General features: G+C 64.9%; 39 protein-coding genes, 1 tRNA gene and 1 pseudogene. 35 read left to right on the forward strand and 6 right to left on the reverse strand.

Annotated elements, in window-relative coordinates:
* The 10 genes and pseudogenes from DFP89_RS17255 to DFP89_RS17295 form a co-directional block, all read left to right on the forward strand.
* Window positions 1–411: pseudogene (locus DFP89_RS17255) on the forward strand (hypothetical protein); the annotation flags it as partial.
* Window positions 412–531: 120 nt separating this feature from the next.
* Complete coding sequence (gene mads1, locus DFP89_RS17260; RefSeq protein WP_101922923.1) at window positions 532–741, forward strand: methylation-associated defense system helix-turn-helix domain-containing protein MAD1; 210 nt, start codon at window positions 532–534, stop codon at window positions 739–741.
* The gene (locus DFP89_RS17265; protein WP_114350623.1) at window positions 734–3,799 is read left to right on the forward strand and encodes a BPTD_3080 family restriction endonuclease; all 3,066 of its coding nucleotides are present in this window, start codon (window positions 734–736) and stop codon (window positions 3,797–3,799) included. Before mads1 ends, DFP89_RS17265 begins: the two co-directional genes overlap by 8 nt.
* Window positions 3,796–4,215 (forward strand): hypothetical protein, encoded by a 420-nt coding sequence (locus tag DFP89_RS17270; protein ID WP_114350624.1) that lies wholly within the window; start codon window positions 3,796–3,798, stop codon window positions 4,213–4,215. The genes DFP89_RS17265 and DFP89_RS17270 overlap by 4 nt, the downstream gene beginning before the upstream one ends.
* Window positions 4,216–4,219: 4 nt before the next feature.
* Complete coding sequence (locus DFP89_RS17275) at window positions 4,220–7,147, forward strand: site-specific DNA-methyltransferase (protein WP_114350625.1); 2,928 nt, start codon at window positions 4,220–4,222, stop codon at window positions 7,145–7,147.
* Between the two features lie 4 nt (window positions 7,148–7,151).
* Window positions 7,152–7,643: a GIY-YIG nuclease family protein gene (locus DFP89_RS20170; RefSeq protein WP_147273343.1), complete on the forward strand. Its 492-nt coding sequence runs from the start codon at window positions 7,152–7,154 to the stop codon at window positions 7,641–7,643.
* Window positions 7,640–9,730 (forward strand): 3'-5' exonuclease, encoded by a 2,091-nt coding sequence (locus tag DFP89_RS17280; protein WP_114350626.1) that lies wholly within the window; start codon window positions 7,640–7,642, stop codon window positions 9,728–9,730. The genes DFP89_RS20170 and DFP89_RS17280 overlap by 4 nt, the downstream gene beginning before the upstream one ends.
* 410 nt (window positions 9,731–10,140) lie before the next feature.
* Window positions 10,141–11,403 carry a site-specific DNA-methyltransferase gene (locus DFP89_RS17285; protein ID WP_114350627.1) on the forward strand — a complete coding sequence of 421 codons (1,263 nt, stop codon included), beginning with the start codon at window positions 10,141–10,143 and terminating at the stop codon, window positions 11,401–11,403.
* Window positions 11,400–12,728 carry a site-specific DNA-methyltransferase gene (locus tag DFP89_RS17290; RefSeq protein ID WP_114350628.1) on the forward strand — a complete coding sequence of 443 codons (1,329 nt, stop codon included), beginning with the start codon at window positions 11,400–11,402 and terminating at the stop codon, window positions 12,726–12,728. Before DFP89_RS17285 ends, DFP89_RS17290 begins: the two co-directional genes overlap by 4 nt.
* Window positions 12,729–12,860: 132 nt before the next feature.
* Complete coding sequence (locus tag DFP89_RS17295; protein ID WP_147273344.1) at window positions 12,861–14,033, forward strand: hypothetical protein; 1,173 nt, start codon at window positions 12,861–12,863, stop codon at window positions 14,031–14,033.
* 32 nt (window positions 14,034–14,065) lie between these two features.
* On the opposite strand, the gene DFP89_RS17300 is transcribed toward DFP89_RS17295, so the two are convergent.
* The 3 genes from DFP89_RS17300 to DFP89_RS17310 form a co-directional block, all read right to left on the reverse strand.
* Window positions 14,066–14,629 carry a DUF3489 domain-containing protein gene (locus tag DFP89_RS17300; protein WP_114350630.1) on the reverse strand — a complete coding sequence of 188 codons (564 nt, stop codon included), beginning with the start codon at window positions 14,627–14,629 and terminating at the stop codon, window positions 14,066–14,068.
* A 95-nt stretch (window positions 14,630–14,724) separates the two neighbouring features.
* Window positions 14,725–14,952 carry a hypothetical protein gene (locus DFP89_RS17305; RefSeq protein ID WP_114350631.1) on the reverse strand — a complete coding sequence of 76 codons (228 nt, stop codon included), beginning with the start codon at window positions 14,950–14,952 and terminating at the stop codon, window positions 14,725–14,727.
* Window positions 14,953–15,063: 111 nt separating this feature from the next.
* Window positions 15,064–15,279, reverse strand: coding sequence for a hypothetical protein (locus DFP89_RS17310; protein WP_114350632.1), 216 nt, complete (start codon window positions 15,277–15,279; stop codon window positions 15,064–15,066).
* A gap of 134 nt (window positions 15,280–15,413) precedes the next feature.
* Between DFP89_RS17310 and DFP89_RS17315 the strand changes: the two genes are divergently transcribed.
* Genes DFP89_RS17315 through DFP89_RS17355 form a run of 9 tightly spaced genes read left to right on the forward strand, consistent with a single transcriptional unit; the run spans window position 15,414 to window position 23,433 of the window.
* Window positions 15,414–15,950, forward strand: coding sequence for a hypothetical protein (locus DFP89_RS17315; RefSeq protein WP_114350633.1), 537 nt, complete (start codon window positions 15,414–15,416; stop codon window positions 15,948–15,950).
* Window positions 15,898–17,949 carry a phage terminase large subunit family protein gene (locus tag DFP89_RS17320; protein ID WP_114350634.1) on the forward strand — a complete coding sequence of 684 codons (2,052 nt, stop codon included), beginning with the start codon at window positions 15,898–15,900 and terminating at the stop codon, window positions 17,947–17,949. Before DFP89_RS17315 ends, DFP89_RS17320 begins: the two co-directional genes overlap by 53 nt.
* Entirely contained in the window at window positions 17,949–18,161 is a 213-nt protein-coding gene (locus tag DFP89_RS17325; protein WP_114350635.1) for a phage head-tail joining protein, read from the forward strand. Before DFP89_RS17320 ends, DFP89_RS17325 begins: the two co-directional genes overlap by 1 nt.
* A 2-nt stretch (window positions 18,162–18,163) precedes the next feature.
* Window positions 18,164–19,669, forward strand: a complete 1,506-nt coding sequence (locus DFP89_RS17330) for a phage portal protein (protein ID WP_114350636.1) — start codon at window positions 18,164–18,166, stop codon at window positions 19,667–19,669.
* Complete coding sequence (locus DFP89_RS17335) at window positions 19,669–20,991, forward strand: S49 family peptidase (RefSeq protein WP_114350637.1); 1,323 nt, start codon at window positions 19,669–19,671, stop codon at window positions 20,989–20,991. The genes DFP89_RS17330 and DFP89_RS17335 overlap by 1 nt, the downstream gene beginning before the upstream one ends.
* A 41-nt stretch (window positions 20,992–21,032) precedes the next feature.
* Window positions 21,033–21,413, forward strand: coding sequence for a head decoration protein (locus DFP89_RS17340; RefSeq protein WP_114350638.1), 381 nt, complete (start codon window positions 21,033–21,035; stop codon window positions 21,411–21,413).
* A 48-nt stretch (window positions 21,414–21,461) separates the two neighbouring features.
* Window positions 21,462–22,487: a major capsid protein gene (locus tag DFP89_RS17345; protein WP_114350639.1), complete on the forward strand. Its 1,026-nt coding sequence runs from the start codon at window positions 21,462–21,464 to the stop codon at window positions 22,485–22,487.
* Window positions 22,488–22,498: 11 nt separating this feature from the next.
* Window positions 22,499–22,813 (forward strand): head-tail joining protein, encoded by a 315-nt coding sequence (locus tag DFP89_RS17350; protein ID WP_114350640.1) that lies wholly within the window; start codon window positions 22,499–22,501, stop codon window positions 22,811–22,813.
* Window positions 22,810–23,433 carry a DUF6441 family protein gene (locus tag DFP89_RS17355; RefSeq protein ID WP_114350641.1) on the forward strand — a complete coding sequence of 208 codons (624 nt, stop codon included), beginning with the start codon at window positions 22,810–22,812 and terminating at the stop codon, window positions 23,431–23,433. The genes DFP89_RS17350 and DFP89_RS17355 overlap by 4 nt, the downstream gene beginning before the upstream one ends.
* Before the next feature lie 21 nt (window positions 23,434–23,454).
* Here the strand turns inward: DFP89_RS17355 and DFP89_RS17360 are convergent, their stop codons facing one another.
* A complete protein-coding gene (locus DFP89_RS17360; protein ID WP_114350642.1) occupies window positions 23,455–23,934 on the reverse strand; it encodes a hypothetical protein in 480 nt (159 codons plus the stop codon).
* A 3-nt stretch (window positions 23,935–23,937) separates the two neighbouring features.
* The gene (locus DFP89_RS17365) at window positions 23,938–24,459 is read right to left on the reverse strand and encodes a hypothetical protein (RefSeq protein ID WP_114350643.1); all 522 of its coding nucleotides are present in this window, start codon (window positions 24,457–24,459) and stop codon (window positions 23,938–23,940) included.
* A gap of 86 nt (window positions 24,460–24,545) precedes the next feature.
* Here DFP89_RS17365 and DFP89_RS17370 point away from each other — a divergent pair, with 86 nt between their 5' ends.
* The 16 genes from DFP89_RS17370 (at window position 24,546) to DFP89_RS17440 (ending at window position 42,267) form a co-directional block, all read left to right on the forward strand.
* The gene (locus DFP89_RS17370) at window positions 24,546–24,965 is read left to right on the forward strand and encodes an acyl-CoA transferase (RefSeq protein ID WP_114350644.1); all 420 of its coding nucleotides are present in this window, start codon (window positions 24,546–24,548) and stop codon (window positions 24,963–24,965) included.
* Between the two features lie 22 nt (window positions 24,966–24,987).
* Window positions 24,988–25,926 carry a phage tail tube protein gene (locus DFP89_RS17375; protein WP_028031135.1) on the forward strand — a complete coding sequence of 313 codons (939 nt, stop codon included), beginning with the start codon at window positions 24,988–24,990 and terminating at the stop codon, window positions 25,924–25,926.
* A gap of 2 nt (window positions 25,927–25,928) precedes the next feature.
* A complete protein-coding gene (locus DFP89_RS17380) occupies window positions 25,929–26,366 on the forward strand; it encodes a hypothetical protein (RefSeq protein ID WP_028031134.1) in 438 nt (145 codons plus the stop codon).
* Window positions 26,367–26,434: 68 nt separating this feature from the next.
* Window positions 26,435–26,596, forward strand: coding sequence for a DUF7697 family protein (locus tag DFP89_RS21055; RefSeq protein ID WP_425452680.1), 162 nt, complete (start codon window positions 26,435–26,437; stop codon window positions 26,594–26,596).
* A complete protein-coding gene (locus DFP89_RS17385; protein ID WP_114350645.1) occupies window positions 26,589–29,051 on the forward strand; it encodes a phage tail tape measure C-terminal domain-containing protein in 2,463 nt (820 codons plus the stop codon). Before DFP89_RS21055 ends, DFP89_RS17385 begins: the two co-directional genes overlap by 8 nt.
* The gene (locus DFP89_RS17390) at window positions 29,051–29,677 is read left to right on the forward strand and encodes a DUF2460 domain-containing protein (RefSeq protein WP_114350646.1); all 627 of its coding nucleotides are present in this window, start codon (window positions 29,051–29,053) and stop codon (window positions 29,675–29,677) included. The genes DFP89_RS17385 and DFP89_RS17390 overlap by 1 nt, the downstream gene beginning before the upstream one ends.
* Entirely contained in the window at window positions 29,674–30,558 is an 885-nt protein-coding gene (locus DFP89_RS17395) for a DUF2163 domain-containing protein (RefSeq protein ID WP_114350647.1), read from the forward strand. The genes DFP89_RS17390 and DFP89_RS17395 overlap by 4 nt, the downstream gene beginning before the upstream one ends.
* Complete coding sequence (locus DFP89_RS17400) at window positions 30,555–30,989, forward strand: NlpC/P60 family protein (RefSeq protein ID WP_114350648.1); 435 nt, start codon at window positions 30,555–30,557, stop codon at window positions 30,987–30,989. Before DFP89_RS17395 ends, DFP89_RS17400 begins: the two co-directional genes overlap by 4 nt.
* Before the next feature lie 33 nt (window positions 30,990–31,022).
* A complete protein-coding gene (locus DFP89_RS17405) occupies window positions 31,023–35,021 on the forward strand; it encodes a baseplate multidomain protein megatron (protein ID WP_114350649.1) in 3,999 nt (1,332 codons plus the stop codon).
* A gap of 21 nt (window positions 35,022–35,042) precedes the next feature.
* Window positions 35,043–36,965 carry a DUF2793 domain-containing protein gene (locus DFP89_RS17410; protein ID WP_114350650.1) on the forward strand — a complete coding sequence of 641 codons (1,923 nt, stop codon included), beginning with the start codon at window positions 35,043–35,045 and terminating at the stop codon, window positions 36,963–36,965.
* A 25-nt stretch (window positions 36,966–36,990) separates the two neighbouring features.
* Complete coding sequence (locus DFP89_RS17415) at window positions 36,991–37,299, forward strand: hypothetical protein (RefSeq protein WP_114350651.1); 309 nt, start codon at window positions 36,991–36,993, stop codon at window positions 37,297–37,299.
* 73 nt (window positions 37,300–37,372) lie between these two features.
* Complete coding sequence (locus DFP89_RS17420; RefSeq protein ID WP_114350652.1) at window positions 37,373–38,047, forward strand: YcbK family protein; 675 nt, start codon at window positions 37,373–37,375, stop codon at window positions 38,045–38,047.
* Entirely contained in the window at window positions 38,044–38,289 is a 246-nt protein-coding gene (locus DFP89_RS17425; RefSeq protein WP_425452679.1) for a hypothetical protein, read from the forward strand. Before DFP89_RS17420 ends, DFP89_RS17425 begins: the two co-directional genes overlap by 4 nt.
* A gap of 22 nt (window positions 38,290–38,311) precedes the next feature.
* Window positions 38,312–38,443 carry a hypothetical protein gene (locus DFP89_RS21060; RefSeq protein WP_281271219.1) on the forward strand — a complete coding sequence of 44 codons (132 nt, stop codon included), beginning with the start codon at window positions 38,312–38,314 and terminating at the stop codon, window positions 38,441–38,443.
* Between the two features lie 298 nt (window positions 38,444–38,741).
* Window positions 38,742–39,773, forward strand: a complete 1,032-nt coding sequence (locus DFP89_RS17435; protein WP_245948850.1) for an AAA family ATPase — start codon at window positions 38,742–38,744, stop codon at window positions 39,771–39,773.
* Window positions 39,766–42,267, forward strand: a complete 2,502-nt coding sequence (locus DFP89_RS17440; RefSeq protein WP_114350655.1) for a S8 family peptidase — start codon at window positions 39,766–39,768, stop codon at window positions 42,265–42,267. Before DFP89_RS17435 ends, DFP89_RS17440 begins: the two co-directional genes overlap by 8 nt.
* Before the next feature lie 181 nt (window positions 42,268–42,448).
* Here DFP89_RS17440 and DFP89_RS17445 read toward each other — a convergent pair.
* Window positions 42,449–42,525, reverse strand: a tRNA-Met gene (locus DFP89_RS17445).
* Window positions 42,526–42,573 lie beyond the last annotated feature (48 nt).

Consider the following 42,573-nt stretch of genomic DNA (forward strand, 5'->3'; position numbering starts at 1 on the left):
ACCGTCGCCGGAATCCCCGATAGCCTCGGCGGCAAGCGCATGGCAATCCGCGTCGCGGAACTGGCCCGCGCCGGGCTGACGCCCGACTGGATGCCCGGCGCCGTCCCGCGCTGCGTGCCCACCATCGTGAAGCAGAACCAGCACGGCACGCACGCAGGCGCCATCGTCGTCGGGACGGAGCGCATCCGGGTGCGTGGCCCGGGCGCCCGTGCTACATGGAAAACCATCGACATCCTCGCCTGCCCGGTCACCTTCTCTCCCCATCCACAGCAGATCGAAGCCACCCGACGCGGCTATGACGATTGGTGGCAGGCGCTGGGCTGGGTACGCGAGGGGCTGATCGCAGGCGGGATGCTGCGGGAGGTTGAGGTGACGGCGGCAATGCCGAGGGTCCGGCCGTGGCTGAGGTAAGGGGATCGTAGGCTCGAAGAAACTGATTGGCCTGCGCGCAACCTGTAGCAATCATGTCCTAGTAATGTTTGGCAAAGTCTGGCACCCTTCCCCTCATCACATTCGAGAAGGAGCAGGTCCATGACGGACCCCATTCTCACTTTGCCAGAGGTCGCCATTTTGTTGAAGGTTGCAGAGAAGACTGTCTACACGATGGCGCAAACAGGCCAGATCCCGGCGTTCAAGGTTCGGGGCCAATGGCGGTTCAAGCACGACGATATTGATCAGTGGATCGACGAACAGAAGGCGGTGGTGAAGGGGAACGCTGCAAAGGACTCCCCCAATGTCTGAACAGTTCTTCGAAAAGCCGATCCTGAATTCCCCCTACGAATACCCCGGCCGCCATTGGGAACTAGACACAGACGGTCAGCCGACGAACCGCATCATCGAGACCAGGCGCCGCTCAGACCTGATTACGCCGGTCCCCAAAACGAAAAAGCAACGGCAAAGCCAGAAGCAGGGCGCTCTGCTGCTCGGCGCCGATGACGATCTTTCGACCGCAGATCAGGAGTACAACCCCACCCCGATCATCAACGAGGTTCGGGGATATGTCGAAACGTGGCGCAATCTTCCGAACCCTGACCAGTGGCTCGTGACACCGGAAACAGCCCGACTGCTGCAACATTGGCGGCACCACAAATTCGAGGGCGTCCGACCCTTCTTCTGCCAGATCGAAGCCGTCGAAACCGCGATCTGGTTGACCGAGGTCGCGCCGAAGATGGGGCCGCGCGTCGCCAAGTTCTGGGCACACATCAAGGGGGCCAACGAGCAGGCCAATCCCGAACTGATGCGCCTTGCGTTGAAGCTCGCGACCGGGGCGGGCAAGACCACCGTCATGGCGATGCTCATCGCCTGGCAGACAGTCAACGCAGTGCGTCACCCGAACAGCAAGCAGTTCTCCAGCCGGTTCCTGATCGTGTCACCGGGCATTACCATCAGGGACCGCTTGCGTGTCCTGCTGCCGAACGACCCTGAAAGCTACTACCGCTCGCGCGAAATCACACCGCCCGACATGCTGCGCGATATTCAGGCTGCAAAGATCGTGATCACCAACTATCACGCCTTCAAGCTGCGTGAGAAACTTGTCATCGCCAAGGGAACCCGACAGGCGCTCGAGGGCTGGCGCGGCGACAAGGTTCAGACACTGGAGACCGAAGGCGAGATGATCCAGAGGGTCATGGGAGACCTGATGGGCCAGAAGAATATCGTCGTTCTGAACGACGAGGCGCATCACTGCTATCGCGAGCGGGTAAAGGACGCCGTCGGCGAGACTGAGGAAGATCTGAAGGGCGACGAGAAAAGCGAGGCCAAGGAGAACAACGAGGCCGCCCGCATGTGGATTTCCGGTCTCGAAGCGGTCAAGCGGAAGCTCGGGATCAGCCTCGTCTACGACCTGTCGGCAACGCCATTCTTCCTTCGAGGTTCGGGATATATCGAGGGCACCCTTTTTCCCTGGACGATGTCCGACTTCTCTTTGATGGATGCCATCGAATGCGGGATCGTAAAGTTGCCGCGCGTGCCGATCGCCGACAACGTGCCGGGCGGCGACACGCCAAAGTTCCGCAACCTCTGGGACCACATCGGCAAGAAGCTCCCTAAGAAGGGACGTGCGGCAGGCAAGGCGCTTGATCCGTTCAGCCTGCCGGTCGAGCTGTTGACCGCATTGGAAGCCCTCTATGGCCATTACGAAAAGACCTTCCAGCTTTGGCAGGACAAGGGGATCGGCGTTCCACCTGTGTTCATCGTCGTCTGCAACAATACGGCGACGTCGGAACTGATCTACAAGTACATCTCGGGCTTTGATCGGGTCAGCGACGACGGCACCGAGACCACCCTTGAGAATGGCCGCCTTGCCCTGTTCCGGAACTACGACGACTTCGGCAACCGCATGCCGCGGCCGAACACGATCCTGATCGACAGCGCGCAGCTTGAATCCGGCGAGGCGCTCGACAAGGATTTCCGCGAAATGGCGGCCGTCGAAATCGAGCAGTTCAAGCGCGAGATGGTCGAGCGGACGGGCGACATCACCGCAGGCGACAAGATCGACGAATCCACCCTGCTGCGCGAGGTCATGAACACCGTCGGCAAGAAGGGCCGCCTCGGAGAACAGATCCGCTGCGTGGTCTCGGTCTCCATGCTGACCGAAGGGTGGGACGCCAACACAGTCACCCACGTTCTTGGCGTGCGCGCCTTCGGCACGCAGCTCTTGTGCGAACAGGTGATCGGCCGCGCGCTGCGCCGCCAGTCGTACGAGCTGAACGACCAGGGACTCTTCAACGTCGAATATGCCGATGTTCTGGGCATCCCCTTCGACTTCACAGCAAAGCCGGTGATTTCGCCCCCTGCGGCCCCGCGCGAAACTGTCCGCGTCCATGCGGTCAAGCCTGATCGCGACGCGCTGGAAATCACCTTCCCCCGTGTCGAAGGTTATCGGGTAGAATTGCCGGATGAACGGCTCGAAGCCAACTTCGGTCCTGATCACGTTCTGGAACTTACGCCGCAGTTGCTTGGACCTTCGACCACCACGAACCAGGGCATCATCGGCGAGGGTGTAGACCTGACGCTGGAGCATCTGGACGACATGCGCTCGTCCACAATCCTGTTCCACCTGGCGCGGCATCTTCTCTACACCAAGTACCGCGACCCCGGCGAGGAACCGAAGCTGCATCTCTTCGGTCAGCTGAAACGCATCACCCGCCAGTGGCTGGACGGCGGCTATCTCAAATGTTCGGGCGGTACGTATCCGGCACAGCTGGTCTACAAGGAAATAGCCGACATGGCGGCCGAACGGATCAAGGCGGCCATTACAGAAACACTTAAGGGCGAGAACCAGATCAAGGCAATCCTCGACGCCTACAATCCCACCGGCACCACCGCCTTCGTCAATTTCACCACCTCCAAGGCCCTGCGCTGGCAGACCTCGCCGACCAAGTCCCACGTCAACTGGGTCGTCTGCGACAGCGACTGGGAGGCCGAGTTCGCCCGCGTGGCCGAGGCCCACCCCCGCGTGCGTGCTTACGTCAAGAACCAGGGGCTGGGGCTGGAGGTGCCCTACCTCTCCGGCTCCACCCCGCGCAAATACCTGCCCGACTTCATCGTGCAGGTCGACGATGGCAAGCCCGACCCGCTGAACCTGATCGTCGAGATCAAGGGCTACCGTGGCGAGGATGCCAAGGACAAGGCCAACACCATGCGCGCCTACTGGGTGCCGGGCGTCAACAACCTCGGCAAGTTCGGGCGCTGGGAGTTTGCCGAGTTCACTGCGGTTTACGAGATGGAGGAGGAGTTCGACAAACTGCTCGAAACCCTCGGCGCGGGCCCGGCACGTCAGGGAGACCTGATCGAATGAACTTCCATGACGCCCGCGAGATCCTCAATCATTGGTCTTCCTTCTTCGACCCGAGTGTTGCGGAAGCATCATCCAACAAGCGGCTCGAGCCCGCACCGCGAAGCGAAGCCGCTCGCAAAGCCTGGTGGTACGAAAGCGACCGCGTCATCGATTGGCGCAGTCCCCGCTGCTCCGCCTACCTCGTCGCATACCTCCAGATCGCAAATGGACCGATACCACTGACCGGCATTCCACTGGACGACGGCTTCATCCACCCGGATCGCTCCGTCATGCAGGCCCTCGATCATGCTGGATGCGTTCGCATGGACGACGGCATGTTTCACCTGACGGATAAGGGCGAGGCACTGGTAACCCCCTGGCTTCAGATCGACCGCGCGACCGGCTTTTCAGTAACTGTCCAAAGAAGAAGAGGCTGACCCCATGGCCAAGAAACCCATCGAGGTCGAAACCCTCACCCACGACGCCACGCGCAAGAATATCCCGACGGCCGAGTTCGAAAGCCTGATGCGCGATCAGGACAAGTCGCCGATCCAGCTCGCCTACGAACGCCGCAACCGCGATCTGGACCCGCAGCTTGTCTGGCGCGGCAAGGATGAACAGGACTGGTCCGACCTGATCGTTCAGGCCCCGCCGCTGTACATTCAGGAAAAGGTCCACCCCAAGGTCATCATCGACGACCTGAAGCGTGAAAGCGCCAACCGGGCGAAGGCGGCCAAAGACGCCCCGCAGTTCGACATGTTCGCCGATTTCAACGGCCTGCCCGATGCCGAGGCCGCGACCGAGTTCTACCAGCACGATCAGCACTGGTCGAACCGGATGATCTCGGGCGACAGTCTGTCGGTGATGGCCTCGCTGGCCGAGCGTGAGGGGCTGCGTGGTCAGGTCCAGTGCATCTATTTCGACCCGCCCTATGGCATCAAGTTCAACTCGAACTTCCAGTGGTCCACCACCAGCCGCGACGTGAAGGATGGCGACCGCACCCATGTTACGCGCGAACCCGAACAGGTCCGCGCCTTTCGCGACACCTGGAAGGACGGCATCCATTCCTACCTGACCTACCTGCGCGACCGGCTGACCGTGGCGCGGGATCTGCTGAGCGACAGCGGCAGCATCTTCGTGCAGATCGGCGACGAGAACGTCCACCGCGTGCGGGCGCTGATGGATGAGGTGTTTGGGGATGAGAATTTTGTCTCGCAGATCGGATTCGCGAAAACATCCGGCTCGACAGACGACTATCTAGGCCAAACCACTGACTTCCTTCTCTGGTATGCCAGATTAAAACCACGGGTTAAGTATCGGCCTGTCTTGAAACTGAAGAAAGCAGGCGAAGCGGGGGGGACGAACTACAACAAGGCGGTCAACTTGTATCGCGAAACGCAATCGTTCAGCGCTGAGCGTGACGAGCACATACTGAGCTCGCCTGACGAATGGCGAGTATATTCGCTCGATAATTTGACCTCGCAAAGTGCGGGTAGAGAGAAAGGCGAAGGTGCGGCATCTTGGTTTCCTGTTGACATCGACGGCAGAACCCTTCGGCCTTCAATGAGCGTCCGATGGAAAACCAATGAAACTGGCATGCAGCGCCTAAAGATTGCCGGACGTCTGGAAGCCACTCAGGCCAGGTTAGGATACGTTCGCTTTCTTGATGACTTCCCCGCTCTGGCAATAACGAACCGTTGGGATGACGTCTCGGCCAGCTTTATGGCTTCCAAGATCTATGTTGTTCAGACCTCTGCAACTGTCGTTCAGCGCTGCATCCTTATGACCACCGACCCAGGCGATCTGGTGCTCGATCCTACATGTGGATCCGGCACAACGGCTTATGTCGCCGAACAATGGGGGCGGCGCTGGATTACAATCGACACGTCCCGCGTCGCCGTGGCGCTCGCTAGGACGCGACTTATGGGTGCGCGCTACCCCTATTACCTCCTTGCCGATAGCCCCGAAGGTCAGGAGAAGGAAGGCGAGATCACCCGCACACCACCTAAGACCGCACCGACCTTCCGCAGTATCCGCCAAGGATTCGTTTACCAGCGCGTGCCTCACATAATGCTGAGCAACATCGCATCTAACGCCGAGATCGACGTGATCTGGGATAGGATGCAGCCTGTGGTCGAGGATGCCATCGCCGCCCTGAACGCGGCCCTTGCAGGCCACCCCACCCCCTTCAAGGTGGAAACCGGCGGCCGCGCGGGCGCGAAGATCGACTTCACTGCAAGTGGTGAGGTCAAGCTCCCCTCCGGCGAGATGGCCCCCGCGAACGGCCTGATGGAATGGGAAATCCCGCGCGAGGCCCCCCAAGGCTGGCCCGCCCCCGCGCAAGCCGCCCTGAAACGCTTCTGGGAGGCGCGGATCAGTCGCCAGCGCGAAATCGACGCCAGCATCGCGGCGAAGGCCGAGTTCGAATACCTCTACGACAAACCCTTCACCGACAACACCAAGGTCCGCGTCGCAGGCCCCTTTACCGTGGAAAGCCTGTCACCCCACCGCACCCTTGCCGTCGATTGGGACGACGAGCTGATCGACACACACGAGGCCGCCGAGGGCAAGCGCAAGGCCACCGAGGCCCCGCGCGACTTTACCGATTTCGCCCACATGATCCTAGAAAACCTGAAAGCCGCAGGCGTGCAGCAGGCGCACAAGGAGGACCGGATCACCTTCACCAGCCTGAAGGGCTGGCCCGGAAACTGGATCGCGGCCGAGGGCACCTTCATGGAAGGCGACACCCAGCGCCGCGCGGGCGTGTTCATCGGGCCGGAGTTCGGCACCGTCAGCCGCCCCGACCTGGTCGCCGCCGCGCGCGAAGCAGGCGACGCCGGTTTCGACGTGCTGATCGCCTGCGCCTTCAACTACGACGCCCATAGCTCCGAGTTCGACAAACTGGGCCGCATCCGCGTGCTGAAGGCCCGGATGAACCCCGACCTGCACATGGGCGGCGATCTGAAATCCACCGGCGCGGGCAACCTGTTCGTGATCTTCGGCGAACCCGACATCCGGATCACCGATGTTAGGGATGGAATGGTGCAGGTCCAGGTCTTCGGAGTGGATGTGTTCAAGCCCCAGACCGGCGAGGTGCAAAGCGAAGGCACCGACGGCATCGCCCTGTGGATGCTGGACACCGACTACAACGAAGAATCCTTCTTCGTCCGCCACGCCTATTTCCTCGGCGCCAACGACCCCTACAAGGCGCTGAAGACCACACTGAAGGCCGAGATCGACGAGGAGGCTTGGGAGAGCCTGTATTCCGACACGTCGCGCCCGTTCCCGCGGCCGAAGTCGGGGCGGATCGCGGTGAAGGTTATCAACCACCTTGGCGACGAGGTGATGAAGGTGTTTGCGGTGGAGTGACTGAATGCTGATAAGAAACTACGGACTCTTTTGGGTCAGAGACGATGTAGACTGGGGCGGTCGTGGCCGGGGAAACGGTGGACAGCTATTGGGTTGGACTGGTCGCAGGGGAGCAGCGTCTGTTGATTTTCGACAGCAGCGGGGGATTTACGTCCTCTATGACGATAACTTCAAGATTGTCTATATCGGACAAACAGGGGCAGGCAACCAAAGGCTCTTAGTAAGACTAAGGAATCATAGATTCGATCACCTTGCGCAGAGATGGAGCCGGTTTTCATGGTTCGGCATTTCAGCCGTTGCTGGTGGTCAACTCGACTTTAATGCAGCAGTTCGCCCCCCGGCTCTCAACGAAATTCTGAACCATATAGAGGCGATTCTTATTGCATCGGCTGAACCCCCTTTAAATCTTCAGCGGGGCCGGTTTGGGGAGGAAGTCGAAAGGTATATCCAGTTTGTCGACGATGATGACGACGGCATTGACGACGAGGACCAATGAACTTCCGGATCGCCGATACATTCACCGACAGCCTCGGCCGCTTGACTGCCCAGGAGCAGAAAGCTGTCAAGACGACTGCTTTTGACCTGCAGATAAACCCATCGGCTCCTGGCCTGTCATTCCACAAACTGGATCGCGCCAAAGACACGAATTTCTGGTCGGTGCGGGTGAATGCCGACATCCGGATCATCGTCCATCGCACGGCGGCCAGCATCCTACTGGTCTATGCCGATCACCACGACGATGCCTACAAATGGGCCGAACGCCGCAAGATTGAACGCCACCCGACGACGGGCGCCATGCAGCTTGTCGAGGTGCGCGAGCGGGTTGAAGAGGTGGAAATCTTCAAGCCCAAAGAGGTGGCCGCTACACCGGCGCCTGTCACAAAGCCCGCGGCCCGCCTTTTCGACAATCTACGCAAGTTCGAACTGATGGCCTTTGGCGTGCCCGAGGAATGGGTGAATGACGTCCGGGCGGCCACCGAGGACACATTGTTCGACATCATCGAGCACTTGCCGCAAGAGGCGCAGGAAGCTCTGCTGAAACTGGCTGTGGGCGAGAAACCGCAACCGCCCGAACCTGCTCCGGTCGAAGCCGATCCGTTTGCTCACCCGGACGCCCAGCGCCGCTTCCGCGTTCTGGCCAACGCAGAAGAACTGAAGCAGGCGCTCGACTATCCGTGGGACAAGTGGGCGGTCTTTCTGCATCCGGCCCAGGCTGACCTTGTCGAGCGATCCTTCTCCGGTCCGACCCGGGTTTCGGGTTCGGCCGGGACAGGAAAAACCATCGTGGCGCTGCATCGTGCGGTCCATCTTGCCCGCGCCAATCCTTCTGCCAAGGTCTTGCTGACGACGTTCTCCAAGCCGCTGGCGAATGCCCTGCGCAGCAAGTTGGCCAGCCTCGTGGGCAATGAGCCCTTGGTTTCGGCGCGGATTGTCGTGAAGGCGGTCTCGGCAGTTGGGTATGACCTGCACACCGAACGTTTCGGGCAGCCTCAGATCGCCCCTGCAGCGCTGCTGGACTTGCTGATCACAAAGGCAGCGGCCGAAGTCGAAGGGCACCGGTTCTCCAAGCAGTTCCTGATGGGAGAGTGGGCCGACGTCGTGGACGCTTGGCAACTTCGGTCCTGGGAAGATTACCGTGACGTCTCACGGCTGGGCAGGAAGACCCGGATCGGCGGAAAGCAGCGCGAAACCCTGTGGACCATCTTTGAGCGCGTCCGTGCTGGGCTGCGGGAACGTGGTGTTGTGACATGGTCGGACGTCTTTGGCCGTCTGGCAGACAGTTTCGGCCAAGGCAGCACACGCCCCTACGACTTCGCCGTGATCGACGAAGCGCAGGACCTCGGTGTGACCGAGGCGCGGTTCTTCGCCGCCATGGCAGCAGGGCGAAGTGACGGTCTCTTCTTCGCCGGGGATCTTGGCCAGCGCATCTTTCAACAGCCCTTCTCTTGGAAGGCGCTTGGCCTTGATGTCCGCGGCCGCTCTTTCACGCTGCGCATCAATTACCGCACATCGCACCAGATCCGCACACATGCCGATCGGCTACTGCCGTCAACTGTTTCGGATGTCGACGGAAACACGGAAGGGCGGCGCGGCACGGTTTCCATGTTCGATGGGCCTCCGCCCATGGTCTTGGCCTGCAACGATGATGATCATGAATGCCGCTCGGTTGCAGGCTGGATCACTGATCGGCTGAAAGAGGGCTGCGCGCCGCGGGAGGTTGGTGTCTTCGTCCGGTCGGATGCAGAACTGAAACGTGCGCGTTTTGCCGTGAAAGCCGCGGGTGTTCGTGCGGTCGAATTGAGTGAAAAAGTCGAAGTGGAGGACGGGGCAGTCGCCATCAGTACAATGCACTTCGCCAAGGGGCTGGAGTTCCGGTCAGTGGTGGTCATGGCCTGCGACGACGAGGTGATCCCGCAATCAGAGCGGATCGAGTCAGTGGCTGACGACGCGGACCTCGAGGAAGTCTACAACACGGAACGGCACCTGCTCTATGTCGCCTGCACAAGGGCGAGGGATCACCTGCTGGTGACCGGCGTCACTCCCGTATCGGAGTTCGTCGACGACTTCCTCAAGGGCAACTGACCGACGAGGTGGGTGCCCCCCTCCTCTGGTTCCTCCCCGGCCCCAAACGTATGCGGGGGGGCGCAGCGCGGCGGTTCGCTAGCGTGAGGCGTTTTCACCGGGGAAGCCAGGCGGAAGCCACCTTGCGCGCTGACGCCGGAAATCTTGAGTCAGATCAGCGGCTTGCGGAATCACGATCTGGCTAGGGTGGATTCCCGGCGGGAATCCAGGGAAGCCACCTTCGGGTAAGCCAGGTGGCCAGAAGCCACCACAGAAAGCCAATTCGTCTGAAGCCGTTGAATCCGCTTCACTTTTCGGCTTGACAGACCTGCCCCCATTGACCTACCCCTTGATCATCGAAGAATTGTGCCCGGAGGAACCCCCTCGCGGGCCTTTTCATTTCCCCTCCCCCACATCCCGAGCCCCATCCCATGGACCTCGTCTTCGCGCCGAGCCAGATTGAAACTTGGCCGATTGCCCGGCTACGCCCCTATGCCCGCAATGCCAAGATGCATGGCGACGACCAAGTGGCGAAGATCGCCGCCAGTATGGCCAAGTTCGGCTGGACCGTGCCCTGCATGGTGGCCGACGATGGCGACCTGATCGCGGGCCATGGCCGGGTGCTGGCGGCCACCATGCTCGGGCTGACCGAGGTGCCGGTGATCCGGCTCAGCCATCTCGATGAGGCGGAACGCCGGGCCTACCGGATCGCCGACAACAAGCTGACGGAACTGGGCGAATGGGACGAGGCCCTGCTACGCGACGAGATCACGGGGCTTTTGGCCGAGGACTTCGACCTGACCCTGCTCGGCATCAGCGACGATGACCTCGACGCGTTGTTGCGGGATCCGGAGGCGCTGGGCGAGGATGGCCCGGTCGAGGGCGAGGACGATGTGCCCGAATTGCCGGTCACGCCGGTGTCGGTGCCGGGCGACCTTTGGCAGCTCGGGGCGCACCGGCTGATCTGCGGCGATAGCACCTCGGCCGATGTGGTCGGGCGGCTCTTGGGTGATGTGCGCCCGCTGCTGATGGTGACCGACCCACCCTATGGGGTGGAATATGACCCCTCCTGGCGTAATGCAGCCGGGGCCGCGAAGACCAAGCGCACCGGTAAGGTGCTGAACGACGACCGGGCCGACTGGCGCGAGGCTTGGGCGCTGTTTCCCGGCGACGTCGCCTATGTCTGGCACGGCGCGCTGCATGCCGCGACGGTGGCCGAGAGCCTGGTGGCCGCGAGTTTCGCCATCCGGTCGCAGATCATCTGGGCCAAGGACCGGCTGGTCCTCAGCCGCGGCGATTACCACTGGCAGCACGAACCCTGCTGGTATGCCGTCCGCGCCAAGGGCAAGGGTCACTGGGCCGGAGACCGCAAGCAGACCACCCTCTGGCAGATCTCCAACCGGGATCAGGATGCCGACACCGTGCACGGCACCCAGAAGCCGGTCGAGTGCATGCGCCGCCCGATCCTGAACAATTCCAGCCCCGGCCAGGCAGTCTACGAGCCCTTCATGGGTTCCGGCACCACGCTGATCGCGGCCGAAACCACGGGTCGGGTCTGCCTGGGCGTGGAACTGAACCCGGCCTATGTCGATGTGGCCATCGAGCGCTGGCAGTCATTCACCGGCCAAGAGGCGGTGCTGGCGGAGACCGGTGAAACTTTCAACGCCCTCAAGGCAAAGCGGAGCGCAGCATGAACGCGCCCCTCCTGCCGGGCCGGATCGAGCATTGGTCGCTGGCCCGGCTCCGGCCGTACGCCCGGAATGCCAAGACCCACGACGCTGACCAGGTGGCGAAGATCGCCGCCAGCATGGCCGAGTTCGGCTGGACCGTGCCGGTGCTGGTCGCAGCCGATGGCGAGCTGATCGCGGGCCATGGCCGCATCCTGGCCGCGGCCCGGCTGGGTCTGTCCGAGGCGCCGGTCATCGTGTTGCGCCACCTGACCGAGGCGCAGCGCCGGGCCTATCGGATCGCCGACAACAAACTGACCGAACTGGGCGGGTGGGACGAGGCGCTGCTGCTCGAGGAACTGCGGGGGCTGATGGCCGAGGATTTCGACCTCGGGCTGATCGGGATCCCAGAAGGCGAACTGGACGCGCTGCTGCACGATGCCGACGACCGCGCGCCAATCGACGATGACGCGGCCGATGCAATCCCGGACGCCCCGGCCGAGCCGATCACGCAGGCAGGCGACATCTGGGCGCTGGGCGATCACCGGCTGATCTGCGGCGATGCCACCGACCCGGCCGTCGTGGCGCGACTGATGGACGGTACGCAAGCCTCGCTGCTGTTCACCTCCCCACCCTACGCCCAGCAGCGCGACTATGGCGCGGCGAAGGAGAAGGTCGGCGATTGGGATGCGCTGATGCAAGGCGTCTTCGCCGCGGCTCCCGTCACCGCCGATGCCCAGCTGCTGGTGAACCTCGGCCTCGTCCATCGCGATGGCGAGTGGATCCCTTATTGGGAGAGCTGGGTTGACTGGATGCGCATGCAGGGCTGGCGGCGCTTCGGCTGGTATGTCTGGGACCAGGGACCCGGCCTGCCCGGCGACTGGAACGGCCGCCTCGCGCCCTCGCACGAGTTCGTCTTCCACTTCAACCGCCAACCCCGGAGGCCGAACAAGACGGTCGAGAGCAAGCACGCAGGCGAAACCCTCGGCGGCGGCGGGCTGCGCGGGGCGGACGGCACGGTCCATCGCAAGACCGGCTACGGCAACGCAATCCAGAGCCACCGCATCCCCGACAGCGTCTTCCGCATCATGCGCCACAAGGGCGGGCTGGGTGCCGCCGGATCGCACCCGGCCGTCTTCCCGGTGGCGCTGGTCGAGGCTGTGCTGGAAGCCTTCACCGATCCCGGCGACCCGGTGTTCGAGCCCTTCTGCGGCTCTGGAACCCAGCTGATCGCGGCGGAACGCACCGCGCGGCGCTGCTGCGCGGTGGAACTTGACCCGATCTACTGCGACGTCGCGGTGCGGCGGTGGGAGTTGGCTACGAATAGACAGGCCATCCTCACACGGAGATGAAGCTCTTGGACACGACAGCAATGTCAGCAATGCTTTGGATCGACTCGAAACCCGGATTGACGAGCCATGATACGCCGACCTAATCCTCGGTCGAAGATGCGGTAGTATCCCGAACACAGACGAGGAACCCAAGTGCACCGGAACGATTTGTCAGTCTGCAAGGTCATGTTGAATGCAGACCTCTTCAGGGAACAGTACCCCCAGTATCCCCTCGCAAATCTCCGACTGCCGCGCGATAGCCTCGGGATCCCGACCGACTACAGCGAAACTTCAGAAAAACTGTGCCACATCGTATCTGAGACATTCCGAAAGGCAATTGCGCAACGTACGAAGGGCTTGCACGACCTCGGCCACGCCGTCGAGGAAACGCTAACGCTCCAGACAAACGATACACTCAGGGTCAATTACGCAGAAATCTACGCGATGATCCAGACGGCCAGAGCACTCTCGGACGACGAGCTTCAAACCGAAATAACCACCGGCTTGATGAGATTGGCGGCGGAGCAACCAGCCGCACCAATATTTATGTCACTGTGCAAATCCATCTACGTCTTCTGGAATTATCCTGCGCTGCAAAAGGGTTTCAGTGCGGAAGACTTGGACGCCATCGACATGTTGCAGCGCTACATGAACGGCGCATTATGGGCAGCAGAGCTTCACGGTGGTCTATCCGGCAAGAGTGCCAATGGGCCAGAGCGGCATTCGAGAAAAGAACCGCCGATGACGCGTCGATCGCAAGAAGCCGCGACGAAGCCCCCCGCTCAGGAGGAAGTCACGACCAACATCGGCGTATATGCAAATTTGCTCGAAGTATCGGCGAGACCCGACCCGGTGGAGTATCGCCGCAACCATGGCGCTAAGGGTCTAAAGAACAGCGCCGGTATTCCTCTGGCGTTTGAAGATCAGGCCGAAGCGGTGGGACGAATTATCGCCTCGGCCTATGAAGAAAAGTACGATCAGATCAAGGCCGAGATGCAGTCTCGCGGGATGCAGTTCTCGGCAGTGATTTCGGATGATGCAGGGCGCCCACTCTCGGTCAACTTCGCCGCCGTCGCGGCAGCACCCGTTGTCAGCCAGATCACGGACGAGACCGACCTCGTGCCGTACTGTGTATCTGCCTTGCATTGGCTGCTTGCTTCAGAAGATCACGAATGGGTTTTTAGTCACCTTGTGGAAGCAACTGGGGCCTTTTTCCGTTCAGAGATGCTTCGAAAGCAGCTCGTCAAGGGGTACGCCGACGACTTCGATGACTTGCGTGACCTGCTTCGTGAAGCCCTTTACCAGTACATCCACCGGCATGTCTGACGGGTGACAAGCCACCAAAACTGAACAACGATCTAGACGCTAACCCGATACACTGTCCCCCTGCCCTCGACCTTTTCGGCGCTGATGGGCAGGCCAAGCTTCTTCTTGATCGCCCCGGAAATGGCCCCCCTCGCGGTGTGGGCTTGCCAAGACGTCGCCGCCACGATCTCGGCGACCGTCGCGCCCTCGGGGCGCTGCAGCATGTCGATGATCAGCGCCTGCTTGGTGCCAGCGCGGATTGCCGCTGGTTTAGCCGCATCGTCAGGCGTTTGCGCCGGTTCCGGCTTCGGCTTCGCCTTCCGCGCGATGGCGACCGCGCTGGCCACCAGCGGCTCGATCCCGATGACTTCCAGCCCGGCCTCGGTCGCGATCAACGTGGTGCCGTGGCCATCGCCGGTCTCGCGCCACATCGGCTCGCTGCGGCGCAGGTTGGCCTCGACCTCCTCGAGCCAGCCGCGGGCGATCATCTTGCCGACCACCATCTTGGCGGCGGCGCCGACCAGCCCCTCGGGCAGCGGCAGGGCGAGATTCCCCGGCCGGGTCGCTGCGCGGGAGAGGATCAGGCATTGGGTGTCGGACCGAACCACCTCTGTCATGGGGGCCTCCGTGGCTTTGGGCGCGCGGTGTGCGCGCCTTCTACGAAGGCAAGCCCCGTCATCGGACGGGGCGGCCGTCGCGCCGTGTGGGCGCGTCAGGCGGCGTGTTCGCCTTCCTTGAAGGCGCTGTCGGTGATCTGGCGCAGAAGGCCCGCGTAGTGCTTCAGCGTCCCGACGTGCCCCCAATGGATCTCGTCGGGGTGGGTCTCGAAGTGGTCGCCGCTGAGGGCCTTCAGGCGCTCCAGCATGGTGTCGATCTCGGCCTTGGCGGTGATGAAGGCGTCGAGGGCTTTGGAATTGTCGGTGGCGCGGCGGGTGGTCATGGCGGGGCGTCCTTCGGTGAGTTGCATCGTTTCGGTGCCAACACCATCGCTCTGTCGGACGAATGATCGTAGGCAAATCGGAGCAATATCAGTGCTTTCTGATCATTCCGATCAGATCAGCCGCATCTCGGCCAGCGTGCGGCTGGCGGCACTCAGCTGGGCGGTCGGCAGTTCGATCTTCAGGTGCGACAGGACGTCAGAGGCCTCAGCCGGGATCCCGCTCTCGCGCAGCGCCTCCTCGATGACTTCGGCAATGGCGTCCGGGCGGCTCAAGTCAAAGCCCTCGGGAAGGGTGGAATAGTCGATGCGGATGGTGGTAGTGGTCATGGTGAAGCCCTCCTGGGATCGGCGCGATGCAGCCTGTTGATGGACAACAGAATCGCTCCAGAGGCGGAGACAATCAACGGGAATGATTGTCTTTTCCTGTTTATTTTCAATAGTTTGATAGGCATCACGACGCCATGAAAGGCATGAGCGAACGCGAGTATGCAGCCCATTCCGGCCTCTCCCGCGGTGGAGTGCAGAAGGCGCGGAAGAACGGGCGGCTGGTGGTTTTCGACGACGGGTCGATCAACGCCGCAGCCTCGGATGTGCGGCGGGCGGAGATGACGGACCCAGACCAGCAGCGCCGGTCTCTTGGTGGCGACGGGCTGGCGAGCGCCCCCGGTGACACGACGTCCTACATCAAGGCGCGCACGGCGCTCACGGTCTATGCGGCCCAGGAACGCCAGCTGGCGGTCCAGAAGAAGAAGGGCACGCTGGTCGACCGTGCCCGGGCGGAAACGCTGGTGTTCCGTCTGGCGCGGCAGGAACGGGATGTCTGGGTGACCTGGCCCGGACGGGTGGCCGCGCTGATGGCGGCGCAGATCATGGCGGAGGTGGAACGGCAATCCGGGGCATCGGTGACGATCGAGACCGCGATCATGCAGAGGGTGCTGGAAGCCCATGTCCGCGAACAGCTCGACGCCCTCGCCGACCTCCGGGTCTCGCTTGCATGATGAGGAGGACGACAACGACCTGACCACGGGACTCGACCTCGGCTTCGACGGCGCCGAGGACTTGGCTCGCGCCTGGCGGCAGGGGATGCGCCCCGACCCGAACCTGACGGTGTCGGAATGGGCGGATCAGCATCGCTGGCTGTCGTCGCGCGGCGCGGCGGAGCCAGGGCGCTATCGCACCGCCCGCACCCCCTATCTGCGCGAGATCATGGATGCGCTGTCACCTGGCCATCCCGCCCAGCGCATCACCTTCATGAAGGCGGCGCAGGTCGGGGCCACCGAGGCCGGGAACAACTGGATCGGTTTCGTGATCCATCACGCGCCAGGCCCGATGCTGGCGGTGCTGCCATCCTTGGAGCTGGCGAAGCGGACGTCGCGCGGTCGTCTTGACCCCCTGATCGCGGACAGCCCTGCCCTGCGGGAACGGGTGAACCCGGCCCGGTCGCGGGACGCGGGCAACTCGATGCTGTCGAAGGAATTCCCCGGCGGCATCCTCGTGCTGACCGGCGCGAACAGCGCCACCGGCCTGCGGTCGATGCCCGCGCGCTATGTGTTTCTGGACGAGGTCGATGCCTATCCAGCCTCGGCCGACGAGGAAGGCGATCCGGTCACGCTGGCCGAAGCGCGGACCACCACCTTCTCGCACCGGCGCAAGGTGTTCTTGGTCTCGACTCCGACGATCCGGGGGCTGTCCCGGATCGAGCGGGAATTCGAGGCCAGCGACCAGCGGCGCTACTTCGTGCCCTGTCCCCATTGCGGGGCGATGCAGTGGCTGCAATTCGACCGGTTGCGCTGGGCGAAGGGGAAGCCGGAAACGGCAGCCTACCATTGTGAGGGCTGCGAACGCCCCATCGCCGAGCACCACAAGACAGAAATGCTGGCCAAGGGCGAATGGCGGGCGACGGCGGTTTCCAGGGATCCGAAGGCCATCGGCTTCCACCTCTCGGCGCTCTATTCGCCCTTAGGCTGGAAAAGCTGGTCCGACGTTGCGCGGGAATGGCTGGCGGCCCAAGGGTCGGACGAGACACTGCGCGCGGCTCGCAACACGCTTCTGGGCGAGACATGGGTCGAAAGCGGCGACGCGCCGGAATGGCAGCGGCTGGCGGATCGGCGCGAGGCGTGGAAGCCGGGCACTGTGCCGATGGCCGCTCTGTTCCTGACCGCGGGCGCTGACGTCCAGAGGGACCGGATCGAGGTCGACATCTGGGCCTGGGGCCGGGGCTTGGAAAGCTGGCTTGTCGATCACATCGTCATTCCGGGCGGCCCCGACGACCCCGCCGCCTGGGACAAGCTGACCGCCCTCCTCGGCCGGTCATGGCAGCATGCCAACGGCGCGTTCATGACCGTGGCGCGGCTGGGCATCGATACCGGCTACGAGGCTGCGGCGGTCTATGCCTGGTCACGAAAGGTCGGCTTTGAGCAAGTCGCGCCGCTGAAGGGCCTCGAAGGGTTTAACCGGTCGGCCCCCGTTTCTGGCCCGACCTATGTCGATGCCACCATCGGCGGCAGACGCCTCCGCCGCGGCGCGCGGCTCTGGTCGGTGGCGACCGCGACTTTCAAGGCGGAGACCTACCGCTTCCTGCGGATCGAACGGCCGAGTGACGAGGATCGCGCGCTGGGCGTTCTCGATGCGCCGGGGACCGTGCACATCCCAGGCTGGGCGGACACCGAATGGCTGAAGCAGCTGGTAGCGGAGCAGCTAGTCACGATCCGGAACAAGCGCGGCTACGCCCATCAAGAATGGCAGAAGATGCGCGAGCGGAACGAGGCGCTGGACTGCCGGGTATATGCCCGCGCCGCGGCGTGGATCCTTGGCGCCGACCGATGGGACGAAGCCACCTGGCGGCGGCTCGAGGCGCAAGCGGGCGTGGAAACGCCCATGCTGGTGGCCGTGCCCACGGCACCTGAAGCTGCTGCATCGGCCCAGCCCAAGGCCGGAACACTGACCACGCCACGCCGGAAACGGCGTGCCTACACCCCGAACTTCATGAGGGACTGATGGACCTGGAACGTATGCAGGCCCTGCTGACCGCACTGCAGGAAGCCCGCTTCGCCGGGCTGCGCAGCGTCAGCTACGATGGCAAGACCGTGACCTATGGCTCGGACGCAGAACTGGCGATGGCGATCCGGGATCTGGAAGGACGGATTGCGACCGCCTCTGCGACGCCCCGCCGCCGCCGCTGGGGCACGGTCGCGACGAAGGGTCTGTAACCATGGTCCTCGACGCCTTCCGCGCACGGCTCGGGTCCATCATCGGCGGGTTCGATGCGGCGCAATCCCACCGGCGCATGCGCGGGTTCCGCGCCACCCGGGCGCATGTGAACACACTGATCGCCGCCTCGGGCGAGACCATCACCGCCCGGGCGCGCTGGCTGGTCCGGAACAACGGCTACGCGGCAAATGCGGTCGACGCTTTCGCCAACCACGTCGTCGGCGACGGGATCAAGCCCTCGTCGAAAATCGGCGACGCCGCAAAGAAGGAGGAGTTGCAGAAGCTCTGGCTCGCCTGGACGGACGAGGCGGATGCCGAGGGGCTGACCGACTTCTTCGGCCTGCAGCGCCGGGCGGCCCGTGAGGTGTTTCTGGCGGGCGAGGTCTTCCTGCGCATCCGCACCCGGCGGCCGGAAGACGGGCTGACGGTACCGATGCAGCTGCAGATGCTGCCCTCGGAAATGCTGCCCCAGGACCTGACGCACGCGTTGCCGGGTGCCGGATCGATCCGGCAGGGCATCGAGTTCGATGGGATCGGGCGGCGGGTGGCCTACCACTTCCTGCGCCGCCACCCGGGCGACAGTACCGATCCGGGGCTGGCCGGGGAGACGGTGCGCGTACCCGCGTCTGAGGTGATCCACATCCTCGACCCGGTCGAGGCGGGTCAGCTGCGGGGCGTGTCACGCTTCGCGGCTGCCGTGGTGAAGCTCTTCACCCTCGATCTCTACGACGACGCAGAACTGGAGCGGAAAAAGACCGCGGCGATGTTCGCGATGTTCATCACATCGCCTGCCCCGGAAACGGCCCTCGATCCGGCCGACGACGATCTCGAGGTGGAACCCGGCCAGGTGGTGCGGCTGGACCCCGGTGAGGACGTCACCACGCCGTCCACCCCGGACTCGGGCAGCACTTACGAACCCTTCCAGTACCGCACGCTGTTGCAGATCGGCGCCGCGCTGGGCGTCCCCTATGGGTATCTGACCGGTGACACGGCGAAGGGCAACTTCTCGAACACCCGGATCGCCTTGGTCGACTTCCGACGTCGCATCTCGGCCTTCCAGCATTCGGTGATGGTCTATCAGCTCTGCCGCGCCGTCTGGACCCGCTGGATGGACATGGCGGTGCTGGCCGGTGCCATCGACCTGCCGGGCTTTGCCACGGAGCGGCGGCAATACCTCGCCTGCGACTGGCTTCCGACCAAGTGGGACTGGATCGACCCGGCCAAGGATGCTGCGGCGGAAATCCTGCAGATCGAAGCAGGCCTGAAATCCCGCACGCAGGCCATCGCCGAACGCGGCTACGACGCCGAGCAGGTCGACCGCGAAATCGCCGCCGAACGCAAACGCGAGGCCGCACTGGACCTCGACTTCCGGCGGCCGGGGTCACCAGCGAAGGCGGCCGTTGTCAGCAGCGAGGATCAGGGCGGCGAAACCGACCCTGACGAAGAAGACCAGCGAGCGAATGACGAGGGCGAGGAACGGGACACCCGGCCCGCGGAGGAAGGATGATGCACCGCACCCAGATCGCCCAGCGCGTGTTCAATACGCCCCTGATGGTCGATCCCGCCAAGGCGCTGGCCTTCCTGACCGGGCTGGGCCCCCGGATCACCGGGCGGGAAGTCAGCATCGAGGGGCTGGAAATCGCGACCGAAGATCGGGATGCAGCCAGCCTGCCCGCCCGGGCGTCGCTCTTTGGGGACGACCTTACAACCCGTCAGGCACGGAACGGAAGCCAGCCCTTCGCGGTGGTGGACGGGATCGCCGTCATCGAGATCGCGGGCACTCTGGTGCATCGCGGGGCATGGATCGGGCAATCCTCCGGTCTGACCTCCTATGAGGGCATCGCCGCCCAGCTGCAGGCGGCAATCTCCGACCCCGCCATTCGTGGCATTGCCCTCGACATCGACAGCTTCGGCGGCGAAGTCGCGGGTGCCTTCGACCTCGCCGACCGCATCCGGGCCGTGCGTCAGGTCAAACCCGTGCAGGCTTTCGTCGCGGATCACGCGCTGTCCGCAGCCTATGCGCTGGCCTCCCAGGCCGACCGGATCATCCTGCCCCGCACCGGCGCAGTCGGCAGCATCGGTGTCGTGGCCATGCACAGCGACATGAGCGGGGCGCTGGACCAGAAGGGCATCGCAGTGACGCTGATCCACGCAGGCGCCCGCAAGGTCGATGCGAACCCTTACCAGCCCCTGCCCGAGGCAGTCCGCGACCGGATCGCGGGCGAGTTGGAGGACCTGCGGCAGCTCTTCGCCGAAACCGTCGCCGAAGGGCGCGGCCGACGCCTGGACGCCCTACGGGCGCTGGGCACCGAGGCCGCCGTCTTCCGCGGCGAGGCGGCTGTCTTCGCCGGTCTCGCCGACGAAGTGGCCGATCCCGTCACCGCCTTCCGCGCTTTCGCCGCCGCACCCCGCGGCACAACCACCCTCAAATCCAACCCCAAGGGAAAGGGCCCGATGATGACCACTGCCCGAGAAGACCATGCGCAGCCTGCGACCGCGCCTGCTGCCAGCACCCCGCCGGAACCGGCCCCGCCCGCGGCAAGCGCGTCGCCGCAAACCGCGGCGGCCGCCATGTCGCCCGAGGCGATCCGCGCCGAGGCGGCCGAGGTCGCGCAGGTCTGTGCGCAGGCCGCGCGCCTTGGCATCCAGATCGACGCCGCAGACGCGGTCGCCAAGGGCGTGAAGCCGGAAGCGTTGCGCGCCAAGGTCCTGGCCGATCTTGCCGCGCGCAGCGATGCCGCAGGCATCATCGCCACTGCCCCAGCGGCTGGCACGAAGGAAAGCCCCATCGTCGCGGCCGCGAAAAAGTCGGCCGCCGCCTCGCGCTGATCCAGGCGCATCCCATCCCCCAACATCCTGGAGACCGAACCATGCCCGTCCTGACGGAACCGCCCAGCATGGGCGACGTCCTCAAATATGAGGTCAACCCGAACTACACCCGCGAGGTGATCACCCTGCTCGCGGGCATGCCCTATCCCGTGGGCGCCGTCCTCGGCCGCATCACCGCCAGCGGCAAATACAAGCTCACGACCAGCGGCGGCACCGATGGCGCGCAGACTGCCACGGCCGTCCTCCTCTATGCCGTCGATGCGACATTGGCCGATGCCGTGGGCATCGTCGTCGCCCGCGGCCCCGCCATCGTCTCGCGCGCAGCGCTGGCCTACGACGCCACCGTCGATGATGCCGCAAAGATCACCACCAAGATCGGCCAGCTGGCCGCGGTCGGCATCGTCGCCCGCGACGGCGTCTGACGCCGCTCACCCGGCCGCGCCAAACACTTCATCCCCCGGAGCCCCACCATGACCCTCGTCCGCAATCCCTTCGACGCTGGCGGCTATTCGCTGGCAGAGATGACGCAGGCCATCAACATCCTGCCCAACCTCTATACCCGCCTCGCCCAGATCGACCTCTTCCGCTTCGAAGGGGTCAGCCAGCGCTCGGTCATCATCGAGCAGTACGAAGGCGTCCTCAGCCTGCTGCCTTCCGTCCCCCTCGGCGGCCCCGCCACGGTCGGCACCCGCGAGGGCCGGTCCATGCGATCCTTCGCCCTGCCGTGGATCCCGCATGACGACGTGGTCCTGCCTGCCGACATCCAGGGACAGCCCGCGCTGGGCGGCGCGTTCGATGCGGCCGATCCCCTCGTGGAGGTAATGAACCGCAAGCTTCTGCTGATGCGCCGCAAGCATGCCCAGACGCGGGAATACATGGAGATGAACGCGCTCCGCGGCATCGTGAAGGACGGGGCCGGGACGACCCTCTACAACTACTTCACGGAATTCGGCCTGGCGCAAATCTCGGTGGACTTCGTGCTGGGCACCGCAGGCACGAACGTGCAGGGAAAGGTCCGCGAGGTGCTGCGCGCCATCGAGGACAATCTGCTGGGCGAGGCGATGACCAGCGTCCATGCGCTGGTCAGCCGGGAGTTCTTCGACAAGCTGATCGCGCACCCGAAGACGGAAGAGGCTTACAAGTTCTACGCCTCGACCGGCGCCCAGCCCCTGCGCGAGGACGTGCGCCGCAACTTCCCCTTCGGCGGGATCCTCTTCGAGGAATACTCGGGCACGGTGACCCTCTCGACCAAGACCACCGAACGGCTGGTCCCGGCGAACGAGGGGATCGCCTTCCCGCTCGGCACGATGGACACTTTCACCACCTATGGCGGCCCGGCGAACCTGCTGGAAACCGCCAACACCATCGGCCTGCCGCTCTATGCGCGTCAGCATCTCGACGAAAAGGGCCGCTGGATCGACGTCATGACGGAGGCCTCGATCCTGCCGGTCAACAAGCGGCCGCGGCTGGCGATCCGCCTGCATACGTCAAACTGACGGACCCACCCATGTCCGTCTTTGCCGCCGCCATGGACCGCATCTTCACCCAGGCTGACATGGCGGCCCCGGCCCTCTGGATCTCGGCCACCACCTCCGAGGAACGCCCGATCCGCATCATCCGCCGCGCCCCGGATCGCGTGACCGACTTCGGCGCTGGCCGGTTCGTCAGCGACACGACGGTGGTGGATGTCCGTGTGGCAGACCTGCCCGCCCCGCGTCCGGGCGACGTGATCGTCATCGGCGCGGACAGCCATGTCATCCAGGGGGAACCGCTGAGGGATCGCGAACGGCTGATCTGGACGCTGGACCTGAGGCCAGCATGAGGCTTAAGCTGGAAATCAGCCCCGACCTCGCCGCCCTGATGCAGGCGGAAATCGCTGCCGGTGAAAAGGCCGTCACCAGCGCCATGCGCGAGGCGGGCGCGAGCCTGAAAGTCGCCTGGCGCGGCCAGATCACCGGCGCAGGCCTCGGCAAACGGCTCGGCAATTCGATCCGGCTGGCCACCTATCCCAAGGGCGGCGAAAGCCTGAACGCCGCAGCGCTGGTCTGGTCGAACGCGCCGGTGATCGTCGGCGCGCATGACACCGGGCCGCTGATCCGGTCGCGCAACGGGTTCTGGCTGGCCATCCCGACCCCCGCCGCTGGCAAATCCACCCGCGGCGGACGGATCACCCCCGGCGAATGGGAACGCCGCACGGGGCTGCGGCTGCGCTTCATCTACCGGCGCAGGGGTCCGAGCCTGTTGGTGGCCGAGGGGCGGCTGAACAGCAAAGGGCGCGCGGTGGCATCGCGCGCCAAGACCGGTCGCGGGCTGACGACGGTACCGATCTTCCTGCTGGTGCCGCAGGTCAAGCTGCGCAAGCGGCTGGACCTCGCGCGGGATGCGGAGCGGGCCATCGACGGCGTGCCGGGGCGGATCGTGGCGGGGTGGGAAAGGCTCTAAGTCTCGTCGATAGCCAAGGCTTCAGCTTTGGGTCCACAGCCTCGATGTATCAACCCCGGCTCCTTCCAATCTGGACCTCGCTGCTTCCAACACCGCAGGTTCGAAGTGGCTGGCATGCTTGAGAACAAGCGCTTCTCCGGTTAGCTCCGGCAATCCTCGCTCGATCAGCATGTTGAAACCGTCCGTTGGTGCCTTGCTGACCGCAAAATCGATCAACGTCTGCATTACACCCACCCGGTCGATCTTCTGTCGGGTGCGCGAAAGCCTGACTGTCTTGCCGCGTTCATCTCGCAGGATTTCTTCGAAGGCGTGGATCGTCTTCCAGAAGTCATGCTCGATGCTGCCGGGTGCCTCTTCGGGCAGGATTTCGACCAACCGCCTGAATGCCGCCTCTTCGACCTCGGGGACGCCCAGCCGCTGTGCGTTTTCGCGCAGGGTCCGAAGTTTTGCCGGATCGGTGGCAACAGCAATCGATGCGAGGACTTTCTTGTGGTCGGCCATGGGTCAACTCCGCGCAATGCGTGACGAGGCGGAAGTCCCCAACTTCAAGAGCGTATAGCTCTTGATGGGCTGGTCCTTGACGAACGCTCGACGTGGCTTTCCGGAGTCGTCCAGCAACGGTTCCGCGTCGATGGCGTGCTTGATGTACCAGCCGAGATACATGTTCAGCGGCGTCTTCTTGGGCGCGCCATCGGTCAAGGCAGGAGCACCAATGACCTCCTCATAAAGCGCTCGAGAGGCCGGATCGGCCATCAACTCGCCGAACACCGTCAGCGTGAAGTGTTCATCGAACCGGCCGGAATTGAAGACATCACGAGCTTTCTGCTGTGCGACCGAATAGAGCGCTTTGGTATCGTCCAATTCTTTTTGCCGCTCCGCAGAAAGGTAAGGATAGACCGCATCTTCAAGAGCACGCTGCATGAACGCAGATGGATCGATGCCTGCCTCGGCCGACAGTTTCTGGATCAGTTCGTGAATGTCGGTTTTCAGGCGGAATGAAACCCGGGTCGTATTTTCGGAAACCATCGCGAATCTCCACAAGGTGCGAACACCTGTGAAACTACCCGATGCACCCTCGCCCGTCAACAGGGTGCGGACACATGTGAGAAAGAATGGCCACCCGCGAAACAGTCCTCGCCGCGCTGCATGCGCGGCTTCAGCCGCTGGCCGCCCTCGCCCTGCGCGACGAGGTGCTGCCTGAGCGGATCCCCTCGGCCGGGCTAATCATCCTGCGCGACGGCCAGCCGGGCGAGCCGGAAGTGACGCTGTCACCGCTGCGCTACCACTACCAGCACCGCGCTGACTTGGAGGTTGTCGTCCAGGCGGGCACCGGCCGGGCCAGCGCCTTCTATGACCTGATCGCCGCCATCGGCACAGCGCTGGAAGCTGACCGGACGCTGGGCGGCCTCTGCGACTGGGTCGAGCCCGAGGCCCCGGCCTCGGTCGATCTGCCCGTCGAGGGCGCAGCAGCCCTGAAGGCGGCGGTGATCACCGTCGTCCTGCATTACACGACGACCGGCCCTCTGGCCTGACACCCTCACATAGGAGACCCCCATGGCACGCGCACACGGCGCGCGGGCGCAGATGGCGCTTGCGTTCGAAACCGTCTACGGCACCCCGCCCGCCAGCGGTTATCGGCTGATGCCTTTCGCCCGCACCACACTGGGCGCGGAACAGCCGCTGTTGAACAGCGAACTGCTGGGCTACGGCCGCGATCCCCTCGCGCCCATCAAGGATGCCGTCACCGCCGATGGCGAGGTGGTGGTGCCGATCGATGTGGAGGCCTTCGGCTTCTGGCTGAAGGCGGCTTTCGGCGCCCCGACCACCACGGGGACCACGCCGAAGACCCACACTTTCCAGTCGGGCAACTGGTCCCTGCCTTCCATGGCCATCGAAGTCGCCATGCCCGAAGTGCCGCGGTTCGCGATGTATGCGGGCTGCGTCATGGACCAGCTTTCGTGGCAGATGAGCCGGTCAGGGCTGCTGACCGCCACCGCACGGCTGATCGCGCAGGGCGAGGCCATCGCTGCAACCACGGCCACAGGCACGCCGACCGCGCTGGGCCTGCAGCGCTTCGGCCATTTCAACGGGGTGGTGAAGCGCAACGGCACCGCCTTGGGCAATGTGGTCTCGGCCGAGATCACCTATGCCAACGGCCTCGACCGGATCGAGACCATCCGCAACGACGGAAAGATCGAGGGCGCCGATCCCGGCATGGCCGCACTGACCGGCAGGATCGAGGTGCGCTTCGCCGATAGCGCCCTCGTCACACAAGCCATCGACGGCACGCCTTGCGAGCTGGAGTTCGCCTACAGCCTTGGCGCGAACGCCAGCCTCACCTTCACGGCCCACGCCGTCTACCTGCCTGTCCCGCGGATCGAGATCCCCGGGCCGCAGGGCATCCAGGCCAGTTTCGACTGGCAGGCCGCTAAAGCCACCAGCCCCGCCCGCATGTGCACCGCCGTCCTCGTCAACACCGTCACGGGATACTGATCATGATCCGTCTGAACCTGTCGAACCGGCCCGAATGGCTGGACCTCCTGCCCGGCCTGCGCGTCCTGGTGGCGCCCCTGACCACGGCGCTGATGGTCTCGGCCCGGGCCGATCCCGCCATCGATGGCCTGTCAGAAACCTCCAGCCAGGAGGACATGGCGCTGGCCATGGCCAAGGCCGTCGCCCGCCGCGCGGTGCTGGAATGGGAAGGCGTCGGCGACGATGACGGCAACCTCGTGCCCGTCAGCCCGGCCGGGATCGACGCCCTTCTCGAAATCTGGCCAGTCTTCGAGGCCTTCCAGGCGCAATATGTCGCCCGCGGCCTGATGCTGGATCAGGAAAAAAACGTCTCCGCGCCCTCGCCGACTGGTCCTTCGGCGGGGGCGACGGCTACTGCGCGGCCTGCGCAGGCCCCTGCCCCGACTGCCCCGCAAGACTGAACCGGCCGCAAACCGTCGAGGGCTGGCAGGTCTGGGACCTGACCCAGCGCCTCGGTGGCCAGCTGCGCATCGCACCGGGGGCCGTCATCGGATGGGACATGGGCGCCGCGCTTTCACTGGCAGAGGCGCTGGGCGTCAACGCCCTGATCGCCGCGGAACTGCTGCCTGAGGTCGAGGCGGTGATGGTGCGCAAACTCAACGAGCAGATGGAAGGACGCCGCAATGGCTGAGAAGAAGGTCTCCGTCCGCCTCGTGGCGGAGGGCGGACGCCGCGTGCGCGCGGAACTGGAAGGGGTGGGCGAAGCCGGGGCGAAGGGCTTGGGCCGTCTGTCGCGCGAGATGGAACTGGCGAACACGCGTCTAGCCAGCTTCGCCCGTCGGGCGGGGCTTGCCCTCGGTGCAGCGGCGGCGGCCGCTACGGCTTCCCTCGGCCTGATCGTCCGCTCCACCGCCGAAAGCGCCGCGCAGATCCGTCAGTTCGCGCAGGTCGCCAATGCCACGCCCGAGGCGTTGCAGCGCTGGTCGGCAGGGGCGCGGACTGTGGGTATCGAGCAGGAGAAGCTGGCCGACATCCTGAAGGACGTGAACGACCGCGTCGGTGATTTCCTGCAGACCGGCGGCGGGCCGATGGCGGATTTCTTCGAGAATGTCGCCCCGCGCGTGGGTGTGACGGCCGATCAGTTCGCGCGGCTATCGGGGCCAGAGGCGCTGCAGCTATACGTCGACACGCTGGAGCGGGCTGGCCTTAGCCAGCAGGAGATGACCTTCTATCTGGAGGCCATGGCCTCGGACGCCACACGCCTGCTGCCGCTTCTGCGCAACGGTGGGGCGGAGATGGCGCGACTTGGCGAGCAAGCCTCCGACCTTGGCGCGGTTCTGGATGGTGACGCCCTCGAAGCCCTGCGCCGCACGCAACTGGCGCTGGGCACCGTATCCCTCGTCTTCGACGGCCTCCGGAACCGCATCGCCGTGGCCGTGGCACCGACCATCGAGGCGCTGGCCAATACCTTCGTGGCCCTTGCGTCCGATGGCGGTATCCTGCGCTCGGCCATCGACACCCTGATCGGCAACCTCGGGCGTCTGGCGTCCTATGCCGCGGCATTCGCCGCCGTCATGGCTGGGCGCTGGGTGGCGGGACTTGCCGCTGCGGCCCTCTCCGTGCGCGGCCTGGCCACCGCTTTGGTGTTCCTGCGCGGCGCTCTGATCCGGACCGGCATCGGGGCGCTGATCGTCGGCGCGGGAGAACTGGTCTACCAGTTCTCGCAGCTGGTGGCCCGGGTCGGCGGTGTGGGCGAGGCGTTTCGCCTCCTCAGCGATCTGGCCCGGGAGGTGTGGTCGCGCATCGGCCTGTCGCTGGACGCCGCCCTCGCGCGGATGGCGGCCGGATGGGAGGGGCTGAAGGCGGCGGGCCTCTCGGCGCTCGAAGGCACTATCGCAGGCGTCGTAAGCTTCGGCGACCGGACAGCCGCGATCTTCCAGGGGGCTTATGACGCCGCCGTCGCGATATGGGGCAGTCTGCCGGGTGCCATCGGCGACTTCGCCTTCCAGGCTGCAAACGGGCTGATCTCGGGCGTCGAGGCGATGCTGAACGGCGTCGTCACCCGCATCAACAGCTTCATCGAGACTCTGAACGCGGCCCTTGCTCTGTTGCCTGAGTGGGCCACGGGCGAAGGCGGGGTGCGGATCGGCATCCTCGACCCGGTGGAACTGGGGCGTATCGGCAATCCGTTCGAAGGAGCCGCGACCGCTGCTGGTGCCGCCGCCGCGGATGCCTTCTCGGCTGCGCTGTCGCGGACCTATCTCGACCCACCCGATCTCGGGCTCGGTTCGATGGTCGACGATGCCCGCGCCCGGGCCGACGGCTATCGCGAGGCGGCCGGAATGCTCGTCGATGCTGCCGGTCGGCCATTGGCCAGCTGGCAGGCGCTGAAGGATGCGGTGACTGGCACGGGGACGGAGGCGGAGATCGCGCTGGCGGATGCGGCTGGCGCGGCCGATGCCCTGACAGCCGGGCTGAACGACACCGCCACCGCCGCCGAGGGTGCGGGCGGTGCCGCACGCGAGGCCGGGGCTGCGGCCGCCGAGGGCGCGGACGCGGCCCTGACCGGCTGGCAGGCCGTCACCGCCGCACTTGCCGACTATGCCGCCAAGGCGCGCGACATCGGTGGGGATATCGGCGGCGCTCTGGTGGGGGCCTTCCAGAGCGCCGAGAATGCCATCGGTGACTTTGTGAAGACCGGCAAACTCGATTTCCGCGATCTGGTCACGTCGATGATCGCCGATCTGGCGAAGCTCGCGGCACGTCGCTTCATCCTCGGCCCGATTGCGAACGCCCTTTCCGGGGCTCTGGGCGGGGCGGGTGGGATTTTCGCGAACATCCTGCATGCGGGCGGGATGGTCGGTGCCCCTGGTCCCGGACGCATGGTCCCGGCGCTGGCCTTTGCCAATGCGCCGCGCATGCATTCCGGCGGCTGGGCCGGGCTGCGACCCGACGAGGTTCCCGCGATCCTGCAACGCGGGGAGCGTGTGCTGTCGCGCCGGGAAGCCTCGGGCTACGGCCAGGCGGGCGCCTCGACCGTCAACATCACGATCAACGCCCGCGACGCCGAAAGCTTCCGCCAGTCCCGGACGCAGGTCGCCAGCGACATCGCCCGTGCCGTCTCGCTGGGCCGGAGGGGGATGTGATGGCCTTTCACGAGGTCCGCTTTCCGGACAACATCAGCCGCGGGGCGCGGGGCGGTCCCGAACGCCGCACCCAGATCGTCGAGCTGGCGAGCGGGGCCGAGGAGCGCAACGCCAGCTGGGCCAACAGCCGCCGCCGCTATGATGTCACCTACGGCATCCGCCGCGCCGACGATCTGGCGGCGGTCGTCGCCTTCTTCGAGGCCCGCAACGGCCGCCTGCACGGCTTCCGTTTCAAGGACTGGGCCGATTTCAAGTCCTGCCTTCCATCGCAAACGCCGGGGCCAGCCGATCAGCCGATCGGCGCCGGGAACGGGGCGGCCACTCTGTTCCAGCTGACCAAGCGCTATACCTCCGGCGCGCAGTCCTGGACCCGCGCCATCACAAAGCCCGTCGCGGGAACCGTCACCATCGCCCTGAACGGTACGCCCCAAGCCTCCGGCTGGTCGGTCTCGACCGCGACGGGCTTGGTGACCTTCACCACCGCCCCGGCCTTGGGCGTCGCCATCACCGCAGGCTTCGAATTCGACGTCCCCGTCCGCTTCGACACCGACGCCCTCGACGTCACCCTCGACCTCGAACGCCTCGGCTCCATCACCTCGATCCCCCTAGTGGAAATCCGCACATGAAGTCCCTGAACGCCGCTTTGCAGGCCCATCTCGACGAGGGGACGACGACGCTGGCGTGGTGCTGGCGCATCACCCGCGCCGATGGCGTGACCTTCGGTTTCACCGACCACGACCGGACGCTGGCGTTCGACGGCACCGAGTTCGAACCGGAAAGCGGGCTGACAGCCTCCGAGGTGCGGTCGGGGTCGGACCTGTCCGTCGACGCGCAGGATGCCCAAGGGGTGCTGTCGTCAGATCGGATCACCGAGACCGACATCCTCGATGGCCGATGGGACAATGCAGCGGTCGAGGTCTGGCGCGTGAACTGGTCGGCCCCGGCGCAGCGCGTACTCCTTCGACGCGGGGCCATTGGCCAGATCCGGCGCGGGCGGCTCGCCTTTGTGGCCGAGGTGCGCAGCCTCGCCCATGTGCTCGGCCAGACGGTCGGGCGGACGTTCCAGGCCAGCTGCGATGCCGCGCTGGGCGATGCGCGCTGCGGCGTGAACCTCGAGGCCCCAGCCTTCAAGGGCAGCGGCGCGGTCATCGATGTGCTGCGCGAGCGGGCCTTCACGGCATCGGGCCTCGCCAGTTTCGCGGCGGGCTGGTTTGCCTTCGGCCTCGTCGAATGGTCGACCGGCGCGAATGCCGGGCGGCGGGTCGAGGTGCTGTCGCACGACCTCGTCGACGGGGTGGCGATCGTGACCCTGCTGGAAGCGCCAGTGCGCCCGATCACAGCGACGGATGCCTTCGTGGTCCGGGCGGGCTGTGACAAGCGGAACGCCACTTGCGGCACGAAGTTCGCCAATGTCGCCAACTTCCGGGGGTTCCCGCACATCCCCGGGCAGGATGCAGTCCTGCGTTACGCGACGAAGGACGGCGGCCATGAGGGAGCGGTGTTGTGAAGACCGCCGATCCATCCCTGGTCATCGCCGTTGCGCGGTCCTGGCTTGGCACGCCCTATCACGACCAGGCCAGCTTGCGCAGAGTCGGCTGCGACTGCCTCGGCCTCGCGCGCGGTGTCTGGCGCGAGGTCGTCGGGCCGGAACCGTTCCCGATCCCGCCCTACAGCCGGGATTGGGGCGAGACCGGGCCGAGGGAGGTGCTGGCGCAGGGCGCGCGACGCATGATGCCGGAAATCGCACCCGCAGATGCACCACCCGGCGCGCTGGTCCTGTTCCGGATGATGCCGCGCGCCATCGCCAAGCATGTCGGGATCCTCACCGGCCCCGACACTTTCCTTCACGCCTACGAACGGCTGGGCGTGATCGAGGAACCGCTGACACCAGCATGGCGACGCCGCATCGCCTTCGCTTTCGTCTTCCCCGCACGCTGACCACCACAACCCTTCGAACCCTGAGTTTCCGCAATGGCCACGCTTGTCCTCGGCGCTGTCGGTTCCGCCATCGGCGGGGCATTCGGCGGCGCGATCCTCGGCTTCTCTGGCGCCGCCATCGGTGGCTTCATCGGCTCGACCATCGGTTCGGTCGTCGACAGCTGGATCGTGTCCTCGCTGGCTCCGGAGCAGAAGATCGAGGGCCAGCGCCTCGACAGCTTGCGCATCACGTCCGCGACCGAGGGGGCGATCATCCCGCGCCTCTACGGTCGCATGCGCATCGGTGGCAACATCATCTGGGCCACGGATTTCCGCGAGGAGACGAAGACCACGACGCAAGGCGGCGGCAAGGGCGGTGGCGGCGGGAAGGTCCGGACCACCGAATACCTCTACTACGCCAGCTTCGCGGTCGCGCTCTGCGAGGGTCCGATCACCGGCATCGGGCGCATCTGGGCGGATGGCAAACCACTCGACATGACCGGCATCACCTGGCGCTGGTATCCCGGCAACGAGACCCAGACGGCCGATCCGTTCATCGCGGCGAAGATGGGGGCCGCCAGCACCCCCGCCTACCGTGGGACAGCCTATGTCGTCTTCGAGGAGCTGCCGCTCTCGACCTACGGCAACCGCCTGCCGCAACTGTCCTTCGAGGTGTTCCGGCCGCTCGCGGATCCCGACACCGCCGAGGGGCTGGTCAAGGCGGTGACGATGATCCCGGCCTCTGGCGAGTTCACCTATGCGACGGAAGCGGTCCGCAAGACGGTGGGCGCCACGACCACGGTCTTCGGCCAGACCACCGGCGGGACGACCTCGGCCGAGAACCTGAACGCGCTGCCCGACGAGACCGACATCGTCGTGGCCCTCGATCGGCTGCAGGCCATGGCCCCGGCCGTGGAAAGCGTCAGCCTCGTCGTCGCCTGGTTCGGCAACGACCTGCGCGCGGGCAACTGCACCATCAAGCCCGGCGTGGAGGTGGCGACCAAGGTCACCAGCCCCAAGGTCTGGACGGTCAATGGGGTCTCCCGCGCTGCAGCCCATCTCGTCAGTCGCGACGTCGAGGATAGGCCGGTCTATGGCGGCACGCCTGCCGACTTCGCGGTGGTGCAGGCGATCCGCGAGATGAAGGCGCGCGGGCTGCGTGTGACCTTCTATCCCTTCCTGCTGATGGACGTGCCGCTAGGCAATACACTGCCCAACCCCTATTCGATCAACGCCGCCACGCCCGGCCAGCCCAGCTTCCCCTGGCGGGGCCGGATCACCTGTTCCCCGGCGGCAGGCTATGCCGGGACCGCGGACAAGACCGCCGCTGCGGCGACACAGGTCTCCAGCTTCTTCGGCGCGGCCACCCCGGCGCAGTTCGCAGTATCGGGCGACAACGTGAACTGGACCGGCCCTGCGGGTGACTGGGGCCTGAGGCGCATGATCCTGCACTACGCCCATCTCTGCGCGGTGGCGGGCGGCGTCGATGCCTTCCTGATCGGCACCGAGATGCGGGGCCTGACCACGATCCGTTCCAGCGCCAGCGCCTATCCGGCCGTGACCGCCTTCAAGGCGCTGGCGGCGGATGTGAAAGCCATCCTCGGAGCGGGCACGAAGGTCGGCTACGCCTCCGACTGGTCGGAATACTTCGGCCACCAGCCGGGAGACGGCACGGGCGATGTTTATTTCCACCTCGACCCGCTCTGGTCGGACGCCAACATCGATTTCATCGGCATCGACAACTACATGCCGCTGTCGGACTGGCGCGACGGCTTCGGCCATGCCGATGCGCTGCAGGGTTGGCCCGCGATCCATGACCGGGGATACCTGCAGACCAACATCGCCGGTGGCGAGGGCTTCGACTGGTTCTACGCCAGCGCCGCCGACCGCTCGGCCCAGATCCGCACACCAATCACCGATGGCGCTGCAGGCAAGCCGTGGGTGTTCCGCTACAAGGATCTCGCCGCCTGGTGGTCGAACCCGCATTTCAACCGGCCGGGCGGGGTGGAGAGCGGCACGCCCACCGCATGGGTGCCGCAGTCGAAGCCGGTCTGGTTCACCGAACTGGGGTGCCCCGCCATCGACCGGGGCACGAACCAGCCGAACGTGTTCTTCGACCCGAAGTCGTCGGAGAGCTTCACACCCTACTTCTCGCGCGGCTGGCGCGACGACGCCATCCAGCGCGCCTACCTCGAGGCCAGCTATCTCTGGTGGGGCGAGAGCACGAACAACCCGACGTCGTCGGTCTATGGCGGCCGGATGGTCCATGTCCCCGAATGCGCCGCCTGGACCTGGGACGCGCGGCCCTATCCGTTCTTTCCGGAACTGACCGGCGTCTGGACGGACGGGCCGAACTGGCGACTTGGCCACTGGCTGACCGGGCGGCTGGGCGCGGTTTCGCTGGCCGCCCTCGTGCGCCACCTCTGCCTGCGCGCTGGGCTGGCGGAAGACCTCATCGACGTCTCCGGCCTCTGGGGCGCGGTCGAGGGCTATGTGATCGGCGCACTCGAAAGTCCGCGCGCCTCGATTTCCACGCTGGCCCGCCACTTCGGCTTCGACGCCATCGAGACCGAGGGCGTGATCCGCTTCGTTATGCGCGGGCGGGCATCGGTCGCCGCGCTGGCCATCGATGATCTCGTCGCCATTCGTGACGGCGAGGCCTTCGAACTGACACGCGCGCAGGAGACAGAGCTGCCCGAGGCCCTGAAGTGGCAGGTCGCGCGGGCGGACGAAGATTATGACGCGGCGCTGGTCGAGGCTCGGCGCATCACCGTCGACACCACCCGCATCTCCTCGGAAAGTTTCCCGATGGCGATCCCGCCAGAAGAGGCCGAACGCCGCTGCCGTCGCGCGCTGATGGAAGCTTGGATCGGCCGGGAAAGCGCCACCTTCCGCCTACCGCCCTCAAAGCTGGCCCTCGACCCCGCCGACGTGATCCGGCTCGCCCATGATGGCCGCGAAGTGGAATTCCGGCTGGTGTCCGTCGCCGATGCCGAAGCGCGCGGGATCGAGGCGGTGCGGCAAGATCGAGCCGCCTACGATCTTCCACCCGGCGATCCGCGCCCGGCCTCGCTCGCCAGCCCTGTCGTCTTTGGCACACCGGAAGTGGTGATGCTGGACCTGTCGCAGGTGAGCGAGGACCAGCCCGCGCATCGACCCCTGATCGCTGCCCATGCTAGCCCCTGGCCGGGCGAGATCGCGGTCTTCCGCAGCGCCTCGACGGACGGGTTCGCGCTGCTGACGACCTTCGGCGGTCGCGCGCGTATCGGCACGCTGGCCTTCGATTTCTATTCGGGCCCCACCTCACGCTTCGATCTGGGCAACGCGCTGGTCGTCGATCTGCTGTCGGGGACGCTCGAGAGCGTGACCGACGTCGCTCTCTTCGGCGGGGCAAATGCCCTCGCGGTCGAGACTTCGGCCGGGGTGTGGGAAATCGTCCAGGCAGGCGCGGCCGAGCTGATCGCCCCCGGCCGCTACCGACTGACCCGCCTCCTGCGCGGTCAGCGCGGGACCGAGCACGCGATAGGCAACCCGGCCCCGGCCGGAGCGCGGGTCGTAGTGCTGGATGCAACGCTGGCATCGCTGCCCATCGCCGAGGCTGACCTTGGCTTGCCGTGGAACTGGCGCGTGGGCCCGGCCGCGCGCGCGGTCAGCGATGCGAGCTACGCCGCACTGGGCTTCACCCCGACCGGGCGGGGCCTTGTCCCCTTCGCCCCGGTCCATGTCGCGCAGCCGTGGCGCACGGCCCGCAACCCGGGCGATCTGACCATCCGCTGGACGCGCCGGTCCCGCGCGCTGGTGGCCGATGCCTGGGAACAGGTCGAGGTGCCATTGGCCGAAGACCTGGAAAGCTACGACGTCCAGATCCTCGACGGGGCCACCATCAAGCGCACGCTCACCGGCAGCACAACCTTCGTCCTCTACACCGCCGCCGAGCAGACCGCCGATTGGGGCGCACCGCTCGGGCCCAGCCAGACGCTGGCCATCCGCATCTTCCAGCTCTCGAACCGCCTCGGCCGCGGCACGCCTGCGGCCGTCACGCTGCAATTCTGACCCCAACCCACGGGAACCCCCATGTCCGAAACCACCACCCATCTGGGCCTGCCCTACCTTCTGGCCGCGCAGGCGCAGAAGCACGTCACGCACAACGAGGCGCTGCGCCTGCTCGATGCCATGGTGCAGCTGTCGGTCCTCGACCGCACGCGGACTGCACCGCCCGCAAGCCCCGCCGACGGCAACCGGCACCTGGTGGCCTCCGGAGCGACCGGCATCTGGGCCGGGTGGGATCTGAACATCGCCTTCTGGGTGGACGGCGCGTGGATCCGGCTGGTGCCGCGCACCGGCTGGCTCGTCTGGGTCGCGGCCGAGGGCCTGTTCCTCGTCTGGACCGGCAGCGCCTGGGAGGTCGTGGGCGAGCCGCGCGACGTCTCGGACGCGGTGTTCAGCCTGGTGAACGACGTCGATCCGACGAAGAAGGCGACCTTCTCGCTGGCGGGGATCGCAACGGGCACGACCCGCAGCTTCACGCTGCCCAATACCTCGTCAGAACTGGCAATCCTCGCGGGCACTCAGACCTTTACCGGCAACAAGACTTTCTCGGGCACGCTGACCGCTTCCGGGACGGTGACCACATCCGGAGCAACAGCCACCATCGGCACGTCCACCGGCACCGCGACCTATGGCATGGGGACAGGGGCCACGACGACGGGCGTGACCAAGACCGTCAACCTCGGAACTGGTGGCGCGTCGGGATCGACCACCGTCGTGAACATCGGCTCCGCCTCCGCCGGAGCGGGTGGGACGACGGTCATCAACACGCCGACCGTCACCTTCGCCAATGCCGTCACGCAGGTCGGCATGCCGCAAGCAAACCTGACGGCGCAGCTGCTCGGCCTCGGCGGAGCGACGGCCGACAGCTACAACCGGCTCTCGGTCAACACGCCCGCGGTCCTGCTGAACAACGCGGGTGCCGGGATCGAGGCGACGGTGAACAAGGCGGCCCCGGCGAACGATGCCGCCTTCGCGTTCAAGACCGGCTTCTCGGCCCGCGCCCTGATCGGCCTCCTTGGCAACGATGACTTCAGCTTCAAGGTCAGCCCGGATGGCTCGGCCTTCTTCGATGCCTTTAGGGTCGACCGCACCAGCGGTCAGGTAGAACTGCCGCAGCCCACGGTCTTGCCAGGTCTGGCCGCAGCGCCATCGCCGCCGCCCGCAGGCAAGGCCGCCCTCTATGCGCGCAACCGCGCCGGGGCGCCGTGGATCGACGTGATGCGCCCCTCTGGCCGGGACTTTCCGCTCCAGCCGCATTTCGGGGTGAACCGGATCGCGAACTGGGCGCCTTCGACCGGCACGACGATCACCAGCGAAGGCCTGCCGATCACTTCGGTCGGCACCGTCTCGCACCCGACGCTGGCCGCCACGAACCTTGCAGCCTCCATGCGGCGCTGGCGCCTGACCTCGGCGGCCGTCGTGGACTCGGTGGCCGATCAGCGCTCCGCAGGCTGGGCCTGCTGGCGCGGCAACGCGGCGGGCTTTGGTGGCTGGACCTTCGTCACGCGCCTGTCCCTCACGACTCTGCAAGCAACGGGCATGGGTTTTTTTGGCCTCTACGGGTCGACCGCCGCACTGGCCACCACCCTGACGCTGGCCGCCGTAGTGAACTGCATCGGCATCGGCTTCCAGCGCGGCACGCATGCCAACTGGCAGCTGGTCCGCAACGACGGTACCGGCGCGCCGACGCTGACCGACATGGGCGCGAGCTTCGCCATCGCCACGGGTGGCGTTCTGACCCTGTTCATTGCCGCGCCGCCGAACGGGTCATCCGTCTGGGTGCGAGTTGTGGACGAAGTTTCCAGCGCGGTCTTCGAGCAGGAGATCACCGCCGACCTGCCCGCCGCGACGCAGTTCCTGTCGCCGCGGCTGTTTCTCAACACCGGGGCGACAGCCGGAGCCGTCGTCTACGACTGCGCCGGGGTCTACCTGGAAACCGATTTCTGAACCTCATGACCGCGAAAGGACCATCATGAATGACCAGACCACCCTGACCAGCGAGGTCGCGCGGGCCTTTCGGGACCACGGGATCACCGCCGCACTCACCGCCCTGATCGGCGGCACCATCGCCCTGATCGCGGCGATCACGCGCAAGGCCTTCACCAACGAGGCGCTCTTGGACCGCCTCGACCGGGAACTGATCGCCGACCGGGACCGGATCGACCGTCAGCGCAGCGAGGACCGCAAGGCCGATGGCGACCGCCTCGACCGCATCGAGACCGACATCCGCTCGATGCGGGACATGCTCTTCGACGCCTTCCAGCGCGGCCGATCCGACTGACCGACGAACGACATCACCACCACGACCACATCCCCCGCCCAAGAGGCGGGTTTTTTCATCTGGAGGATCCACCATGCCCACCCTGACCTACCCCCATTGGCGCGATGTGCCCGCACAGGCCTGGCGCTGGCCGAACTTCTCGGCCGCCGAGATTGCCTGCCGCGGCACCGGCGCGATCAAGATCAACACGGACGCCATGGACAAGCTGCAGGCCCTGCGCGACCGCCTCGGCAAGCCGTTGATCATCCGCTCGGCCTATCGCAGCCCGGAGCACAACCGCGCTGTCGGAGGGGCACCGGCCTCGAAGCACATGCAGGGCACGGCCTTCGACATCGCCATGTCGAACCACGATCCCGTGGCCTTCGAGACGGCCGCGAGGGCGGTTGGGTTCCTCGGCTTCGGCTATTACCCCCGCTCCGGCTTCATGCACATCGATCTCGGGCCTGCCCGATCCTGGGGCGATCCTTTCCCGGCGCGGCCCGTTCCCTTTGCCCTGGAACTGCCACCGGCGCGCGAAGTTCTGTCGGAAAGCCGCACCCTGCGCGGTGGCGGTGCGGCGGGTGCAGCCACTGTCGGCGCGGCAGGGGTGGAGGCTGTGAGGGGCGTCCTCGCCGAAACGCAGTCAACGATCCAGCCGCTTGTGCCCTACCTCGACACGCTGCGCTGGGTGCTGATCGTTATCGCGCTGATCGGCATCGCCGTCACCATCTACGCTCGGCTCGATGACTGGAAACGGGGCCAGCGGTGATCGGCTGGCTCCTCACCCATGGCCCGGCGCGCAAGGCGCTGGGCCTGATCCTCGCCGCCGCAGCGATCTTGCTGTTGCTCCTGAACCTGCGCCGCGCTGGCGAACACGCTGGGCGCGCCGCCGAACGGCTTGATGCCCGAGAGAGAAACGATGCCATCCACCGCCAGATGCTCGACGCCGCTGCCCGCCGCCCTCCTGATCGCGATTCTCTGGCTGACCGGCTGCGCGATGGCAGGTTCTGAGACCCGCGCGCCATGTCCGCCCGTGGTCGATTACACCAGTGCGGAGCAGGCGGGCGCCGCCGACGAGGTGGAGGCCCTGCCGGAAGGTGCCGTTCTCGTCCGGATGCTCAGCGACTATGCCGTACTGCGCGATCAGACGCGGGCGTGCAGATGAAACACGGGCCGGGCGAAGCCTCCATAGGAAGCTCGGTCGCCTCGACCGCAGCGCATCGCCCGGCCCGGTTCATGGATTCACGCTGTCAACGAGCGGCAGGGATTCGCAGCGGGTTGATGATGTCAGGTGCGGCCCTGCTTGTCCCGCATGGCGATGGGCACAATTGTGCCCATGCCCGCCACGCCGACGAAGACAAAGACAGAGACAGCATTGGGCAGCGCAATGAGGGCTAGCGGTCGGACGGTGCGACCTCAGGGAGCTTTCCAAATCAGCCGGGCTGAACTATTCTAGACCAAAAATGAAGACCGGCTGGGGCAACGCAGTGTCAAACGCAAAGCAGATACTGGCGATGCTGAGGAGCAAGGCCGAGGGCGACGAGGAGCAGTTCTACTCCATCGCGCTGCAGGTCGCTGCCGGAGAGGCGCGCCAAGGTCATCGTACGACCGCGGAGGAAATTCGCGCAGCCGTGGATGCAGCACGATCACAGCGCGGCACAAAAGCTTCAGTCCCGATCGCGTTTTCGCGACCCCGCGGCGACCTCGACAGCCTCCTTGACCTCAGGGAACCCAGAATTCGGCTTGCCGACGTCGTCCTGAGCTCACCAGTTAGGGCACATCTTGACGCGCTCGTTCTGCAGCAGCAGCGTAGAGACTGGCTTAGAGAACATGGAAAGACGCCCAGTCGGCGCATGTTGTTTGCTGGGCCTCCTGGCTCGGGGAAGACGATGACAGCGGAGGCGCTGGCCGGCGAGCTGAGATTGCCGCTCTTCGTCATCCGCTTGGAAAGCATCATTACTCGTTTCATGGGAGAAACGGCGGCAAAGTTGCGGCTCGTGTTCGACGAGGCGCAGAAACGTCGCGGTGTCTACCTTTTCGATGAGTTTGATGCCGTTGGCAGCAACCGCATGGCGACAAATGACGTTGCCGAGATGCGTCGCGTGCTGAACAGCTTCCTGCAGTTCATGGAAGAGCCTTCCGCCACTGACAGTGTTCTTGTGGCAGCGACCAACCACCCATCGCTTCTTGACCGCGCATTACTCAGGCGCTTCGATGAAGTGCTTCGGTTCGAAATGCCCACGCACGAGGAAGTACGTGCCATCATCAAGGCGCACCTGTCGCCCATGAAGTACCCCAAGCTCGCTTGGAAAACCATTGAGACCGCGGCCAATGGTCTGAGCCAGGCCGAGATTGCCCATGCGGCCGAAGAGGCGGTCAAAGCGGCCATTCTTTCCGAGAGAAATAGCATTTCCACCACCGATCTCTCGCACCAACTTCAGAAGCGGCAGGACATGAAGACAGTGTTTATCGACGACAAGGGTTCCATTGGCTGATTACGAGCACCGACACATTGATCTAAGTGGTTTGGCCGATGTGCGTGACTACAAGTCGCCCGGCAGCACCCCGCGGCAGCGCACTTTGCAGCGAATTCGCGAAGAACATGGCCGCAGGGTCGTTGCAGAGCTCAACGCTGCGTTCAACGTTGCAGATCGTGGCCGCGAAGCGTTGGATCTTCCGGACGGCGCATTTGCACCGGATGGCGTATACATCGAAGTTGAACTTGCACCGTCGGCGGGCCCAACAACGCTTGAGAAGAAGCGCGAAGGCACAAGACAAGGTGCAGTGACGATCTCGGAGAATGGAGCGAGGCGGATTGCGCTTTTCGTTCCAGATGATACCCGCGATGTGTTTGAGGCCGTTTTTCGCGACTACGCGTTCGCTGATGTCGAGCCAGGCGCTGAACCTCCGAAGAAGACTCGTGTCGAGCCGATCGAGCATATTCGGACTGCGCGTCTGCAATCCTTCTGGCGCGATGACCCAGCTGCTTTGCCGGAAGGGGCGCAGGCGGAGATCTGGTGGGCACTTTGGTGCTTCAAGGATCGGCTTGATCGCGTTGAAGACGTAGCGTTGCGACTTGGTCTGACAGTGGGATCAGAAGAGACGCGGCTACAGTTCCCGGAAGTGGTCGTTCTGCCGGTATTCGGTCGGCGCGCAGCAATCGAGCTGCTGCTATTTTCGACTGGTGGTGTCGCGGAAATCAGGCGGGCCACAGACACACCCACGGTTTTCACTGATCAGCTCACTGAGATGGTCAATGACTTTGTCGATGACCTTGCCGAACGGACATCGTGGCCTGGTAGTGATGCCCCTGCAGTTTGCCTCCTCGACACTGGCGTCAATCGCGGCCATCCGTTGATCGAACCAGCTCTTGCGCCAGCTGACATGCATGCTGTCGCATCGGAATGGGGTATAGATGATCACAGTGATATCGGGCACGGATCGGGCATGGCCGGTCTTGCAATGCACGGAGATCTGACTGCCCGCCTCGGTGATTCATCGTGGCCCATGTTGAGGCATCGACTAGAGTCCGTGAAAATCCTCCCGCCTGACGGGTTCGATCCGAATGATCCCTTCTCCTATGGTGCCATAACCACGTCAGCAGCATCGCTTCCGGAAATCTCCGCTCCGGATCGCGTGCGGGTCTACTGCATGGCAATCACCAACGAGGATCGTTCCGGGGCCGAACCGACCGGCTGGAGTTCAGCCTTAGACCAGATCAGTTCCGGCACCGACGCAATCGACGAAGGTCCTGATCACATCCGCCGCCTGTTCGTTCAAGCGCTTGGGAACATCCGGGACAATTCGAGGGCGGAAGAGATCGCAGACGGCGATGCCTTCCCTGGCGAGGATCCAGCGCAGGCGTGGAACGCACTGACGGTAGGTGGCACTACCATCAAGTCGGAAATCGCGGAGAGAGGATACCGGGACTGGTCCGGCTGGGCGCGACCCGGAGAGCGCAGCCCCTACAGTCGAACAACAACACTTTGGCGGTCAAGCCAATCTCCCATTAAGCCTGAGATCGTCTTTGAAGCAGGCAACCGTGCTCTCAGTCGCTCTGGATCGGAGGCGGTCTCCGGTCTCCCGTCTCTTTCGTTGCTTACGACGTCGAAATCTGTTGGTGCCAACTCAGTCACGCCGTTCTGGGCCACAAGCGCAGCCACAGCACAGGCCGGTCGGATGGCTGCCCGCATCATGGCGGAGCATCCCGATTACTGGCCTGAAACAGTACGTGCTTTGATGGTCCATAGTGCGCGCTGGACCCCCCATATGCTTGGTGAGTTCAACGGCTCCGCGTCGAAGAGTGACCGAAAAAACCTCGCAAGAAAGTATGGCTACGGCGTGCCGGATTTGAAGCGCGCCTTGGCGTCGGCATCGAATGACCTCGCCCTCGTCGCTCAGAGGTACATTCAGCCATTCAGGATTGAAGATGGGAGTGTTCGGTTCAGCGACTCCCATGTTTATCGCCTGCCGTGGCCACGTGATGTTCTTGAAGGGCTCGGCGATCAAAGCGTGCGCCTGAAAGTCACTCTATCGTATTTCATCGAGCCTAACCCAAGCTTTGCCAGCGCGATCGACCCCGCTCGATATCAGTCGTTTGGCCTGCGCTTTGATTTGAAGCGCGCCAGGGAAACCGATGGGAACTTCCTTCGACGCGTCAACAAGGGTGATCGGGATGAGGACGATCCGCGCCCGGTGAATGAAGACAACGACGGCTGGTTCTTTGGACCGAAATCCATCTCCGCGGGATCGATCCACAGCGACACCTGGGAAGGCAGTGCGGTCGAGCTCGTCGAACGGGACCTAATCTACGTCTATCCGATATCAGGTTGGTGGCGAGAACGCCGCGCACTTGGTAGAGCGGCAAGCAAAACGCGGTATTCTTTGGTGGTCGGGATCGAAACGCCTGAGCTCGACATCGATCTTTTCACGCCTGTTTCGATCCAAGCCGCCGCGCTAGTGGCAGCAGGTACAAGCATCGAGGTCTAGCACTCGGTGGCTAGCCGCCGCGGCTGCCACTCGCAATGCCTGCCGCAGCCTGCGGCTGCACGCTTATCCGTGCTGCTGCGGCTTTTCTGGTGTCGTGTTGATGTGGCGTTGATGTAGACTGCAAACGACAAAAGCCGAGCGTTTAGCTCGGCTTTGAAGTCTTTGATAGTATTGGTATTTTTGGTTGCGGGGGCAGGATTTGAACCTGCGGCCTTCAGGTTATGAGCCTGACGAGCTACCGGGCTGCTCTACCCCGCGCCAATTGCATCGCGGATCTTTGCGGTGCGGTATTTCATCGTGTCAGAG

The organism is Paracoccus lutimaris, from assembly GCF_003337565.1.
In the GTDB taxonomy this organism is placed as follows: domain Bacteria; phylum Pseudomonadota; class Alphaproteobacteria; order Rhodobacterales; family Rhodobacteraceae; genus Paracoccus; species Paracoccus lutimaris.

Excerpts from the sequence above, each read along its gene's own strand:
- mads1 (WP_101922923.1), top strand. The coding sequence starts at position 532 with ATGACGGACCCCATTCTCACTTTGCCAGAGGTCGCCATTTTGTTGAAG.
- DFP89_RS17265 (WP_114350623.1), top strand. The coding sequence starts at position 734 with ATGTCTGAACAGTTCTTCGAAAAGCCGATCCTGAATTCCCCCTACGAA.
- DFP89_RS17270 (WP_114350624.1), top strand. The coding sequence starts at position 3,796 with ATGAACTTCCATGACGCCCGCGAGATCCTCAATCATTGGTCTTCCTTC.
- DFP89_RS17275 (WP_114350625.1), top strand. The coding sequence starts at position 4,220 with ATGGCCAAGAAACCCATCGAGGTCGAAACCCTCACCCACGACGCCACG.
- DFP89_RS20170 (WP_147273343.1), top strand. The coding sequence starts at position 7,152 with ATGCTGATAAGAAACTACGGACTCTTTTGGGTCAGAGACGATGTAGAC.
- DFP89_RS17280 (WP_114350626.1), top strand. The coding sequence starts at position 7,640 with ATGAACTTCCGGATCGCCGATACATTCACCGACAGCCTCGGCCGCTTG.
- DFP89_RS17285 (WP_114350627.1), top strand. The coding sequence starts at position 10,141 with ATGGACCTCGTCTTCGCGCCGAGCCAGATTGAAACTTGGCCGATTGCC.
- DFP89_RS17290 (WP_114350628.1), top strand. The coding sequence starts at position 11,400 with ATGAACGCGCCCCTCCTGCCGGGCCGGATCGAGCATTGGTCGCTGGCC.
- DFP89_RS17300 (WP_114350630.1), bottom strand. The coding sequence starts at position 14,629 with ATGACAGAGGTGGTTCGGTCCGACACCCAATGCCTGATCCTCTCCCGC.
- DFP89_RS17305 (WP_114350631.1), bottom strand. The coding sequence starts at position 14,952 with ATGACCACCCGCCGCGCCACCGACAATTCCAAAGCCCTCGACGCCTTC.
- DFP89_RS17310 (WP_114350632.1), bottom strand. The coding sequence starts at position 15,279 with ATGACCACTACCACCATCCGCATCGACTATTCCACCCTTCCCGAGGGC.
- DFP89_RS17315 (WP_114350633.1), top strand. The coding sequence starts at position 15,414 with ATGAAAGGCATGAGCGAACGCGAGTATGCAGCCCATTCCGGCCTCTCC.
- DFP89_RS17320 (WP_114350634.1), top strand. The coding sequence starts at position 15,898 with ATGTCCGCGAACAGCTCGACGCCCTCGCCGACCTCCGGGTCTCGCTTG.
- DFP89_RS17325 (WP_114350635.1), top strand. The coding sequence starts at position 17,949 with ATGGACCTGGAACGTATGCAGGCCCTGCTGACCGCACTGCAGGAAGCC.
- DFP89_RS17330 (WP_114350636.1), top strand. The coding sequence starts at position 18,164 with ATGGTCCTCGACGCCTTCCGCGCACGGCTCGGGTCCATCATCGGCGGG.
- DFP89_RS17335 (WP_114350637.1), top strand. The coding sequence starts at position 19,669 with ATGCACCGCACCCAGATCGCCCAGCGCGTGTTCAATACGCCCCTGATG.
- DFP89_RS17340 (WP_114350638.1), top strand. The coding sequence starts at position 21,033 with ATGCCCGTCCTGACGGAACCGCCCAGCATGGGCGACGTCCTCAAATAT.
- DFP89_RS17345 (WP_114350639.1), top strand. The coding sequence starts at position 21,462 with ATGACCCTCGTCCGCAATCCCTTCGACGCTGGCGGCTATTCGCTGGCA.
- DFP89_RS17350 (WP_114350640.1), top strand. The coding sequence starts at position 22,499 with ATGTCCGTCTTTGCCGCCGCCATGGACCGCATCTTCACCCAGGCTGAC.
- DFP89_RS17355 (WP_114350641.1), top strand. The coding sequence starts at position 22,810 with ATGAGGCTTAAGCTGGAAATCAGCCCCGACCTCGCCGCCCTGATGCAG.
- DFP89_RS17360 (WP_114350642.1), bottom strand. The coding sequence starts at position 23,934 with ATGGCCGACCACAAGAAAGTCCTCGCATCGATTGCTGTTGCCACCGAT.
- DFP89_RS17365 (WP_114350643.1), bottom strand. The coding sequence starts at position 24,459 with ATGGTTTCCGAAAATACGACCCGGGTTTCATTCCGCCTGAAAACCGAC.
- DFP89_RS17370 (WP_114350644.1), top strand. The coding sequence starts at position 24,546 with ATGGCCACCCGCGAAACAGTCCTCGCCGCGCTGCATGCGCGGCTTCAG.
- DFP89_RS17375 (WP_028031135.1), top strand. The coding sequence starts at position 24,988 with ATGGCACGCGCACACGGCGCGCGGGCGCAGATGGCGCTTGCGTTCGAA.
- DFP89_RS17380 (WP_028031134.1), top strand. The coding sequence starts at position 25,929 with ATGATCCGTCTGAACCTGTCGAACCGGCCCGAATGGCTGGACCTCCTG.
- DFP89_RS17385 (WP_114350645.1), top strand. The coding sequence starts at position 26,589 with ATGGCTGAGAAGAAGGTCTCCGTCCGCCTCGTGGCGGAGGGCGGACGC.
- DFP89_RS17390 (WP_114350646.1), top strand. The coding sequence starts at position 29,051 with ATGGCCTTTCACGAGGTCCGCTTTCCGGACAACATCAGCCGCGGGGCG.
- DFP89_RS17395 (WP_114350647.1), top strand. The coding sequence starts at position 29,674 with ATGAAGTCCCTGAACGCCGCTTTGCAGGCCCATCTCGACGAGGGGACG.
- DFP89_RS17405 (WP_114350649.1), top strand. The coding sequence starts at position 31,023 with ATGGCCACGCTTGTCCTCGGCGCTGTCGGTTCCGCCATCGGCGGGGCA.
- DFP89_RS17410 (WP_114350650.1), top strand. The coding sequence starts at position 35,043 with ATGTCCGAAACCACCACCCATCTGGGCCTGCCCTACCTTCTGGCCGCG.
- DFP89_RS17415 (WP_114350651.1), top strand. The coding sequence starts at position 36,991 with ATGAATGACCAGACCACCCTGACCAGCGAGGTCGCGCGGGCCTTTCGG.
- DFP89_RS17420 (WP_114350652.1), top strand. The coding sequence starts at position 37,373 with ATGCCCACCCTGACCTACCCCCATTGGCGCGATGTGCCCGCACAGGCC.
- DFP89_RS17435 (WP_245948850.1), top strand. The coding sequence starts at position 38,742 with ATGAAGACCGGCTGGGGCAACGCAGTGTCAAACGCAAAGCAGATACTG.